This is a genomic window from Arthrobacter sp. 05N425, from assembly GCF_056397125.1.
The window spans coordinates 1-56414 of sequence record NZ_JBFTMU010000003.1 but is presented as its reverse complement, the minus strand read 5'-3'; the positions used below and the strand labels follow the sequence as shown (position 1 = coordinate 56414).

Genomic DNA, 56414 nt, shown 5'->3' with positions numbered 1-56414 from the left:
CCGGTCTCGTGCGGCTGTTCCAGGCCGCTTCCAAGACCGCCAAGGACGTCGGTGCGCAGACGGCCCTCGGCTCGCGCGGACTGTCGATCGTCTCCGTCGCCCTGGACCTCGCGACCGACCTCTCCGAGAACCCCGACTGGTCCACCAAGAAGGCCGTCGTCTTCGGCACCGGCGCCTACGCGGGCGCAACCATGTCCCTGCTCCGCGAACGCGGCTGCACTGACATCTCCGTCTTCTCCTCCTCCGGCCGCGCCGCCGGCTTCGTCGCCACCCGCGGCGGCACCGCCCTGGACAGCGCTTCCCTGCCGGACGCAGTCGCGGCCGCCGACGTGATGATCGGCTGCAGCGGCTCCGACAACCGCGTCGAGGCCCCCGAACTGGCCCGGATCCGCTCGGCGTCGCCGCAGCCGCTGATCGCGATCGATCTGGCCCTCACCCACGATTTCGACCCCGCCGTCGCCGAACTCGACGGCGTCGAGCTGCTCACGCTTGAGTCCGTCCGGCTGGCCGCCCCGCAGGAGCAGGCGGAGTCCCTGAACCAGGCCAGCGGCATCGTCGACGGCGCCGCCACCGCCTTTGAGCAGGAGCGCGAGGCGCGCTCGGTTGATTCGGCCATCGTCGCCCTGCGCCGCCACACGATGGACGTGCTCGACGCCGAAATGGAAAAGGTGCGCGCCCGCCACGGCTGCACCGCCGCGGCCGAGGAAGTCGAGTTTGCCCTGCGCCGGATGGTCAAGCAGCTGTTGCACGTGCCCACCGTCCGTGCCCGGGAACTCGCTGCGAACGGCCAGCAGGACGACTATGTGGCCGGCCTCGAGGCCGTCTACGGCATCACGGTTGAACAGCATACGGCACGGCGCCCCGCTTCCGGCACCGAGGCCGAGTGCCCGGTCGACCACAGCGCGTTTCCCGCCGCCGACGGCCAGCGGGAAACGGCCTAACAACCTTCAGCCCCTTGCCCGGCGGTATTTCCGTCCGGCCGCCAGTCCGGTCAGTCCGGCCGGCCAGTCAGGCGCTTAGTCCGATTGCGCGGCGAAGGCGTTGACGCCCGTCAGCTCGGCGGACAGCTGCCACAGCCTCTCGGCGTCCGCCCGGTCCACGGCGTGGGCGTCGACTCCCCTGACCCGTGCTTCCGGGGTTCCCGGCACCGTCGGCTCGGCAATGTCGCAGTCCTCGCAGTAGACGCCGCCCTTGCCGGCAAGCAGCGGCGAGGTGGCCGCCCAGACCGAGGTCGCGGCCCCCTGGGCGGGCGTCTTGAACCGTTCGTTGAGGTTGCCCTCCGCGTCCATCCAGCCCGAGGCGATCATCTCTTCCCGGGGCAGGTGCCGCTGCAACTCGGTCATGATGCCTCCCGGGTGCACGGCGAAGGCCCTGACGCCGGCATGTTTCCCGAGCGCGTCCAGCTGCACCGCGAACAGCGCATTCGCGGTCTTCGCCTGACCGTAGGCCTTCCACTTGTCGTAGCCTGAGTCGAAATTGATGTCATCGAACCGGATGGGCGACAGCTTGTGGCCGGTGGAGGACAGTGCCACCACCCGCGCCCCCTCCCCCGCGGAGAGCGCGGGCCAAAGCAGGTTGGTGAGCGCGAAGTGGCCCAGGTGGTTCGTGGCGAACTGGGATTCCCACCCCGGGCCGACGCGCTGCTCCGGGCTGGCCATGATGGCGGCGTTGTTGATCAGGATGTCCAGGCTGCCGCCGTCGCCGAGGAAATCGGAGGCAAGGAAACCGGCCGCGAACTCCCTCACGCTGGACAGTTCGGCCAGGTCCAGCCCGGCCACGCGGACGCTGTCGAGGCCGGCCTCGGCCAGGACCTTGCGGGCATGGTCGGGGCGCCGCGCCGGAACCATCACCCGGGCCCCGGCGGACGATAGCGCCCGCACCGTCTCCAGGCCGAGCCCGGAATAGCCGCCGGTGACGACGGCGGTCTTCCCGCTCAGGTCCACGCCCGCAATCACCTCCGTCGCCGTCGAACGCGGGCCGAAACCCGAGCCGATCTTGTGCTGCGGGGTCAGGCTGGTGTCTTCGCTCATGGCAGTGCCTCTCGGGTAGGGGCCCGGCGGTCCGGGGACAAGGTGCTCAGGGCAAGGCGTTCAGGGCAAGGTGTTCAAAAACGTCAGTAGACCGGTTTTCCCGGTTCCACCTCGCGCACCCAGGCGAGGATCCCGCCCTCCAGGTGGCTGACCCGTTCGTAGCCGGCTGCCCGGGCGGCGGCGAGCACGGCCGCGGAGCGTGTCCCGCCCTTGCAGTGGAACACAATGTCCGTGTCCAGCGGCAACTCGGCCCACGCGTCGCCGGCCAGGATCCTGCCTTGCGGGATCAGCGTGGCGCCGTCGATGCGGACGATGTCGAATTCGCCGCTCTCGCGCACGTCCACGAGCTGGAAATCCTTCAGCCCGGCCTTGCGCGACGCGAGCATGGTGGCGAGCTGGGTGGCGGTGACGGTGTGTTCGGTTCCGGCGTCCGCGGCGGGTGCGATCCCGCAGAAGGCCTCGTAGTCGGTGAGCTCGGTGACGCGCGGGGCTTCGGGGTCCCGGGAGACTTTGATTTCGCGCCAGCTGCCGCCGAGGGCGTCGAACAGCGCCACCCGGCCCAGCAGGGAACGCCCGACGCCGGTGATGAGCTTGACCGCCTCGGTCACCATGAGCGAGCCGACCGCGGCGCACAGCATGCCGAACACGCCGCCTTCCCCGCAGGAGGGCACCGAGCCGGCGGGCGGCGCTTCGGGGTACAGGTCCCGGTACGTCGGGCCGTGCTGCCCCCAGAAGACGCTGACCTGTCCGTCGAAGCGGAAGATCGAGCCCCACACGTAGGGCTTTCCGAGGATGGCGGCGGCATCGTTGACCAGGTAGCGGGTGGCGAAGTTGTCGGCGCCGTCGACGATCAGGTCGTAATCGGCGAAGAGCTCCAGAGCGTTGGAGGCATCCAGCCGGACGTTGTGCAGCCGGACATCGACCAGGGGGTTCAGCGCTGCGATCGCGTCGCGGGCGGACTCGGTCTTGGGCCGGCCGACGTCGGCCACGCCATGGATCACCTGGCGTTGGAGGTTGCTGAGGTCCACGTCGTCGTCGTCGATAATGCCCAGGGTTCCCACCCCGGCGGCGGCCAGGTAGAGCAGCGCGGGCGAGCCGAGGCCGCCGGCGCCGATCACCAGGACCCTGGCGTTCTTTAACCGGCGCTGTCCGAGCGTACCGATCTCGGGAATGATCAGGTGGCGGGAGTAGCGCTCCACCTCGTCCGGCGTCAGCGCGTCCGCAGGTTCGACCAGCGGTCCGGGCGCCGGCGGCGGGGTTGCGGGGGTTCCGTTTGGGGTCAACTGGGAAGCCATACTTCAATGTATGCCCGAAGATGCCGCCAGGTCATATTACCCCCGCGTAAAGTGGAGCTAACAGCGAAGGAAAGAAGGCCGATAGTGGTTCATCAGGCACCGGTTGAGCGGGGACATACCGGAAAGTCGTCGGCGGCCCAGGCGCGGAGCGGGACGCAGCGCTCGGCGCGGCTGCCGCGCGATGAACGGCGGGCCCAGCTGCTCGCCGCCGCGCAGGAGGTCTTCGTGGCCAACGGCTACCATGGCGCCGCCATGGACGAAATCGCCGAGACCGCGCACGTGAGCAAGCCCGTGCTGTACCAGCACTTCCCGTCCAAGCGCGAGCTGTACCTGGCCCTGCTGGACAGCCACCTGTCGGCGCTCACGGAACTGCTGCTCGGTGCGCTGAACTCCACGACGGACAACGATGAGCGCGTCCAGGCCGTCATGCGGGCCTATTTCCATTTCATCGCCAACGATGACCAGGCCCACCGGCTGGTCTTCGAATCCGATCTGGTCAACGACCACGATGTGAGCGCGCGGCTGGAAACGTTCAACAAGACTTTCGCGGACGCGATCGCGAAAGTCATCGCCGAGGACACCAAACTGCCGCTGCTGGAAGCCCAGCTCCTGGGCCGCGGACTGTCCGGAATGGCGCAGGTCAGTGCCCGGTACTGGCTGGAAACCGACGGTAACCTGGACATCGATGTGGCCAGTGACCTGATTTACCGTTTAGCTTGGCGCGGAATCTCCCGCTTTCCCAAAGAGTCCTAGACTACAAATAGAGAACACCTCGTGGAGGAAACTCGCAGAGAACGCCTCGCAGAGAAACCCTCGCAGAGAAAATTTGAACACTTTGATTGGCTGGGAGGCCTTGCTGTGGAAGTAAAGATCGGCATTCAGAACATCGGCCGCGAAATTGCCCTCGAATCCAACCAGGACGCGGACGCGGTGGCGAAGCTTGTGGAAGAGGCCATTTCCAAGGGCACCGAACTCCGCCTGACCGATGAGAAGGGCCGCCAGATCATCATCCCGGCGAACGTCCTGGGCTACGTGGAAATCGGCGCCGAAGAGGTCCGCCGGGTCGGCTTCGGCGCCCTCTAGGCAACGCCCCGGATCCCCTACCGTTCAACCCGCCCCTCAACCCGCAGTTCCCAAAGGAGTCTGAATGCTGTCCCTGATTGTGGTGGCCATGGTCGCCGTGGCCGCGGGTTTTTTGGTCTGGGCGAACGACAAGCGGCACGCCAAGTACGGCATCACTGTCCCGGCCGGTATCGCCCTGGGCGTGGCGATGCTGAGCTGGATCATCTTCATGGCGGCCGGCTTCGGGTACCAGCCGGGCCTGACTTGGATTCCGTGGGTCCTGCCCGTACTGCTGGGCTCGGCGGCGGCGGTCGGCGCGGTGCTGTACCTCGGCAAGTCCCGGACCCGGCTGGACACGGCCCGGATGACCGCCATCCTGCGCATCTAGCGGACAGCTGAAGTCGCAAAGCGCTGTGGCCACTCCCCCTCGGGTGAGTGGCCGCAGTGCCTTAACCGGCTGAAGCCCTCAGCGCCGGGAAGCTTCCTTCACTTCCGGGTCCGTGGTTTCCTGAAGGACCCAGCGGTTGCCGTCCGGGTCGCTAAAGTATGCGAAGGCTATCCCGCCGATGTCCTGGACTTCACTGATCTCGGCTCCGCGTCCCAGAAGTTCGGCGCGGGTGCCGGCCATGTCCGGGACCACCAACTGCAGTCCTTCCAGGCTTCCGGGGGCCATGGCGGTCATTCCGGTGCCGATGACGATTGAGGCGGCGGAGCCGGGCGGCGTGAGCTGGACGACCCGCATGCCTGGAATGTATTCGACGTCGTGGTCCAGTACGAAACCCAGCTTCTCCGTGTAGAACAACTTGGCCGCGTCCACGTCGGTGACCGGCACTTGTACGACTTCCAGACGCATCTCCATGCGCATCACAGTACTCCCGATACTTCCGGGCGGGTCTCCGCCAGGCGTTTGCTGAGGTAGCGGCGCTCGGCCTCAGACGGTGCGAGCTCCCGGGCACGCCGGTATTCCTGGCTGGCCTCCGGCATTCTGCCAAGGCGCCGCAGGAGGTCCGCCTTCGCGGCAGGCAGGAGGTAGTACCCCTCCAGTGACCGGGCATCCTCCAGCCGGTCGATGAGCGCCAGCCCGGCGTCCGGCCCTTGGGACATCGCGACGGCGACGGCACGGTTGAGTTCGACGACCGGTGACGGTGCCAGCCGCGCAAGACGGTCGTACAGCATTGCCACGCGGCCGAAGTCGGTGCTGCCAAAATCGCGGGCGGTCATATGGCACGCGGCGATGGCTGCCTGGATCCGGTAGCTGCCGGGCCGGACGCCGAGTGAAATGCCGGCGCGGTCGGCGGCCGCCAGGAGCGCCACCGCTTCCGCAGTCGCTGCCCGGTCCCATCGTTCGCGGTCCTGGTCCTCCAGCGTCACCAGGTCCCCGGCCGCGTCCGTACGTGCGTGCCGGCGGCCGTGCTGGAGGAGCATCAGCGCCAGCAGGCCCAGCGCTTCGGGTTCCTGCGGTGACCCTTTGAGCAGGCCAATCAGCAGCCGGTCGAGACGGATCGCCTCCCGGGCAAGGGGCTCGCGGATCAGTGTGTTGGCGCCGGTGGCCGCATACCCTTCATTGAACATGAGGTAGAGGACTGCCAGGATCCCGGCCGTGCGTTCCGCTATTAATTCTGGCGGCGGCACCCGGTAGGGGATCCCGGCGTCGCGGATTTTGGCGCGGGCACGGACCAGCCGTTTGGACATGGTTGACTCCGAGACGAGGAACGCGCGAGCGATCTCGCTGGTCGTCAGGCCAGCCACGGTGCGCAAGGTCAGGGCGACCCGCGCCTCAAGCGGAAGGGCGGGATGGCAACAGGTGTAGATCAGGCGCAGCCGGTCGTCGCCGTCCACGGGATCCCCGGGAGCATCCTCCGCCACCTCTTCGAGCCTGGCCAGGACCGAGAGCTCCCGCACCGCCTTCTTCTCGCTCGCTGCGCTCCGCAAGCAGTCAATAGCCCTGTTCTTGGCAACGGTCGTCAGCCAGGCCGCCGGGTTTCCGGGGATGCCGCGCTGGGGCCAGTCGACGAGGGCACGCGCGAACGCGTCCTGGACACAGTCCTCGGCCAGGCCCCAGTCGCCGGTGATGCGGATGAGGGTGGCCGTGATCCGTGCTGCCGCCTCGGCGGAAGCACCCCCGAGGGCCGCCCGCACCTCCGCCGCGTCCGCTGCCATCTGATCCCCCTTTTCGCCCTCCCGCGCTGAGGCGCCGATTGCTGTAACGAGTGCTATAAACCGAGCGGCCACACGGGCCTGATCTCGATCTTGCCGAATTTTGCCATCGGATGCTTGGACGCCACCTCGATCGCCTCGTCAAGATCGGTGCAGGCGATGATGTCATAGCCCGCGATCCATTCCTTTGTCTCGGCAAACGGGCCGTCCGCGACGACCACCTCCCCCGCCCGCACCGTCACGGTGGTCGCGTCCTCGACAGGTCGCAGCCTGTCGCCGTGGCGGGCGATGCCTCGCGCTTCTATCTCCGCCGCCCATTCCTCGATGTTGTCCTCGGCCGGCACATATTCCGGCGCAGTCGGATCGGTGCAGATGAACAGCATGTAGTCCACGGTGACTCCTTCTAGTAGGTCGATACGTCAATACGACGAAGGAGCTGCCGGCAAAAGGACACCCGGTGGAAAAATTCCTGGTCGGCCGGCCAGCCACCTCCAACCGGAGTCTATGGCCCGTGACCGCCCGCGGGCGGTCAATCGTCGATTCATGGTCACCACGGATAAAGGGCTTCAGTACGTCGGGCCCCCTGGTTCGGCGAGCGGGTGTTCGCGCTGGAGCTGGGCCACCTTCGGATCGTTCTCGTCTGCGCCGTAGTCCGAGGAGCGGGTGATGTCCTTGCCGTCGGGGACTTTCATTGCCCGGAAAACCAGGGACAGCACAGCTGCGACGACGAGGTTAATCACGAACGCCACAACGGCGATGTAGACCTGGATATCGGTGCCGGGGATGGCCGAGATGGACCCGCCAAAGTGGGCTTTCGTGACGGGATTGACGACGTTATACGCCGCGATGGTGCCATAGGCGATGCCGGCCGCCCAACCGAGGAACAGCGCCCACCGGTGGAACCAACGGGTATAGAGTCCAGCCACGATGGCAGGGAAGGTCTGCAGGATCCAGATGCCGCCAAGTAGTTGCATGTTGATGGCCGCGGACTGGTCCATGGCGATCACGAAGACCAGCGCGCCGAACTTCACCACCAGCGAGGCGATCTTGGAAACGCTGGCTTCCTGCCGGGGCGTGGCGTCCGGCTTGATCAGGTCCCGGTAAATGTTTCGGGTGAACAGGTTGGCCGCGGCGATGGACATGATGGCGGCCGGGACCAGCGCCCCGATGGCGATGGCGGCGAGCGCAATGCCGGCAAACCAGGCCGGGAACTGATCCAGAAACAACTGCGGCACCACCAGTTGCGGATTGACGGCGCCGTTCAGGTCGGTGGGCTTGGTGCCGGCGAAAATGGCCGCGTAGCCCAGGAGTGCCAGGAAGCCCAGCATCAAGGAGTACAGCGGCAGCACCGCAGCGTTCCGGCGGATGGTGTTCCGGCTTTTGGTCGCCAGGACGCCCGTGATCGAGTGCGGATACATGAACAGGGCCAGCGCGGAACCAAGCGCCAGGGTCCAATACGCCGAGTAGCTGGACGCCCCCGGGATGAATGCGCCCGCCGGTTTGCCCGTCGCCGGATTGACTGCCCCCAGCTTCGCCTCGGCGGAGTCGAAAATGGTACCCCACCCGCCGAACTTGATGGGCAGGTAGATCACCGCCACGATCACGGCCAGATAGATCAGCAGGTCCTTCACGACGGCGATCAGGGCAGGAGCGCGCAGGCCCGAGGTATAGGTATACGCGGCCAGAACCACGAACGCGACGATGAGCGGCAGGTCGGTCAGCAGCGCGTTCTCAGCACTGCCCAGGCCGAGCACAGTGAGTACGGCCTTGATGCCCACGAGTTGCAGGGCAATGTAGGGCATGGTGGCGACGATGCCGGTGGCGGCGACCGCAACGGTAAGCGCCCTGCTGCCATACCGGCCGCCAACAAAGTCCGCCGGCGTGACGAAACCGTGGCGGTGCGAGACGGACCACAGCCTGCTCATCAGCAAAAACACAATCGGATAGAGCACGATTGTGTACGGCACCGCGAAGAAGCCGCTCACGGCTCCGGTGGCCCACATCGCCGCCGGGACCGCCACGAAGGTGTAAGCCGTGTAGAGGTCCCCGCCGAGCAGGAACCAGGTCACCCAGGTACCAAAGCCCCGGCCGCCCAGTCCCCATTCGTCGAGGCTATGCAGCCCTGTCGTTTCTTCCCGCCTCCACCGCGCGGCAAAGAAGCCGAGGACCGCCACCAGGACGAAGAGGATGATCACAATGGTGAGGGCTATGCCGTTGACCGGCCGGTCCGGTGCCGCCAGCGGCACGACCGCCCCGTTCACCGCTCCTCCCCCGCAGCGGCCGCCCCGCGGACGGATTCACGGCGACGGCGGTCCTCCCTGGTGACCAGCCAGTAGGAGATCCCCACCAAGGCCGCGGTGACCGGGATCCATGCCATCTGATACCAGTAGAAATACGGGATACCCGCCAGCCGCGGTTCGTCGAAGGCGTACGCGGGCACAACCAACGGAACCACAATGGCGACGAGCAACAGGATTCCGGACACTACATAGGGACCCGGCTTGGCCGGCCCCCGCGTTGGCACATCAGGACTGGACATGGACGCCTCCTCACCGAGACGGGCCCCCGGAGCGGGAAGGCTTCCCGGGACGTGCCGGCGGCCTGCGGACCGTGCAGTGCAGCGGTCGTTACCCAACAGGATAGACACTGGATTTAATCTTCAACAGTGCCTTTAATCACGGTTTGGCGAGGCGAACGGGCCTGGACGGGAGCGGCGCCGGGGCCCCTACAGGAACTCGGCGCGTCCTTCCATCGCGGACGACGCGAGGGCATGCTCGCGGCGCGGGATCCGGCCGGCCCGCCGCGCCAGCCGGCCGGCGATGACGGCGTGCCGGAACGCCTCACCCATCAGCGCCGGGTCCTGGGCACGGGTCACGGCGGTGGCGAGCAGCACGGCGTCGCAACCCAGTTCCATCGCGAGCGCGGCGTCGGAGGCGGTGCCAATTCCTGCGTCGAGCACCACCGGCACCGAGGCACGGGAGACGATGAGTTCAATGTTGTGCGGATTCAGGATGCCCAGGCCGGTGCCGATCGGGGCGCCCAGCGGCATCACTGCCGTGGCGCCGAGGTTCTCCAGCCGGAGGGCCAGGACCGGGTCGTCATTCGTGTAAGCGAAGACCTTGAAGCCGCGCGCCACCAGCTGTTCGGTTGCCTCCACCAGTTCCAAGGCGTCGGGCAGCAGGGTGTGCTCATCCGCGATCACCTCGAGCTTCACCCAGTCCGTCTCCAGCGCTTCGCGGGCCAGTTCGGCCGTGAGGACGGCGTCCCGGGCGGTGAAGCATCCGGCGGTGTTGGGCAGCACCCGGATGTTGTGGTCCGCCAGCAACTGGAACAACGAGCCGCTCTCGGCCGGAGAGTAGCGACGCATGGCCACCGTCGTGAGTTCCGTTCCGGAGGCCACCAGCGCGGCTCCGAGGCCGTCCAGGCTCGGCGCACCGCCGGTGCCCATGATCAGGCGGGAGCCCAGTTCCACTCCGTCAACCGTCAGCAGATCCCGGCGTGCCTGCTGCGTTTCCTGCATTGCTGTTGCTTCCATGCCCTCTATCCTCCCTGTACTGCCGTAACGAGTTCGACGTCGTCGCCCTCGGCGAGCGCGGTCGCGTGCCACTGGCTGCGCGGCACCACCTCGGCGTTGCGGGCGACGGCGACGCCCAGTTTCCGGCCGTCCGTGGCCCGGCCGTCGGCGGCCAGCGTCCGGCCGGTCACCCCGCTGACCAAGGCGCTGATAGTGGCGCCGTCGGCGAGGGCGTGCTGCGCTCCGTTGAGCCTGATATTCATGCTGTCGTCCTGTCTTTCGCTGGAGCGTCCGCGGGTGAAGCGTCCCGCTCGGATGAGCCGGGGGCTGGAGAAACCGGGCGGCGGCTGGAGAAGCGGTCCGGGCGGAAGCCCTCCCAGCGCCGGTCCGGCTCTCCGTCCAGCAACGCCCGGCAAATGGCGGCGGCCGCCGGGGTGAGCAGGACCCCGTGCCGGAAGAACCCGGTGGCAACGATGAGTCCCTCGACGTCCTGTCCGGATCCGGCGCTGGCCACGCGCCCCAGGAGCGGGGCGTTGTCCGGGGTCCCGGGCCGTGCCCGCGCCGTGGCCTCGAGCAGTTCCAGCTCGGCAACGGCCGGGACCAGCTGCTGGGCATCGCGCAGAAGCTGGTACACGCCGCCGGCAGAGACGGCGCCAGCCTCGGAGGGCGCATCCTCCCGCTGGGTTGCGCCGATCACGACCGTGCCGTCCTCCCGCGGGACGATGTAGACCGGAACCCCGCGGACCAGGCCCCGCACGGTCGAGCGCAGCAGTGGCCGGAGCCGTGCCGGGACCCGGAGCCGCAGGATGTCCCCGTAAACCGGACGCAGCGGCAGGGACAATCCCCCGGGCAGGCCCTGCAGTTCCGCCGCGGCCAGACCGTTGGCTACGACCGTCTCGCCGGCGCGGAGCTCTCCGCCGCCCTCGAAACGGATGCCGGCGACGCGGCCGCCGCGCCAGAGCAGCCCGGCCGCGCGGCGGGGCACGGCCGTGAACCGGCTGTCGGCAGCCAGCAGTGAACCGATCCTGGCCAGCAACCGGCGCGGATCCACCTGGTGGTCGGCCGGGATGTCGAAGGCGCAGGAGATACCGGGGCTGAGCAACGGTTCGCGGCTGCGTGCTTCACGGACGGTCAGCGGCTCCACGGCCAGGCCGCAGGCCTGCTGCGCGGCCCGCAGGTCGGCGAGCGCCCGGCGGTCGGCCGCGTCCGCGCCGACGGCGAGGGTCGGCGTCGTGAGATATCCAGTGCCGCCGCCGTCAGTGCTGCCGCCGGCCAGGCCGGCGGCGAACTCCGGCCACAGCCCTGAGGCTTCCAGCATCAGGGCCAGTAGCTCCTCCTCCTGGTAGTGGAGTTCACTCACGGGCGCCAGCATGCCGGCGGCAGCCCAGCTGGCGCCGGTGCCGGGGGCGTCGTCGACCAGCGCGACGGTACGGCCCGAACGGCGGGCCTCCCAGGCGATGCCGTGGCCGATCACTCCCCCGCCGATCACGATGACGTCGTAATAATCCGAGGATGGGCCCGGTGGTGTGGCGGGTGGTGCGACGGATACGTCCATGGGTTCCTTCCCTACGCCGGTACTAGCCGGATCAGGTCAAGCGGTCGGCTCTGACGCCCTCTCAGCCCGTCGGACGTCTGGCGGCCCGCGCGGGCTCCCGCGGTATGCGCCCAGTTTAGAGGAACTAGGCTTGGGGCATGAGCCAGGATGTCCACACCACCGCCCGCCTGTACCTGTGCACCGATGCCCGGAAGGAGCGCGGTGACTTCGAGGACTTCGTTGACGCCGCCTTTTCCGGCGGCGTCGACATCATCCAGTTGCGGGACAAGTCGCTGGAGGCGGCCGAGGAGCTTGAGCTGCTGGAGGTCCTGCACTCCGTGGCGCGGCGGCACGGCCGGCTCTGGGCGGTAAACGACCGTGCCGACCTGGCCTCACTGGCAGGGGCGCCGGTGTTCCACATTGGGCAAAAGGACATCCCGTTCGCCGCGGCACGGGATTTCCTGGGCAAGGGCACCGTGATCGGCATGTCCACGCACACGCCGGAACAGGTGGATGCGGCCATCGCGGCGTCCCCGGGCCGGGGCGGGCTGGACTACTTCTGCGTGGGCCCGGTCTGGGCCACCCCCACCAAGCCGGGCCGCGCCGCCGTCGGGCTGGACCTGGTGCGCTACGCCGCCGCGGCGATCGGCCGGGCCGAGGCCGCCGACGTCGGGAAAGTCGCCGGGGTGGTGCCGTGGTTCGCGATCGGCGGCATCGACCTGGGCAACGTGGCCCAGGTGGTCGACGCCGGAGCCAGAAGGATTGTGGTGGTCCGGGCGATTACCGAGGCCGCTGATCCTGCCGGGGCCGCGCGTGCCCTGCTCGCCGCGCTCGACGCCGGGGCGGACGCCGACGCCGACGTCCACAGCGGCGCCGCGGACAACTAGCCGGCTAGTCCCAGCTCTGACATCCGACGGGAATGGGCGGCGGCAAGCTCGGCGGTCAGGGCGCGGGCGAGTTCACCGGCCCGGTCCTCGTCCGTGCCGGTCAGGCCGCCGAGGAAGGCGTGCTCCACGCTGACCCGCTGGGCCTGGGTAAGCGCTTCGCCGAGCAACCGCCGAGCCCACAGGGCCAGCCGGGACGCCAGCCGCGGATCGTCGGCGAGCGCGGCCTTGAGCCGGTCCCGCAGCACCACCGTCGCGTCCCCGGCCGCCTGGACCAGTTCGATCAGCCCGGCCGTCCCGGCGTCGACATAGCCCGAAATGGACCGGTAAAAGTCCGCGGAGACCGTGTCGATCACGTAGGCCTTCATGAGCGACTCGTGCCAGTCGGCGGGGCGGGTGCGCTCATGGAAGTGGTCCACCGAAGGCTGGAACGGCAGCATGGCCTCCTCCGCGTCAATGCCCATCTCCGCCAGCTTCGCGCAGACCAGTTCAAAATGCTGGAACTCGATGACGGCGAGGCCGCCCAGCACCGCCCGGTCGTGCAGGGTGGGCGAATACCGGGCGTCGGAGGAGAGCCGTTCGAAGGCCGAGAGCTCCCCGTAGGCCATCACGCCCAGCAGGTCCCGGAGGAAACGGTTGTAGCGGGCGGGCTCGGCCGGGGAGGTGCTCATGCTTCAAGACTAGTAGCGGAAATCGGGCTAACCTGATTCCGTGTCTCATCATCGCCTGACTCCGAGCGTCCGCCAGCAGAAGAACCAGCTTGCCCAGGCGCTCAACGCACTGCGCACCGTCCTGGAGCTGCCCGGGCCGTTTCCGGAAGCCGTGCTCCGGGACGCCGAGGCGGCCGTCGCCTCCCACGAGCTGCCGGAACTGGATTTGACTCACGTGGAGTTCGTGACCATCGACCCGGCGTCCTCGACGGACCTGGACCAGGCCTTGTTCATTGACCGCGCCGGCGACGGGTACAGGGTTTTCTACGCGATCGCCGACGTCCCGTCCTTCGTCGCCCCCGGCGGCGCGCTCGACGCCGAGACCCGGCGCCGCGGCCAGACGTTCTACACTCCGGACGGCCGCATCCCCCTGCACCCCGAGGTCATCAGCGAAGCGGCCGGCAGCCTGCTGGCGGGCCAGCTCTGCGCGGCCTTCGTCTGGGAGTTCGAGCTCGACGCCGCTGCCGAGGTCTCCTCCGTGCTGGTCCGCCGGGCACAGGTCCGCAGCCGGGCCAAGCTCAGCTACCAAGGTGTGCAGGCCGAACTCGACGGCGGTACCGCGGACCCCGTTCTGCAGTTGCTCAAGGAAGTCGGCAGCAAGCGGGTGGAACTGGAGCGCCTGCGCGGCGGGGCCAGCCTGAACATGCCGGAGCAGGAGATCGAGCAGCTGCCCGACGGCGGCTACCGGATCGTCGCGGCGCCGCCGCTGCCGGTGGAGGACTGGAACGCCCAGATTTCGCTGATGACCGGCATGGCCGCAGCGGAGCTCATGCTGCAGGGCAAGGTCGGCATCCTGCGGACCATGCCCGCCCCGGATGAGAGCTCGCTGCGGCACTTCCGGCGCCAGACCGGCGCACTCGGCAAGCCCTGGGACGGCCGGATCAGCTACGGCGAATACCTTCGCACCCTGGACCCCACCGACCCGCGCCAGCTTGCCATCGTGCACTCGGCCGGGATGCTCTTCCGCGGCGCCGGCTACACCCACTTCGACGGCGCCGTCCCGGAGGACGCCATCCAGTCCGCTATCGGCGCGGCGTATGCCCACTCCACCGCCCCGCTGCGGCGCCTGATCGACCGCTTCGTCCTGGTCATCTGCGAGGCCCTGTCCAACGGCGCCGAGGTTCCGGGCTGGGCCCGCGAAGCCCTCCCGTCGCTGCCGGCCATCATGGCGGCTTCGGACCAACTGGCCGCCAAGCTGGAGCGGCTGTCGCTGGACACCGTGGAGGCGGCCCTGCTGAGCAACCACATCGGGCAGGAGTTCGACGCCGTCGTGATCTCGGGCTCAAAGCCCGCGAAGAACGGCGGCACGAACGGAAACGGTAAGGGCAGCAACGGGAACGGGAAGAGCAACGGGAACGGCAATGGCCCGTCCGGGATCGTGCAGATCGCCGAGCCCGCGGTGACCGCACGGTGCCCCGGCGAGCTGGAGCCCGGCACCCAGGTCCGGGTGCGGGTCGTATCCTCGGACATCGCCACTCGGGAGGTCCGGCTCGAACTCGTGGGCTGATGTTACGCCCGGCTTGCGCCCCGCAGCCGTGCCACTGGCGCGCCGCACCGCGGGCCCCGGTCGAGGTTCCGAACGGCGAACAGCTAGACTGGAAGGGTAGTAATGGATGCCCGGTCGTTGATTTCCATGTTTTTCGAATTCAACAAGCCCGCCCCTACGCGATCTTGAGACACACCCGCTGGTCCCAGTGCCAGCATTTAGATAGCCCGCGATCGGCTTCCACTGGACTTGCTTGCGCTCCTGAGCGTGCTCCGGAACGGCCCTCGGCCGGCCCCGTTGAGCAAGCAGCGCAGCCCAAATGAATAAGGAAACTCCCCTGTGAGTGAATTGCACACGCACCAGCTTCTTACCGACGAGTCCGGCACGGAATCGATCGAGCCGGAAGAGACCATCATTTCGGACGAAACCCCGCACGAAATCGCGGAAAAGTCCTTCGCCGACTACAACGTCCGCGCCGACATTGTTGAATCCCTTGCCGACGCCGGAATCACCCACCCGTTCCCGATCCAGGCCATGACGCTGCCGGTCGCACTGAGCGGCCACGACATCATCGGCCAGGCCAAAACCGGCACGGGCAAGACCCTCGGCTTCGGCATCCCGGCCCTGCAGCGCGTCATCGGACGCGACGACGCGGGCTTCGCCGACCTCCCGGCCCCCGGCGCACCGCAGGCCCTCGTGATCGTGCCGACCCGTGAGCTCGCGGTGCAGGTCGCCGGCGACCTGCAGAACGCCGCCCGCAAACGCAACGCCCGCATCACCACGATCTACGGCGGCCGTGCTTACGAGCCGCAGGTCGAGTCGCTGCAGCAGGGCGTCGAGATCGTCGTCGGCACCCCCGGGCGCCTGATCGACCTCTACAAGCAGAAGCACCTCGTCCTCAAGAACGTCAAGATGGTCATCCTCGACGAGGCCGACGAGATGCTGGACCTCGGCTTCCTGCCGGACGTCGAGACCCTCATCGCAGGTACCCCGGCCGTCCGCCAGACGCTGCTGTTCTCCGCCACGATGCCCGGCCCGGTCGTCGCGATGGCGCGCCGCTACATGACCAAGCCCACCCACATCCGCGCCGCGGATCCCGAGGATGAGGGCCTCACCAAGCGCGACATCCGCCAGCTGATCTACCGTGCCCACAGCATGGACAAGATCGAGGTGGTGGCTCGGATCCTGCAGGCCCGCGGACGAGGCCGGACCATCATCTTCACCAAGACCAAGCGCACCGCCGCCAAGGTCGCCGAGGAGCTCGTGGACCGCGGCTTCGCTGCGGCCGCCATCCACGGCGACCTCGGCCAGGGTGCCCGTGAGCAGGCGCTGCGCGCCTTCCGCAACAACAAGGTGGACGTTCTCGTCGCCACTGACGTCGCCGCGCGCGGCATTGACGTCGACGACGTCACGCACGTGATCAACTACCAGTGCGTCGAAGACGAGAAGATCTACCTGCACCGCGTCGGCCGCACCGGCCGCGCCGGCAACAAGGGCACCGCCGTGACCTTCGTCGACTGGGACGATATGCCGCGCTGGGGCCTGATCAACAAGGCCCTCGGCCTGAGCGTGCCCGAACCGGTGGAGACCTACTCCTCCTCGCCGCACCTGTTCGAGGAGCTGGACATCCCGGAGGGCACCAAGGGCCGTCTCCCCCGCGACAAGCGGGTGCTCGCCGGCGTCGACGCCGAAGTCCTCGAGGACCTCGGCGAGACCGGCAAGAAGAACGCCCGTCCCGGCACACGCGACGGTGCACGCGACGGCGGCCGCTCAGGCTCCCGCGAGGGCGGACGCGACAATGGCCGCTCCGGCTCCCGCGAAGGCGGCCGTGACGCCGGACGCTCCGGCTCCCGCGAAGGCGGCCGTGACGCCGGACGCTCCGGTGAGCGCCGTCGTCGTTCGCCCGAAAAGGAGACCGCCACGGGACCCGCCGAGGCAAGCGCCCCGGCAACGGCGAGCGCTCCGACCGAGGTCGACCGGGCTACCCGCGCGCGCCGCCGGACCCGCACCCGCCGCCGCAACGGCGAAGTGGTGGCCGGCGAGGCACAGGGCGGCGCCCCGGCACGCAGCGCCGAGGCCTAATCCCCTACATGACTGACACCGTCTGGGCGCCGGACGGCAGCAACCTGGTGGTTCACGCGGATAACGCGGAATACCTCCCGACGCTGCCGGACGGCGCCTTCACACTCATTTACGTGGATCCGCCCTTCAACACGGGCCGGGTCCAGCGGCGCCAGGAAACCAAAATGGTGCTCAACACCGGCGGCGAGGGCGACCGCGTCGGCTTCAAGGGCCGCTCCTACGACACCATCAAGGGCGCGCTGCACAGCTACGACGACGCCTTCAGCGACTACTGGTCCTTCTTGGAGCCCCGGCTGGTCGAAGCCTGGCGGCTGCTCGCCGACGACGGCACCCTGTACCTGCACCTCGACTACCGCGAGGTGCACTACGCCAAGGTCATGCTGGATGCGATCTTCGGCCGCGAGTGCTTCCTCAACGAGATCATCTGGGCGTACGACTACGGCGCCCGGGCCAAGTTCCGCTGGCCGACCAAACACGACAACATCCTCGTGTACGTAAAGAACCCGGCGAAATACCACTTCGACAGCGCCGAGGTGGACCGGGAGCCGTACATGGCACCCGGACTCGTCACGCCGGCCAAGCGCGAACTCGGCAAGCTTCCCACCGACGTCTGGTGGCACACGATTGTCTCGCCCACCGGCAAGGAAAAGACCGGCTACCCGACGCAGAAGCCCGAGGGCCTGATCCGGCGGGTGGTCGCGGCCTCCAGCCGCCCCGGCGACTGGTGCCTGGACTTCTTCGCCGGTTCCGGCACGCTCGGCGCTGTGGCGGCCAAGCTGGACCGTCGGTTTGTGTGTGTGGACCAGAACCAGGCGGCCGTGGACGTCATGGCCAAGCGGCTCAGCGCGCACGCGTCGTTCACCGCGCTGCCGGGCTCAGACCCCAACTAGCTCGCATTAGTTGTCGTTTTGACGCCTCAAAACGACAACAAGTGCGAGTCAGTTGGGCGACGTCGTCAGGTCCAGCTCTTGATGAAGGCGTGCACGGCGTCGGCGATCATCTGCACCGCAATCGCGGAGAGCAGCAGGCCGGCGATCCGGGTGATGAGTTCGACGCCGTTCTCGCCCAGGGCGCGCTGCACGAGCCCGGCGAACCGCATCGCCAGGTACAGGGACGCGAGTGTCACGGCGATCCCCAGCCCGACGGCGAGGTACTGCGCCATGCTGCCGGAGCGCTGGACGAACACCATGACGGCCACGATTGCACCCGGGCCCGCCATCAGCGGCGTCCCCAGCGGCACAAACGCGACGTTCTTGTACTTGGCGGCGTTCTCCTCGCCGCTGGTGGAGCCCGTGAGCAGCTGCAGCGCGATCAGCACCAGCAGCAGGCCGCCGGCCCCCTGCAGTGCGGCGAGCGAGATGTGCATGTAGTTCAGGATGGACTGCCCGAAAATCGCGAAGGTCACGATCACGCCCGTGGCCACGAGCAGCGCCTGCAGCGCCGACAGGTTGCGGTCCCTGGCGTCCATCTGGGCCGTCAGGGACATGAAGATCGGCACCGTCCCGGGCGGATCCATGATCACGAACAGCGTGACGATCACGGAGGCCAGGAGCTGGAGGTCAATCCACTCCATCAGCGCACCACGGACGATCCGGTGCCCAGTTCCTCGATCCGCGCGAAGACCTCGGGAGCGGTCAGGTTCTCGCCCAGCAGGTTGGGTTTGCCGGTCCCGTGGTAGTCAGAGGACCCGGTCACGAGCAGTCCGTGCTGTGCTGCGAGGCGGCGCAGGAAGGCGCGGCCCTCCTCAGGGTTGTCCCGGTGGTCGATTTCCAGCCCGGCCAGGCCGGCGTCGATCATCTCCCCGTAGGTGCGGTCCCCCACGATCCGCCCGCGGGAGGACGCCACAGGATGCGCGAACACGGGCACCCCGCCGGCGTCGCGGACCAGTTCGACGGCGTACGCCGGGTCCGGCGCGTAGTGCTGCACCCAGTACCGGGAATGCGAGGTCAGGATCGATTCGAAGGCTTCGCTGCGGTCCTCGACCACGCCCGCGGCAACGAGGGCGTCGGCGATGTGCGGCCGGCCCAGGGTGGCGCCGGGGGCGACGTGGTGGATAACGTCGTCCCAGGTCAGCGGGTAGTCCTCGGCCAGCAGGCTGACCATCCGTTCGGCCCGCGTGAAGCGCGCGTCCTTGGCCTTGGTGATTTCCTCCAGCAGCCCGGGGTGCGCCGGGTCGTGCAGGTAGCTGAGCAGGTGGACGCTGATGCCCTCCCGAGTCCGGCAGGAGATCTCCATGCCGGGGACCAGCGCCACGCCGTTTTCCCGGGCGGCGGCGGAAGCCTCGGCCCAGCCGTCGGTGGAGTCGTGGTCGGTCAGCGCGACGACGTCGAGCCCGGCCCCCGCAGCGGACGCGATCACCTCCGCGGGCGCTTGGGTGCCGTCGGAAACATTCGAGTGGGCATGCAGGTCAATCCTCACCTCCCTAGCCTAGTAGATCCGCCGGGGCGGCTTGTTGGCCTAAGCCGCGCAGCTGGTGAGACGATGGGACGGTGAACGATGCAGATAACACCCAAGTCTCCGCTTCCCAGCCCCTCGAAGAGCGCGTCAACAACCGCTCGCAGCGGCCCAGCTCCGATGCCTTCAAGGCGTTCATGGCCAGCAACTGGGCCCCGTCCCGGGAACAGCTGCCGGAACTCGACGCCGTGGCCGGCCACGCCGCCGCCCGCCGCCGGGCCATCTCAGAGTTGTTCAAAGGTGAACGCCTGGTCATCCCCGCCGGTCCGCTGAAGGTCCGCTCCAACGACTGCGACTACCGCTTCCGCCCCCACTCGGGCTTCGCCCACCTCACCGGCCTGGGCCTGGATCACGAGCCCGACGCCGTGCTGATCCTGGAGCCGGCCGACGAAGGCAAGGGCGACGACGGCGGACACCACCGCGCGACGCTGTACTTCCGCCCGCTGGCCGGCCGCGACACCGAGCAGTTCTACGCCGACTCCCGCTCAGGCGAGTTCTGGATCGGCGCCCGGCCGACCCTCGCCGAGTTCAAGGCCCAGCTGGGCCTGGAGACCGCCGACCTGGCCGAACTCGAGCTCGCCATCACCAAGAACGTCGGTGCCCCGGAAATCGGCGGCATCTCCATCCGGCTGGTGCGCAAGGTGGACGAGAACATTGATGCGCTCGTGGACACCGCCCGCTACAACACCGCCAAGGATCCGGAGAACCTGGACCTGGGCGTGCTGGACGCGCTCGACGAGAAGCTCAGCGAGGCCCTCTCCGAGCTGCGCCTGATCAAGGACGAATGGGAAGTCGAACAGATGAAGACCGCCGTGGCCGCCACGGTTGAAGGCTTCACCGAAGTGGTCAAGGCCCTGCCGCGGGCGCTCACCCACCGCCGCGGCGAACGCGTGGTCGAGGGCGCCTTCTTCGCCCGGGCCCGCGAGGAAGGCAACGAGCTCGGCTACGACACCATTGCCGCTTCGGGCAACAACGCCACCGTGCTGCACTGGACCCGCAACACGGGCAAGGTCAACGCCGGCGAGCTGCTGCTGCTGGACGCCGGCGTCGAGGCCGACTCCCTGTACACCGCGGACATCACCCGCACCCTGCCGGCCAACGGCACCTTCTCCGAGATCCAGCGCAAGGTCTACGAAGCCGTGCTCGACGCCGCCGACGCCGGCTTTGCCGCCGCGCAGCCCGGCACCAAGTTCCGCGACATCCACACCGCGGCCACCACCGTTCTGGCCGAACGCCTCGCCGAATGGGGCCTCCTGCCGGTGTCCGTCGAGGAAGCCATCAGCCCCGAGGGCCAGCAGCACCGCCGCTGGATGCCGCACGGCACCAGCCACCACCTGGGCCTGGACGTGCACGACTGCGCCCAGGCCAAGCGTGAACTGTACCTGGACGGGATCCTGGCCCCCGGCATGGTCTTCACGATCGAACCGGGACTGTACTTCAAGGAGGAGGACCTCGGCATTCCGGCGGAATACCGAGGAATCGGCGTCCGGATCGAGGACGACATCCTGATGACGGCGGACGGCCCGGTCAACCTGAGCGCGGCGCTGCCGCGGAAGGCCGACGACGTCGAGTCCTGGATGGCAGGCATCTACCAGGACGTTGAGGCGCAGCTGCCCTAGCAGCCGGGCAACAAGAAAGGGAGGGCCGCCGGTGATCCGGCGGCCCTCCCTTTCTTGTCCAGTGCCGTGCTTTGACTGCCTGGCGGCCTTAGCGCTGCTCGCCGTCCCGGCGGGGTCCGTCCGCGCTGGGTTCTCCCTGCCGGGGTTCGTTGGTGACCCGGACGCCGTACTGCGGCCGGCCGTCGGGCAGGTCCGGGTAGCTGACCCCGGAGGGGCGCACCGGTTCCTCCTCCGCGGCGGGCTCACCGGCGGCCGCCGGCTGGCCGGCGTCGGCGGTCCGCTGGCCATACGGGTCGCTCCAGCCCGCGGGACGCTGGGGCATCGGCCCCTGCCCCTGGTGGCCGGGCTGCTGCTGCTGCGGGCCCGGCTGTTGCGGACCGGGCTGCTGCGGGCCGGGCTGCTGCGGGCCGGGCTGGAACGGCTGGTGCTGGTGGTCGTGCTGCTGGTAGCCCGCGGCGGAGGCGTCATGCTGCGTCATCGGCAGCTGGTGCAGCAGGCGGCGCGCCTCATGGGCGGCCTCGAAGGCCACCACGACGTCGTAGTTCGTTGCGACCACCTGGCTGGTGGAGGTGAAGTCACGCTTGCCGCGCTGCATGGCGTACGTGACGATGCCGAACAGCATAAAGAAGGCCGCACCCATCAACACCGAGGTGACGATCGAGAAGTAGCCGCCCGACTCCGAGAAGAAGGAGAGCATGACTCCCACGAAGAGGCCGAACCACATGCCGCTCAGCGCGCCGGAGAGCGCCACGCGGGGGTAGGTGAGCCGGCCGGTGACGCGCTCCACCATCTTCAGGTCATTGCCGACGATCGAGACCAGCTGCACGGGGAACTGCTGGTCCGCCAGATAGTCCACCGCCTTCTGGGCGTCCAGGTAGGAGTTGTAGGAACCGACGGTGTCCCCCTTGGGAACAGCGCGGGACTCGTCCGCCCCGCCGGGAGCGCCGGCCTTTGGACCACCAAAAATGTTAGACATACGCCCATTCTCACCCATCCAGCTGGGCAGCGGCTGCAAATTCAGCTAAAAGAGAGCGGACTCGGTAGCCTGTAGGTGTGAGCACAACTCTTTCGCGGGTATTTGTCGCGCGCCTCCTCGGACTGGACGTCTTCGACCCCCTGGGCGACCGTCTGGGCCGGTTGCGCGACGTCGTCGTGCTCTCCCGCGGCAACCGGGGCGCCCCGCACGTGGTGGGCATCGTCGTCGAGGTCCCCGGCAAGAAGCGCGTCTTCGTGCCGATGACCCGGATCACCTCGATCGACCAGACCCAGGTCATCTGCACCGGGCTGGTGAACCTGCGCCGGTTCGAACAGCGCGGCGCGGAAACCCTCGTGGTCGCCGAGATGTTCGACCGCCGCGTGACCCTGGCCGAYGGCAGCGGGGACGCCACCATCGAGGACATCGCGATGGACCGGCACCGCTCCGGCGACTGGTTTGTCAGCAAGCTCTTCGTCCGCCGCGGCCACTCCCTCTCGCCGCTGAGCAGGCTGCGCCGCAACGAAACCATGATCATCGACTGGGCCGACGCCCAGCAGGGCGCCCGCACCGAGCCCCAGGCAGCCACCCAGTTCGTCGCCACCCACGAGGACCTCAAGCCCGCTGACTTTGCCGAGGCGCTCCAGGAGATGAGCGACAAGCGCCGCTTCGAGGTCGCCAGCGAGCTCCAGGACGAACGCCTCGCCGACGTCCTGCAGGAAATGCCCGAGGGCGACCAGGTGGAAATCCTCTCCGCCCTCGACGTCGAACGCGCCGCCGACGTGCTGGAGGAGATGGACCCCGACGACGCCGCAGACCTCCTCGCCGAGCTCCCCAGCGCGCAGGCCGAGGAACTGCTGCAGTTGATGGAACCCGAAGGCGCCGAGGACGTGCGCCGCCTGCTCGAATACGACGAGGACACCGCCGGCGGCCTGATGACGCCCGTTCCGGTCATCCTGCCCCCGGAAGCGACCGTCGCCGAGGCCCTCGCCCACGTCCGGCGCGAGGAGCTCTCCCCCGCGCTGGCCTCGTCGATCTTCATCGCGCGCCCGCCGCTGGAGACGCCGACGGGGCGTTTCCTCGGCGTCGTGCACATCCAGCAGCTGCTGCGCTACCCGCCGCCGGAACCGCTGGGCAACCTGGTGGACAAGAACCTCGAGCCGGTCTCTGACCAGGCCCACATCAGCGAGGTGGCGCGCACCCTGGCTACCTACAACCTCAACTCACTCCCCGTGGTCAACGAAGACGGCCGACTCGTCGGGGCGGTGACTGTTGATGACGTGCTTGATCATCTGTTGCCCGACGACTGGCGCGCCCACGATGACGACGCCCCGATAAGGAAACTTGGAGGCCGCATTGGCTGATATCAGCACACCACGGAACCCCAACGTCCGCCCGGGAGCCCGGACCACCGGCGGCCTTGATACCCCGCTGAGCGGCCGCGCCCGGATCCTGCCCAAGTTCTCCCCCAACCCGGATGCCTTCGGCCACGCCACCGAGGGCTTCGCCCGGTTCATGGGCACGCCGACGTTCCTGGTCTACATGACCGTGTTTTGCGTCTTCTGGCTGGTCTGGAACACTTTTGCGCCGAAGGAGTGGCAGTTCGACTCCCAGGCGCTCGGGTACACGCTGCTGACCCTGATGCTCTCCCTGCAGGCCTCCTACGCCGCACCGCTGCTGCTGCTGGCCCAGAACCGCCAGGACGACCGTGACCGCGTCTCGCTGGAGCAGGACCGCCAGCGTGCCGAACGCAACCTCTCCGACACCGAATACCTGACCCGGGAACTCGCCTCGCTGCGCATCGCCCTGCGCGAGGTCGCAACCCGCGACTACGTCCGGGCCGAGCTGCGCAGCCTCCTTGAGGACATGCTCGAAGCGCAGGAGGAACTGCGCACCCACGACCCCTCGGCCGGCGTACACGAGACCCCGCGGGACAAAGTCAAGGAAAAGCTCAAGGAACGCCGCGACAAACAGCGCAGCCCGCGTACCCAGCAGATCCCCCGCGTCAGGAGCGAGGCAACGCCGGACAAGCAGTCCGGTTCCGGTCCGGACGCCACCGGCGCGCCGGCGCACCGCACCTTCCCCGAAAGCTGAGCCAAGCCCGCAATGAGCACCCCGCAGGGATCAACCCCGGCATTCCCCCTGGACCAGGCCGTGCACGCCGCACTGGCCACCGTGATCGACCCGGAACTGCGCCGCCCCATCACCGAACTCGGCATGGTCGATTCCGTGGACATTTCCGGCTCCGGCCACGTACGGATAGCCGTGCTGCTCACCATTGCGGGCTGCCCGCTGCGCGGCACCATCACCGCGGACTGCGAGGCGGCCCTGGCCGCCGTGCCGGGCGTCACCGCCGTCGACGTCGAACTCAAGGTCATGTCCCAGGAACAGCGCGATGCGCTCAAGGAGCGGTTGCGCGGCCCGGGCGGTGCGCGCGGCATCCCGTTCAACGCGCCGGGCTCCCTGACCAAGGTCTACGCCGTGGCGAGCGGCAAGGGCGGGGTGGGGAAATCCTCGGTGACCGTGAACCTGGCCTGCGCCCTCGCGGCCCAGGGGCTGCGGGTGGGGATCGTGGACGCGGATGTGTACGGCTTCTCGGTCCCGGCGCTGATGGGCATCAGCCAGGCACCCACCCGGGTGGACGACATGATCCTGCCGCCGGTGGCCTACGGCGTCAAGGTCATCTCCATCGGCATGTTCGTCACGGGCAACCAGCCGGTGGCCTGGCGCGGGCCGATGTTGCACCGCGCCCTCGAGCAGTTCCTCACCGACGTCTACTTCGGCGACCTGGACGCCCTGTTCCTGGACTTGCCGCCGGGCACGGGCGACATCGCCATCTCGGTGGCCCAGCTGCTGCCCAAGGCGCAGATCCTGGTCGTGACCACTCCCCAGGCCGCGGCGGCCGACGTGGCCGAGCGGGCCGGGGCGATCGCGGTCCAGACCGGCCAGTCAGTGGCCGGCGTCGTGGAGAACATGTCCTATCTGGAAATGCCCGACGGCGGCAGGATGGAACTCTTCGGCAGCGGCGGAGGCGCCGTGCTCGCCGAGCGTCTCTCCGCCACCGTTGGCACCGACGTGCCGCTGCTGGGCCAGATTCCGCTCGACATCCTGCTTCGCGAAGGCGGAGACACCGGCGTTCCGCTCGTGCTTGGCCGGCCCGAAACTCCGGCAGCGCTGGCCCTGGCGGGCATAGCCGGCAGTCTGGCTGCCAGCCCGCGCGGGCTGAAAGGGATGTCGCTGGGCCTCCAGCCCCGCTGACACGGGCCGCACCGGGCCCGCCGGACGTCCTGTTTAGGTTGCCTCGGAGTCGAACGGCGCAGCCTCGCCCTCCGGCAGCCGCTCAACGACCCGGGCCGGCCGGCGCTCTTCGGCGGTGGCGACGGCGGCGGGCGCACCGGTGCTCACGGGCTTGGTGTCGTCCTCCAGGAGGGCTTCCTTGATGATCCGGCGGGGGTCGTACTGCCGGGGGTCGTACTTCTTCCAGTCCACATCGTCGATGTCGATGCCGACTTCTTCCTTGATCTGCTCGCGGGCGCCGGAGGCCATCCGCCGGACTTCCTTGACGATGTTGGCCAGCTTCTGCGTGTATTCGGGCAGCCTGCTGGGTCCGATCACCAAAAGGCCGATGATCAGCAGAAGTATGAACTCCGGTCCGTTTATTCCAAGCACCCTAGGAAGATTACCCTCTCAGTCCTGTGCGCGACGATTCCAGAAAACGCTGCCCGGGCCTGGCTGACGGGCCCCGTTACGGTGCGGCGCCATGGTGTGCGTCATCGTGCCAGCAGCTCCACAATCCGTTCCAGGCCCCGCTCAAGGCGGGCCGGGACTCCCTCGGCGCCGTGCGCCGTCGGGGCCTCAACGGGATGAGGATGCACCAGGGCGCCCACGCCGTCGTCCGCCTGCTCCGCTGGGAGCTCGGAGATATACGTGAAGGTGGCCGTGGACGTCCGGTAGATGGCGCGGAAGGGCGCCTCTTTGTTGATCCAGAGCGAGCCGGCCGGGGCGGCGGGGCCAACCGCAGCGGCAGCGTCCAGCCGGGCGGCAACGAAGCCGTCCTCGGTGGCCGGATGCCCGGTCAGCACGTTCACCGGCGGCCCGGCGGCGGGCTGTGCTGGGCCAGACTGTGCTGGGCCAGCCGCCCCGGGGGTCGGCCGCACAGTGCCGGCCGTGCCGTGCTGGTCGGCGGAGACGTCCGCGTGTTGTTCCAGGACCGTCGCAAAGTGCCGGCCGTCGGTGAGGCGAAGCTCCAGGAGTTTCGAGCCGTCGGCGACCCCGCCGCGGGCCCAGACGAGGTGGTAGCCCAGCTCCCGCAGTTCCGGGCAGGTCCAGCCACGGGCACGCAGTGCGGAGAGCTGTTCGGCGCTCAGCGAGCCGGCCGGCGTGACGTCCGGCTCGCCGCTGAGCYTCCACGCGGCCGCCGAGATGCTCTCGGAAGACAGCGCCGGGCCGGACGGACCCGACCCGGGAAAGGCCGAGGTGAACGCCTCGTCGGCGGGCAGCGCCGTATCGCTGCCCATGAGGTAGGCGGCGCCGCCCATCAGGACGGCGGTGGCAGCCACGCCGCCGGCGATCCGGACAGCGAGCCGCAGCGGCCGCCCCTGCTGTGGCGGCGTCCGCCGCGGCGCAACCGAGGTCGGACCGGGCGCGGGAGCCGCCTCCGCATCCTGCTGCCCGGCGGCCAGGACGCCGGTGCGGGCCAGCAGGCGGGCGGTCAGGTCTTCGCTTGCGGCGGGCACAGCGGCACCGCGCAGCCGTTCGAGGTATTGGCGTTCGCGCTGCAGCCGGGCACGGCACGCGGTGCACCGCTCAAGGTGTTTCCGGCGCCGCTCCTGGGCCCTGCCGGTGAGCGGCTGCGCGCCCGTCCGGACCCGGCCCGGTTTCCGGCCGAAATACGTGCACGTGAGGCCCGCGAGGAAGTGTTTCAGTTGACCCATTGCCTGGTTCAGAGGAGGCCGGCGATGCGGGGCATCTTGAGCCGGGGCTTCAGTGACTGCTTTGCGGCCGGCTGCGGCCTGGGGTCGCGGTGGGCGAGCTTCTCGCGGAGCATCGTCCGGCCGCGGTGGATCCGGGACCGGACGGTGCCGAGTTTGACGTCCAGGGCCACGGCAACCTCGTCATAGGACAGGCCCTCTAGGTCGCAAAGCACCACGGCGGCGCGGAAATCCGGCGGGAGCTCCTCGAGGGCGGCCTGCACGTCCAGATCAAGGTTGTTGAATTCAAAGCTCTGCTCCGGACCGGGCTCGCGGCCGGGAATGCGCGACTCGGCGTCCTCGGCCAGCGCATCGAAGCGGATCCGGCTCTTACGCCGGGCCTGGTCGAGGAAGAGATTGGTGGTGATGCGGTGCAGCCAGCCGTCGAGCGTACCGGGCTTGAAGTTGTCCAGCGAGCGGAAGACCCGGACGAAGACTTCCTGGGTGAGGTCCTCGGCGTCGTACTTGTTGCCCGTGAGCCGATACGCCAGGCGGTAGACCTTGGCGGAGTGGTTGGTCACCACCTCTTCCCACGTCGGCCTGACCCATTCGGCCTCGGCCGTGGGCTGGGACTCGTCAGTTACCGGGACAGCTGCCACAACCGACATTGTCCACTCCCCTCGCGGATGGTGCTTACGCCTGGATGGCACTTGCTGCTGCAAGCCCCTACACCCCTAGATTCGGCGCCGATCACCACGCGGATGAGCGGATATCTATCATTTCAAAATAAGCTGGGAATTTCCTGACGTGGCCGGTTCTTCCGCCCACGGCGGAACGCAGAAGACCGCGCAGGACACAGTACGCTGTATGAAACACTCCCCTCCTGCCCGGAAAGCGATACCCATGAGCGCCGATAAGTCCACGAGCTGGTCCTACGCAGAAGATCTGCCTGCCGAGGATGAGGTCTTGTTGCACGCGCGCGAACGGTCTTTCGAATTGGGCGTCACCCCGATCGGGCCCGGCGTCGGAGCCGTCCTGACCGTACTCGCAGCCGCCTCCAAGGCTCAGACCGCGGTGGAAATCGGCACCGGGGCCGGCGTTTCCGGCGTCTGCATCCTGCGGGGCCTGGGGCCGCAGGCGGTGCTGACGACGATCGACGTCGACGTCGAACACCTCCGCGCCGCGCGGGAGTCCTTCCAGGAGGCCGGGAGCCCCGCCAACCGCACGCGCACCATTTCCGGCCGTGCCGGCGACGTGCTGCCGCGCCTGACCGACGGCGCCTATGACCTGGTGTTCATCGACGCGGACAAGCCCAACTACCCCAGCTACGTGGAGCAGGCCGTCCGGCTGCTCAAGTCCGGCGGCCTGCTGATCGTCAACGACGCCCTGGACAAGGACCGCGTCTCCAACCCCGCGGCCCGCGAGGCAACCACCGTCGTCCTGCGCCAGGTCGGAAAATCCATCCGCGACGACGACCGCCTCGCCTCAGCCATGCTGCCCACCGGCGACGGTTTGCTGGTGGCGGTCAAGAAATAGCCCGGGCTGCCGGAAAGGGGCCCGCTGCCAACCGGCTGCGGGCCCCTTTTCCTGTGACGATAAGGCTATTCGGTAACGCCGACCAGGCATTCCTTAAGATTTGTCGCTTCGGCAGCGTTGAGTTCGACCACAAGCCGTCCCCCGCCTTCGAGCGGAACCCGCATGATCAGGCTGCGGCCCTCTTTGGTCACTTCCATAGGGCCGTCGCCGGTGCGTGGTTTCATAGCCGCCATGAGGAATATCCCCTCCAGTAGTCCCGTGACTTACCAGCCCGGCCGGGCTGTGTCCGCTTGGTCAAACAAGACGCCTGGCGGCCGTGATGGCAGCCGCCGTGGCTCAACACTCAGTTTTCCTTTGCTTACGGCCCATTATCCCGTAATTACGCGCTTGTAGCTAATCGATGGACTTTTTATCCTCCTTGGGAATGTCGCGCTTACGGCAGGAAAACGTGTTCGGCGTCACGGCGGATAGTCGCCGCCGCCGGGCAATTGGGCCCACGCCCAAAGCCACACGATCCAGACGATTTGCAGCAGAATAAACATGACAACAACCGTCGCGCGGTAGGCGCGGGAGCGGGATACGAGTGCCGCGCCGAGGGCCAGCGGGAAGAGCGGCAGCAGCATCCGGAAGGTGCTGGTCTGCGGGTGCAGGAACACCAGCAGATAACCCACGTAACAAACGCACCACAGCCGCAGCTCCGTGCCCAGCGCCGCCACGGGACGGGACATCATGAGCAGGACAAAGGCGGCCACGAAGACGAACGGCGCCAGCAGCCCCAGGACGGGTCCGAAGAGCTGGACGCCGGCGTCGAACCAGGGTTTGAACGGCACCAGGTCATGCCCGCGCCACACCGTTTCGGTCTTGGTGTAGGCCTGGACGTCGCCCGTGACGGCCCAGGCAAACGCGGGCCACAACAGCGCCCCCAGACCGCTGACGGCGGCAAGGCCGGCCAGCGACCACAGCTCCCCGGGGCTATGGGTCCCGGCGGCGGGCGGCCCGGCGGCGGAGGTCCCGGCGGCGGGCATCCCCAGGTCGGGGCTGTGCACCGCACCGGTCCGGGGCCGGCCGCGGACCGTCGCGACGAGGCTCGGGTACACGCGGTACAGGAACAGCAGCCCGACCATCGCGGCGAACGGCACGCCGGTTGGCCGCGACAGGCACATCAGCAGCACCACCGGCATGGCCCAGAGGTAGCGCCGGCGCAGGACGAGCAGCAGCGCCGCGGCCAGCAGCAGGAGATTCAGGGACTCCGCGTAGGGAACCTGCAGCACCGGGGAGACGGGGAAGGTGGAGAAGAACACCGTGCCCCAGAGCGCCGTGCGGTGGGTGGCCTTGTGCCGGAATAGCCGGTAGACCACGAGGGCCGCCGCCAGTCCGGAGAGCATGGCGATGACGGTAAGCGCGGCGGCGGGCGCGATTCCAGCCAGCCCGGCGAGGGTCCGGCCCAGCAGCGGGAAGAGCGGGTAGAAGGCCCATGTGTTTTCCTGCACCGCGCCGGCGTCGTCGGTCGGCAGTTGGGCGGGATAGCCGTTCCGCAGGGCCTCGCCGTACCAGCGGGCATCCCAGATGTTGATGAAGTTCCAGTAGTCGGGCTTCGCCGGAAACCACGGGTTCACGCCCTGGTGCAGGGCGGCCGCCATGAAGATGCAGGCGCTGACCAGCCGCGCGGCAAGGTAGATGCCGCCGACCTGAAGCCACCACGGCCAGCGGGCGGCGCGCGTGCCGGCGGCCGCAATCCGGCTCCACACGGCGGAGTTCAGGCCCTCCTGAGCCACCGGGGTCACGGGGCCGGGTCCGGCGCAGGGTCCGGGTGCCGTTCCGGTGCCCCTTCCGGCAGCGGGTGTTCCAGCGGGGGTAGTTCCGGCGTCGTTGCCTCACGCTCCGTGCGGAGCCGGGCGATTTCGCGGTCCTTCCGGGCGATCTGGTCCCGCAGCTCGTCGAGGACCTGGTCCACCTGGTCCATCCTGTAGCCGCGCAGCCCGACGCCGAACCTGATCCGGTCGACGTCGGCCGGGTCCGCGTCGGCGGGCAGCAGCACGGCCGGCAGCGAGGCCACCGGCTCGTCGAAGCCGTCGTTGAAGGGCTGTTCGCCGGCGCCGCGGCGGAAGATCCGCGGCACCAGGTCGGTGCCGACGAGGATGGCGACGGCGGCCAGCACGATCGCCACGAAAACCAGGAAGAAACTCACAGCTCCATCGTGCCAGACCCGGCCGTGCGGGCTGCTCAGGCCCGCGGGCCGTTAGCCGCGCCGTAGCTGCCGTTTCCAGTGCCGTTGGTCCCAGTGCCGTTGTTCCCAGTGCTGGGGTTGGTTCCGTTCGGGTTGCGGTGGCGGGCGGCGCCTTCGACGATGAGTTCGACGGCGAGCGCCGGGTCGTCAACTACCTGCACCAGGTCGAGGTCTTCCTCCGCCATCATGCCCTCGGCGACCAGGGTGGTCTGGATCCAGTCCAGCATCGGGCTCCAGAAGGCGGTCCCGATCAGCACGATCGGGAAGGAAGTCACCTTCCGGGTCTGGACCAGGACCATGGCCTCGAATAGCTCATCCAGGGTGCCGAGGCCGCCGGGAAGGACAATGAAACCCTGGGCGTACTTCACGAACATGGTCTTGCGCGCAAAGAAATAGCGGAAGTTGATGCCCAGGTCCACCCACTGGTTCATGCCCTGCTCGAAGGGCAGTTCGATCCCCAGGCCTACCGACACCCCGTTGCCCTGAACCGCGCCCTTGTTGGCCGCTTCCATGGACCCGGGACCGCCGCCGGTGATCACGGCCAGGCCGGCTTCGGCCAGTTTGCGGCCCACGTCGACGGCCAGCTCATAGTTGAGGCTGCCCGGCAGCGTCCGGGCGGAGCCGAACACGCTGACCGCCGGGCCAAGGTCCGCGAGGGCGCCGAAACCTTCCACGAATTCGCTCTGGATCCGCAGCACACGCCACGGGTCGGTGTGCACAAACTGTCCGGGGCCCTTGGTGTCCAGCAGCGTCTGGTCCGACATCGTGACCCTGGCAGCCTTGCGGCGCAGCTCCAACGGGCCCTTGTGCCGGATGCCGTTCGCCTGCGGGGCGTCCCGCCGCCCGGCCCCGGCGTTCGGTGCGGGGTTCTGCTCTGGCGTGGGCTGCTGCTCGGTACTCATGCCCATAGGCTAGCGCGGATCGGAAGGCCCGGCGCCGCGGCGCGGCGGGGCGCCGGGAGGGTGTGGTACGACCCTGACCTGCGGATATCTCTTGGGTCACGATGTTGACCAACTCCGAGTGATTGGGGTCATAATCCGCCAATGTTCGCTAGATTCTTCTTATGACTACTCAAGTGCCCGGCGATGCCCTCGTCTCCCTAAATGCCGTCAACAAGCATTACGGCCAGTTGCACGTCCTCAAGGACATCAATCTGAACGTCCGCAAGGGAGAGGTCGTTGTTGTCATCGGCCCCTCGGGCTCCGGCAAGTCAACGCTCTGCCGCGCCATCAACCGCCTCGAGACCATCGACGACGGCGTCATCACGATCGACGGCAAGGAACTTCCCGCGGAGGGCAAGGAACTCGCAAAGCTGCGCGCCGACGTCGGGATGGTCTTCCAGTCCTTCAACCTGTTCGCGCACAAAACGATCCTGGAAAACGTCACGCTAGGCCCGATCAAGGTCAAGGGGGTGTCCAAGGCCGAGGCCGACAAGGACGCCATGGCTCTGCTGGAGCGCGTCGGCGTCGGACACCAGGCACCGAAGCTGCCGGCCCAGCTCTCCGGCGGCCAGCAGCAGCGCGTGGCCATCGCCCGCGCCCTGGCCATGAAGCCGAAGGTGATGCTCTTCGACGAGCCCACCTCCGCGCTGGACCCGGAAATGATCAACGAAGTCCTCGACGTCATGATCCAGCTGGCCAAGGAAGGCATGACGATGATCGTGGTGACCCACGAGATGGGCTTCGCCCGCAAGGCAGCCGACCGCGTGGTCTTCATGGCCGACGGCCAGATCGTCGAGGACGCGACGCCCGAGGAGTTCTTCACCAATCCCAAGAGCGATCGGGCCAAAGACTTCCTGTCCAAGCTCCTGACCCACTGAGCCGGCAAGGCTCCGCACACCACCACTGAAATTCCGCAGATTCCGCACCCAGGCTGCCGCGAGGCGGCCGTCCAATGAAAGGAATGTCATGATGGCATTTTTGACCCGAAGGAAATCCCTTCTGGTGGCCGCATCCGCAGCTCTGGCGTTGAGCCTGAGCGCCTGCGGCGGCAGCTCCTCCACGACGAACCCGCCCGTAGCCGAGAAGCCGAGCTTCGCCGCCGACAGCACCATGGCAAAGCTTTCTTCTGCCGGTAAGATCACCATCGGCACCAAGTTCGACCAGCCGCTGTTCGGCCAGAAGGGCCTCGACGGCAAGCCTGTCGGTTTCGACGTTGAGATCGGCAAGCTGATCGCCGCGAAGCTGGGCATCCCCGCCGACAAGATCGAGTGGGTCGAGACTGTTTCCGCCAACCGCGAGCAGTTCATCAAGCAGGGCAAGGTCGACATCATCGTCGCCACCTACACGATCAACGACAAGCGCAAGACCGAAGTCGACTTCGCCGGCCCGTACTACGAGGCTGGCCAGGCCCTCATGGTGAACAAGGACAACAACTCCATCACCAAGCCCGAGGACGTCAAGGGCAAGAAGGTCTGCTCCGTGACCGGTTCCACCCCTGCCTCCACCATCGTGGAGAAGTACGGAGCAATCCTGGTCCCGGCCGCTACCTACTCGGCCTGCCTTGAGCCGCTGCGCAACAAGCAGGTTGAAGCCGTCACCACCGACAACGTCATCCTCGCCGGATTCGTCAACAAGGAGCCGGACGCCTTCAAGCTGGCCTCGGACGAGACCTTCACCAAGGAGCCTTACGGCATTGGCCTGAAGAAGGACGACAAGGTCTTCCGCAACTGGATCAACGACCAGCTGGAAGCCTTCGACAAGGATGGCTCCTACAAGAAGGCCTGGGAAGCCACCGCGGGCTCCGTCATCAAGACGGCCCCGAAGCTCCCCGCCATCAACCGCTACTAAAGCCGGATGTGGCGGCCGCCGGAAACCGCGGCACTCGCGCCCCGGCGGCCGCCACAGCCCCGCTAACGATTGAATCCCCTCAACGCAGCTGAAGGAACCTATGGACGTCATCATTGAGAGCCTGCCCCAATACTGGGACGGCTTTCTCAGAACCCTCTTCCTGGCAGTGGTCTCGGGAATCATCGCCCTTGTCTTCGGTACCCTGCTCGCAGCGGCCCGGGTCTCCCCCATCGCCGCGCTGCGCGGCTTCAGCATGGCCTACGTGGAGATCGTCCGGAACACCCCGCTGACCATCGCCTTCTTCTTCGCCGCCGTGGTGCTGCCCCGCCTGGGTGTCACGTTCCAGCAGTTCGAAGTCGCCGCCATCATCGCCCTGAGCGCCTACACCTCGGCCTTCATCGCCGAGGCCGTCCGCTCCGGCGTCAACAGCGTTCCCGTGGGCCAGGCCGAGGCCGCCCGCAGCATCGGCATGAAGTTCAGCCAGGTGCTCTCCCTGATCATCCTGCCGCAGGCCCTGCGCACGGTCATCCCGCCCTTGATCAATATCCTGATCGCCCTGGTGAAGAACTCCTCCGTGGCCGGCGCGTTCTATGTGCTGGAGCTCTTCGGCTACGGCAAGCAGCTCGCCAACGACCACGGCGATGCCGTCATGTGGGTCCTGGTGGGCGTCGCGTTCTTCTACCTGCTGATAACCGTCCCGCTTGGCTACCTCGCCAACGTGGTTGAACGAAAGGTGGCGATCGCACGATGACCTCAGTTCTCTACGACGTCCCGGGTCCCAAGGCCCGCCGCGTTTCCCTGATCGGTTCGGTCATCGGCGTCATTGTGATCGGCGCGCTCCTGGTCCTGGCCGTAATGACCCTGGCCCAGCAGGGCATCTTCGAAGGCCAGCGGTGGGCCATCTTCGGCCAGGCCGACGTTTGGACGCTGATCGCCAACGGCATCGGTGCCACGCTGAGCGCCGCCGCGGTCTCTGCCGTGATCGCCTTCCCCCTGGGCCTGCTGCTGTGCCTGATGCGGATCTCCGACGTCGCCTGGATCCGTGTCCCCACCCGCATCGTCCTGGAGTTCCTCCGCGGCATGCCGGTGGTCCTGATGATGCTGTTCGTGTTGCTCGTCTTTGCCACCAGCTCCTTCATCGCCGTCGTGGCCGGCCTGGTCCTCTACAACTCGGCCATCTTCGCCGAAATCATCCGGGCCGGCATCCAGTCGCTGCCCAAGGGCCAGCGGGAAGCCGGCCTCGCCATCGGCCTGACCAGCTTCCAGTCCCGGCTGACCATCGAGCTGCCCCAGGCCATCCGCCGCATGCTCCCCTCGCTCGTGGCGCAGCTGGTTGTCCTGCTCAAGGACACCTCGCTCGGATACATCGTGGCCTACGGCGAGCTCCTCCGCGCGGTGCAGGTCATGGCGGACTTCCTGGGTCCGCAGTTCCTCTTCCCGGTGTTCTTCGTGGCCGCCGCGATCTACATCGCGATCAACCTGGCAGTCTCCCGCATCGCCATCTGGATCGAGAAGCGCGGTTCCAAGAAGGTCCGGAACCCAGTCGGGTTCCGGACCTCCTGCCTTTTTTCCCGGACGGGCCAGCGGCGAATTGGTCCCGGCCGGCTATACTCCCAGCCAGCTCCGCAGCGCCCGCAGGCACTCGCGGATCGCGTCGGCGTCGACGTGCTCGTCGTCCTTGTGCGCCAGCAGCGCATCGCCCGGCCCGAAGTTCACGGCGGGGACGCCGAGCTCGCTGAAACGCGCGACGTCGGTCCAGCCGTACTTCGGCTTCGGCTCCGCGCCGACGGCGGCGACGAAGGACGCGGCGGCGGGATGGTTCAGGCCGGGCCGGGCCCCGTTCGCTCCGTCGGTGCGGACCAGGTCGAAGCCGGCGAGGAGTTCGCGGACGTGCTCCTCGGCCTGCTGCATGGATTTGTCCGGGGCGAAGCGGTAGTTGATCTCAACGACGCAGCGATCCGGAATGACGTTCCCGGCCGTCCCGCCGTTGACCCGCACGGCGTTGAGGCTCTCCCGGTAGTCCAGTCCGTCCACGGTGACGGTCTGCGGCTGGTAGGCGGCCAGCCTGGCCAGGATCGGGGCCGCAGCGTGGATGGCGTTGCTGCCCATCCAGGCCCGCGCCGAGTGGGCCGCCTCACCGAGGGTGGTCGCCTCGAAACGGATGGTGCCGTTGCAGCCGCCCTCGACGGTCCCGTCGGTCGGTTCCAGCAGGATCGCAAAGTCGCCCTCGAGCAGGCCGCCGTGGTTCCGGACCAGCCGGCCGAGGCCGCTCTTGACCCCCTCGACTTCCTCGTGGTCATAGAAGACGAAGGTGACGTCCTTATCCGGTGCCGCGCCGCCCTCGAACAGGCCCGCTGCCAGCGCGAGCTGCACCGCGACGCCGCTCTTCATGTCGGTGGCGCCGCGCCCGTACAGGACGCCCTCCCCCGGCGCCCCTGAGGGCCAGTAGGAGGGGACGGTGCCCAGCGCGCCCTCGGTGGTCGGCAGCGGGACCGTGTCCAGGTGTCCGGCGAGAATGACGCGCTCCGCCCTGCCCAGGTTGGTGCGGGCGATCATCGCGTCGCCGTCGCGGGTCAGCTCCAGCTGCGGGATGGCGCGGAGGGCATGCTCCACGGCGTCAGCCAGCCGGCGTTCCTCTCCGGAGACGCTGAAAATGTCGATGATGTCCGCGGTCAGCAGGGCAACGTCCTGGCGCAGGTCCAGGCGGGCGGGGGCAGTATGATCAGTCACCGTTCCACTGTATCTGCCCCCCCGTCACCGGTTTCGGGGAGCGAGGGGGCCGTCTATAGACTTGACGCATGACTGAAACCGCTTCTGCTGCTGTGCCCGACAACTCCCGCTCCGCCTACGGTTACGGGCTCGCAACCATCGCCACCCGCAACGGCACGGCCACGGTGCTGGACGTCTGGTTCCCGGCGCCGGCGCTCGGAACCGCTGCAGAGAACCTGCGCGACGTCGCGAACGCGGACCAGTCACTGCTCGACATCGCCGCACACGGCGCCGACGCGGACCGTGGCACCGAACAAAAGGTCGTTTTCGCGCAGATCCACCTTGACGAGGCGCCTGCCGACACCGCCGACGCGTACCTGCGCCTGCACCTGCTCTCCCACCGTCTGGTGCGACCGAACAGCATCAACCTGGACGGCGTTTTCGGCAAGCTGCCCAACGTCGTGTGGACCAACTTCGGCCCGGCCGCCGTCGAGGACTTCGAACTGACCCGCGCACGGCTGCGCAAACGCGGCGCGGTGACCGTCTACGGCGTGGACAAGTTCCCCCGGATGGTCGACTACGTCATCCCCTCCGGTGTGCGGATCGCCGATGCCGACCGGGTCCGCCTCGGCGCGCACCTGGCCGAGGGCACCACCGTCATGCACGAGGGTTTCGTAAACTTCAACGCCGGTACGCTCGGAACATCCATGGTCGAGGGCCGCATCTCCGCCGGCGTGGTGGCCGGCGACGGCTCCGACGTCGGCGGCGGGGCCTCCATCATGGGCACCCTCTCCGGCGGCGGCAAGGAGAAGATCTCCCTTGGGGAACGGGTCCTGCTCGGCGCCAACTCCGGCGTGGGCATCAGCATCGGCGACGACTCCGTCGTCGAGGCCGGCCTCTACGTCACGGCCGGAACCCGGGTGCGGGTGATCGGGCCGAAGGACGCCGACGGCGAGGACACCAGCCGGATCGTCAAGGCCGTCGAACTCTCCGGCGTCCCGAATCTGCTCTTCCGCCGCAACTCCTCCAGCGGCGAGGTGGAAGTACTGCCGCGCAAGGGCCAGACTGTCGAGCTCAATGAGGCCCTGCACGCCAACTAGGCGGCTGCCGCCAACCAACCGCCTGAAGAACAAACCGGCTGAAGAACAACTGGCTGAAGGACTAACTAGCCCGTCAGGGCTTGAGGGAGTAGTTACGTGGCACGCAGAGGTGGCTGGCGCCGTCGGATCGTGCTGTTGCTGACCCTGGCCATGGTGGCGGGGGCCATCTACACGGCGGTGGGATTCCTGCAGCGCTCCGAAACGCTGATCACGGAGCGCTGCACCGCGGTGGGCGCAGGCGGCGAAGATCTTGCCACCGACCAGGCCGCCAATGCCGCCCTGATCAGCGCCATTGCGGTCCGGCGCGGGCTGCCGGCACGCGCAGCCAGCATCGCCCTGGCCACCTCCATGCAGGAATCGAAGCTGCGCAACATCGGCCACGGCGACCAGGCCGGCCCGGATTCCCGAGGGCTGTTCCAGCAACGGCCGTCGCAGGGCTGGGGCACCGAGCAGCAGGTGATGGACCCGTACCACGCCACAAACGCCTTCTACGATGCGCTGGTGAAGATCCCGGGCTACGAATCGCTTCCCATCACGGAGGCCGCGCAGCGGGTCCAGCGTTCAGCGTACCCGGGCGCCTATGCCCAGCATGAGCCGATGGCCCGGGCCTTCGCCTCGGCGCTGACCGGGTACACCCCGCAGGGCGTCGATTGCTCGCTGCGCAAGCCGGATACCGCCGGGGCCGCCGGGCAGGTCCGCCAGCGCCTGCTGGCGGCTTTCGGGAGCATCCCGGCGACGGCGGCCGGCCGGACGCTGACCATCCAGGTCCAGGGCAGCGAGGCGTGGGCAGTGGCGCAGTGGGCGGTGGCCAACGCCAAGGCCTTGTCCGTCACGGAGGTGCGGCTGGACGGGCAGGGCTGGACCAGGGTGTCCCACAAGGGCTGGGAAACCGCAGAAGGGCCTGAGGGGCAGGTCACCATCACGGTTGCCGACAAACCCGCGTCGTAGCTGCCGGGCCCTCTCAGACCAGCAGTTCGACGACCGGCTGGACGTAGCTGCGGAAGAGTTCCGGTTCGGACAGCAGGGCCGAGCTCATGATGATCTTGTCCGGCTCCAGGTACCAGGCCCGGGGCTCGGCGAGCGGAAGCTCGATGATGGTCAGTTCGAAGTCGCGCGCGGCCCGGCCGACTTCCAGCAGCCGGTCATCGACCATGTCGGCGAGCACCTGATTGGCCCCGCTGGCGTCCCGCTCGGCTTCGAGGGCAAGATACTCCCCGCGGCGTTCCCGGGCCCAGCTGAGGGCGGCGCCGAAGTGCGCCTGCAGCACGCGCCGGAGGGCCGGCGAGTTACCGAAGGCCCGGAAGCCAGGCGGACCAAGCTCGGGCTCCATCTCCGGGTGGGCCTTCAGGATCTGCGCCCACCAGGCTTCCCACTCGGTCTTAAGGGCCGGCATGCCGCCGACCTCGTCAATCAGGTGCGTATGGTCGGAGGAACGGATTTTCGGTGCCACGTGGGAGAGTGCGGGGTGGCCCGCGGTGTCCAGGCCGGCCGCGTCGCGGACGTAAAGCGCTATGAGCATGGGACCTGAGGTGTCCATGGTGATTCGCCAGCCGGGACCGCCTGTGTGGTGCATCCGATTGCCTCCCTTGGCATGACGTACTTATCCAGTCTATTCCTGAAGGTAGCGCACGTTAATGGCTGGCAGCGCGGTGGTCCAGGCTCGCCAGATGGGCTTCCAGTACATCGTGGCACATTTGCGCCGTCATCCATTCCGGCTGCAGCAAAGCGTGCATGGTAAGTCCGTCCAGGGTCGCCAGCAGCCGCTCGGCCTCGGTGACGAGCCGCTGCTGCCCCGGCACCTCCGTGCCGTCTGTGCCGTCGACGGCGGCCGTGCCGTCGGCCGCGGCCAGGTCCATCATCAACCGGCCCACGACGGCTGCCACCGTGCGGTGGCTGCGGTCGGCTTCCGCGGCGAGGAATGGCTTGGTCCGGGCCGCGTTCTTGAAGGCCATCCAGACGCAGGCATCCACGGCCCGCTCCTCATCCAGCGGCAGCAGTTCCCCCAGCAGGGTTAACACGCCTCGCCGGTGCTCGGCCGAGCCAGGGGCGGTTTCCGCCAGCCGGTCCTCGGCGGCGTCGAGCCGGCCGGCGATGCGGTCCACCACGACGCCGAAGGAGTGCGCCAGGAGTTCGTCGCTGCTGGCAAAGTAGTGCCGCACCGAGCCCACCGCCAGATCGGCTTCGTCCGCTACTTCGCGGAGGGAGGCCCGTTCCAGCCCGTCCGCCGCGACGATCCTGAAGACGGCTTCGACAACTTCCTGGCGCCGCAATGCAGCGTCGACAAATTTGGGCATTGCTCCTTTTTAGCACGGATGTGCCGCCGGCCGCGCCCCTCATGCTTGAGGTGCGCGGCCGGCGTCGTTAGCGGCTTCTAGCCTAGACCGAAGGGTAGTTCCGTTCCGGCTCTCCCGTGTAGAGCTGGCGCGGGCGGCCGATCTTGGTGTTCGGGTCGCTGATCATTTCACGCCACTGGGCAATCCAGCCCGGCAGGCGGCCGATCGCGAACAGCACGGTGAACATCTTCTCCGGGAAGCCCATGGCCTTGTAGATCAGGCCGGTGTAGAAGTCCACGTTCGGGTAGAGCTTGCGCTCGATGAAGTAGTCATCCTGCAGCGCCTTCTCTTCGAGGCGGAGCGCGATCTCCAGCAGCTCGTCGTTGCCGCCGAGCTTGCTGAGGATCTCGTGGGCGGTGGCCTTGACGATCTTGGCGCGCGGGTCGTAGTTCTTGTAGACCCGGTGCCCGAAGCCCATCAGGCGGACGCCGTCTTCCTTGTTCTTGACCTTCTCCATGTAGTCCTCGGGCTTGATGCCGTCGGCCTGGATCTGGCGGAGCATCTTGAGCACGGCCTCGTTGGCGCCGCCATGGGCGGGGCCGAAGAGCGCGTTGATGCCGGCGGAGACGGAGGCGAAGAGGTTGGCGTTGGAGGAGCCGACCAGCCGGACCGTGGAGGTGGAGCAGTTCTGCTCGTGGTCCGCGTGCAGGATCAGCAGCAGGTCCAGTGCCTTGGCGACCACCGGGTCCACCTCGTACTGCTCGGCCGGGAGGCCGAAGCTCAGGCGCAGGAAGTTCTCCACGAGGTTGTGGGAGTTGTCCGGGTACAGCATGGGCTGGCCGACGGACTTCTTCAGGGCATAGGCGGCGATGACCGGCATCTTGGCCAGCAGCCGGTAGGTGGAAACCTCAACCTGCTCGGCGTTGAACGGGTCCAGCGAGTCCTGGTAGAAGGTGGACAGGGCGGACACGGCGGAGGACAGCACCGGCATCGGGTGGGCGTCCCGCGGGAAGCCGCTGAAGAAGCCCTTGAGCTCCTCGTGCAGCAGGGTGTGGTGGCGGATCCGCTGGTCGAACGCTTCCAGCTCGGCCGGCGTCGGCAGGTTGCCGTAGATCAGCAGGTAGGAAACTTCCAGGAAGCTGGAGTGCTGGGCGAGCTGCTCGATCGGGTAGCCCCGGTAGCGCAGGATGCCGGCGTCACCGTCAATGTAGGTGATGGCCGAGGTGGTGGCCGCGGTGTTCATGAAACCGGGGTCGAAGGCAACGGCGCCGGTCTGCTTCAGCAGCTTGGAAACGTCGTAGCCTTCGTTTCCTTCAACAACCTTGATGCGCGGGAGCTCGAGCTCGCCGCCCGCGTGACGCAGGGTTGCGCTGGTGGTCTCAGTCATGGATTCTCCTCATGAGGCGTCTGGGCCCCTGTTGAAAGCTTGATCCAACATCTGGTGAAGCCGCCCACGGAACCTGTATCTGGACACGGATTCCAACGGCTGCGCTGCCTTCTTGTGGAAAGCCACCATTGATAGTCAGTTAAAAACTACCGTCAGTTCGCGGGTGGCACTAATCCGAGGCGATTCCAAGGCGACCAAATCCCGCATCTTGTGGCCCTCCTCACAGCATTGTTACGGTCCCGTAGCCAGCCGCTCGACGGCGGCGTCGATCCGCTCGTCACTGGCAGTGAGCGCCACCCGGATGAAGCCGTTGCCGGCGTCCCCGTAGAAGACACCGGGACCGACGACGATTCCACGGTCGGCGAGCCTGCCCACGGTGTCCCAGGTCGCCTCGCCCGCCGTGGCCCAGAGGTACAGTCCGGCGCGGGATTCACGGATGTCCAGCCCGAAACGCTCCAGTGCCGGGACGATCCGTTCGCGCCGGCCGCGGTACAGGTCCTTTTGCGCCGCCACGTGGGCGTCGTCGCCGAGGGCCACCCGCATGGCCTCCTGGACCGGGTACGGCACGATCATGCCCGCGTGTTTGCGGCTGTTCACCAGGTTGGCCATGATCGCGCCGTCGCCGGCCACGAAAGCGGCGCGGTAGCCGGCGAGGTTGGACTGTTTGCTCAGCGAGTAGACCGCCAGGAGGCCCTCATGGGAGTCCCCGGCCACCCGGGGGTCAAGGATGCTGGGGACCGGCTCGCCGCCGCGCTGGACGTCCCATTCGCCCCAGCCAAGTTCGGCGTAGCACTCGTCGGAGGCGACCACGGCACCAAGTTCCCGCGCCTGGCCGACGATCCGCTGCAGCGACGCGACGTCACGCACGCTGCCGGTTGGATTGGCCGGGGAGTTAATCCAGACGAGCCGGACGCGCGAGCGGGTGTCGGCGTCGAGTTCGTCGAGGTCGTCCGCGGCCACGTGCTCGGCGCCGGCGAAGGTGGCCCCGATGTCGTAGGTGGGGTACGCGACGGTCGGGCGGACCACGACGTCGCCGGCCCTGAGTCCGAGCAGGAACGGCAGCCAGGCCACGAGCTCCTTGGACCCGACGGTGGGCATCACGTTCCGCGGGTCCAGTCCGGGGACGCCGCGGCGCCGGTCGAACCAGGCAGCGATCGCTTCCCGGAGCGCCTGGGTGCCGTGCACCGTCGGGTAGCCGGGCGCATTGGCCGCCGCCCGGAGCGCCTCCTGCACCAGGGCCGGCGTGTCATCCACCGGGGTGCCGATCGAGAGGTTGGCTACGCCCCCCGGGTGCGCCGCGGCCCGCGCGAGATACGGGGCCATGGCTTCCCACGGGTAGTCGGGCAGGCTGAGGCCGAAGCTGCGCACCGCAGAAGTCACCGGAGCGCCGTCCTAGTTGTCTTGGTTCTGCGGGGGCAGGGCGGCGATCATCGGGTGGTCCGTGTGGGTGTTGCCGATCTTGGCGGCGCCACCCGGCGAACCGAGCACGTCGAAGAACTCAACGTTGGCCTTGTAGTAGTCGGCCCACTCCTCGGGGGTGTCGTCCTCGTAGTAGATGGCTTCGACGGGGCAGACCGGCTCGCAGGCACCGCAGTCCACGCACTCGTCCGGGTGGATGTACAGGGAGCGCTCACCCTCGTAGATGCAATCGACGGGGCACTCTTCAATACATGCCTTATCTTTGACATCTACACACGGCTGCGCGATTACGTACGTCACGTCCCTGGCCTCTCCACGTTGGTTCCGGCGTCCCGCCGGATCTTGCTCCCGGCCTGAGCGCCGGGCTACTGACTTCCGAGCCTATTATCTCCCAGTCTGATCCCGCGAACCTAGCCGGGCGTCACAGAGCCCGCGCGTCCTACTATGAACGGGTGAGTTCACCGATCCCCCAGCCGCAGCAGTTCCTCTCCGACGCGCCCCTGGGCACCCGCGTGGTGGTGCGGTACCGGATCGAGGGAGGCCTCACGGACGCGATCGGCGACCTCGTGGGGAAGGCCGACGGCGGCTGCACCGTCCGCACCCGGCGCGCCGACGTCGTCATCCCGCTCCGGCTCGTCGTGGCGGCCAAGGAAGTCCCGCCCGCACCGCCCCGCCGGCCCCGGGGACACGCCCAACCGTAGCCCCGGCCGCCGGACATGCCCACCCCCCCCCCTGCCCGCCCCGCCGGACATGCCCACCGCCTGCACGCCCCGCCGGACATGCCCACCGCCTGCACTGAGCAATGGACATAACACGTATACGTCCATCCCTGACGGGAAGCGGGGAGCATGCCCGTTGCGAGCCCACCCGCCCCCCGCGGAACATGCCCACCCCTAGCTTCGAGCAATGGACATACTGCCCATGTGTCCAGCCTTGGCCGGGAGCGGGGAGCACGCTCATTCTCCGCGGTCGCCGACGGACATGTCCTCGCCTAGAGCCGGGCAATGGACATATTGTCCATATGTCCATTGCCGGCCGCGCGCACGGAGCATGTCCGTCCCGCGCCCGACCGAGCGCGGAACATGTCCATCGACGATGCTGCAACGCGGACAAGTCCAGTGCCGGCAGGGGTGCACACATCCTGCGAGCTGCTTTGCTCGGCCCGGACGACCGGCGTCAAGCGGCCGCTGAGAGCCGGTTCAATGCCTCACGGACCATGGCTATGAATTCCTGAGGACGGTACTTGAGCAGAGGGTAGGTCACGACCAGGGTGGGTACGCCCAACCGGACAGTGACATTCCACCGCCGTCGGTCTTCTTCGAAACTTGCGCGGTCCATGTGAAACCCGGCACCGTCGGTCTCAATCCCGAGCCGGCCGTCCACCATGAGGTCCAGGTGGCCCATTCCGGGGATGTTCACCTGCGACTCAACATGAAAGCCCGCCTGTCGCAGCAGGAACCGCGCCATGCACTCGATGACCGACTGCGACTGCGGAACGATAGCCGCAGCAATTCTGCGCTCCCGGGCGTCGCTTCGGCCGGCCAGCCGCTGTCGAAGCGCTGATAGCGGAAGGCCCTTGAGGACGATGGCGGATTCGGCGAGTGCCAGGCCGTCCAGTTCCGGCAGGCAGCGCAGGCTTTGGACCACGGTGTCCAGCAGTGTCGGCGGTGCCGCAGACCGGTGGCAGACAAAGCCCGGGTAACTGCGGCTGTGGGGCAGCGCTACATGCGGATGCTTGGGCGTTTCGAGCACCCAAAGTCCACTAAAGTGCGCGGCACTGACACAGGCGGGCTCGGCGGGCAGGGAACGGATGGCGACCAGTTGCGGATCCGCGCCCGGTATTGCATATACCCCGCGGGCGACCCGGGCGACACTTCCGTTGGCGAGGGCGGCGTTGAGCTGGAAGCTGGATATTCCTGCCGCCGCGAGATGCTTGGCTCGGACCACACCGTCGTACTTGGACATGACTTCACTGACTTTGACCATGGGTCCATGATCTCTGTGCCGACCGCCCCGGAGCAGCCCCTTTTTCCGGTATGTGCACAAGTGCATGTCCGTTGGTAGGCGCCGCCGTTGGGCATGTCCACCGGCGGGATCGGGACATGTCCGTTGGCAGGCCCGGACTGGGCATGTCCATTGCTCAGCACGGGACATGTCCGCTGCCGGGCCCGATCGGTGGACATAGTGCGGATATGTCCATCCCAGCGGCCGAAGGATGGGCATGTCCCAAGAGGGCAGGTGCGGAGGATGGGCATGTCCACCCCGGGGAGCGGAGGATGGGCATGTCCCAAGGGGGCAGGTGCGGAGGATGGGCATGTCCACCCCGGGGAGCGGAGGATGGGCATGTCCCCCGTGGGTCCGGCTCCGCTACCCCGCGTGCCGTGCGTAGCGGCGGCACCAGACGAGCATGGCCACTGTGACCGCGCCCGCGCCGAAGATCCAGAGATTCCCGGCGAGGTCCCCGATGATCAGACGCTTGCCTACCTCGAGGGTGGACCACCAGCCTGTCAGCGCGTAGCATCCCGCGCCGCAGACCGCCGTCGGGACGAGGGAACGGAAGGCGGTCCCGAGCAGCAGCTCCACGGACGCCAGCAGGACCAGCGCGGCGACAGCGCCCCAGGGAAGGTCGACGCCGGCCACTGCCAGATGCTGCCGGTGCAGCGCGGTGCCAGCCAGGGCAACAAAAAGAGCTGCCGGAAGGGCGGCGGCAATACCRCCTGCCCTTCCGGCAGCTCTCTTAGTCACGTCTCAGCCGAAGCCGGTAGACCGGGATTAGACCTTGGCGCGGGCGCGGTTGGACTTGGCCCGCTCGTTGGTGTCGAGGATGACCTTGCGGATGCGGATCGACTCCGGGGTGACCTCGACGCACTCGTCTTCGCGGGCGAATTCGAGGGACTCTTCGAGGGTCAGGTCGCGCGGCGGCGTCAGGTTCTCGAAGGTGTCCGAGGAAGCGGCACGCATGTTGGTGAGCTTCTTTTCCTTGGTGATGTTGACGTCCATGTCATCGGCGCGGGAGTTCTCGCCGACGATCATGCCCTCATAGACCTCGGAGGTGGGCTTGACGAAGAAGGAGCCACGCTCCTGCAGGTTGATCATGGCGAACGGGGTCACAACACCGGCGCGGTCGGCGATCATCGAACCGTTGGTGCGGTACTCGATCGGGCCGGCCCACGGCTCGTAGCCTTCGGAGATGGAGGCGGCGATGCCGGCGCCACGGGTGTCCGTGAGGAACTTGGTGCGGAAGCCGATCAGGCCACGGGCCGGAACGATGAATTCCATGCGGCACCAGCCGGTGCCGTGGTTGGCCATGTTGGTCATGCGGCCCTTGCGGGCTGCCATGAGCTGGGTGACGGCGCCGAGGTACTCTTCCGGCACGTCGATGGTCATGTGCTCCATCGGCTCGTGGATCTTGCCGTCGATGGTCTTGGTGACAACCTGCGGCTTGCCCACAGTCAGCTCGAAGCCTTCGCGGCGCATCTGCTCGACCAGGATGGCCAGCGCGAGCTCGCCACGGCCCTGGACTTCCCAGGCATCCGGACGCTCGGTGGGGAGCACCTTGATCGAGACGTTACCGATCAGTTCCTTATCGAGGCGATCCTTGACCTGACGTGCGGTGACCTTCGCGCCCTTGACCTTGCCGGCCAGCGGCGAGGTGTTGATACCGATGGTCATGGAGATGGCGGGGTCATCCACCGTGATCAGCGGCAGCGGCTGCGGGTTCTCGGCGTCGGTCAGGGTCTCACCGATGGTGATTTCCTCGATGCCGGCGACGGCGACAATCTCGCCCGGGCCCGCGGACTCGGCCGGGACGCGGTCCAGTGCCTTGGTGGCGAGCAACTCGGTGATCTTGACGTTCTTCAGCTCACCGTTGGCGCGAGCCCAGGCCACGGTCTGGCCCTTGCGCAGGGTGCCGTTATAGATACGCAGCAGGGCGAGGCGGCCAAGGAACGGGGAGGCGTCAAGGTTGGTGACGTGCGCCTGCAGCACACCGTTCGGGTTGTAGGTCGGCGCCGGGATGTGGTCGATGATGGTCTGGAACAGCGGCTCCAGGTCCTCGTTCTCCGGAGCGGTGCCGTCAGCGGGCTGCTCGAGCGAAGCGCGGCCGACCTTGGCGGCGGCGTAGACGACCGGAACGTTGAGGATCTTGTCCAGGTCCAGGTCCGGAACTTCGTCGGCGAGGTCGGAGGCCAGGCCAAGGAGCAGGTCCATGGACTCGTGGACGACTTCCTCGATCCGGGCGTCGGGGCGGTCGGTCTTGTTGACCAACAGGATCACCGGGAGGTGCGCGGCGAGGGCCTTGCGCAGCACGAAGCGGGTCTGGGGCAGTGGGCCCTCAGAGGCGTCGACGAGGAGGACGACGCCGTCGACCATCGACAGGCCGCGCTCGACCTCACCGCCGAAGTCGGCGTGGCCGGGGGTGTCGATCACGTTGATCGTGATGGTCTCACCGTGCGAGGACGGACCGTTGTAGGCCACCGTGGTGTTCTTGGCCAGGATGGTGATGCCCTTTTCGCGTTCCAGGTCACCGGAGTCCATGACACGGTCTTCGAGGTGGTTGTGCTCGGCAAAGGAGTTGGTCTGCTTGAGCATGGCGTCGACCAGAGTGGTCTTGCCGTGGTCAACGTGGGCCACGATCGCGACGTTGCGCAGGTCACTGCGCGATGCAGTGGCTACCGCAGTGTTGGTGGTGGTTTCAGACATGCGTTATTGCTCGATTCAGTGGTGAAGTCAGCTGTTGTATCGCGACATTTCCAACCGGAACGCACGACAGGTACGGCCCTTTGACACAGGGCGCCTTCATCCATTCTAGACGCTAGGGCATTTATTGGCCTAAAATCCCAAAGCGCCCCTCCCCCGGCCTGTTACCGAATCGTGAGTCCCCCACGCTGTCAGGTGACCAAAGTCACTGGTATTCGGGCCGGGCATGCCGCATTATTGCTGGAGTAACTACGAACGCGGGGGAAGTCCGACATGCCAAGCGTCCAGAGGATGGCCCGTATCATCCCGCCATTTCTCGCCGCAGCCCTCTTCCTTGGCGGCTGTGCCCCGGCGCCCGACGCAGCCGAGTTGCCCAAAACCTCAGACCGCGTGAAGGAGCTTCCGGTGGCCGCGGCGGCCGGCCCGGGACAGCCCGCGGCAGCAGGTTCCGTCCGCAAGAAGACCGCAGCGGTGAATCCGGACAGCCTGCCCCCGGGCTCGGTCTACCGGAACCCTGCGAACGGCAGGGACGAAGTCATCGTCGAGGACATTTCGAGCACCGCCGTATTGATCGGCGATTCCCAGTCCGAGCCTTCGGAGAGCTGGCCCCGGCTTGCCCTCGGGAACCTCGGCTACGACGTGGTGTTCGGCGGCGGAAGCGGCACCGGGTTCGTGGCCGGCAACGGCACCCGCGGAAACTACATCGACGGCCTCGAGAACGGGGACTGGCGCCTGCCCTACGGCGCGCCACCGCTGGTCGTCATCGAAGGCGGCGGAAACGACGCCGCCAGAGGCGCCTCAAATGTCGACATTGCTGAGCACGCCGAGCGCCTGATCCAGGCCATCGAGGACCGCTACCCCGCCGCCGAGGTGGTGCTGGTCGGGACCCTGGCGCGGGGCGCCCAGGCCGGCGGCGGGCGCCGGACACAGGTGGACACCCTGCTGGGCGCGGTTGCCAAGGAGTACGGTCTCTCCTTCGTCAGCGTCGGCGACTGGCTGACCCGTTACGGTCTCGCCCGGTACCTGGCTGACGACCGCCACCTGAATGCAGAAGGGCACAGGCTCGCGGGGGCCCTGCTAACCAAGCGGCTTGAGGCCCTCGACCTGTAAGGACTGACACGGGCCCACGCCGGCTAGGACCGTCAGCCACCAACCAGAAAACAACCAAGAAACAACCAGCCAACGCAAGAGCCGGCGCCCACCCTGGGGTGGACGCCGGCTCTTGTGTTTTAAGGCTTGCTCTTGCCGCAGCCTATGGCTAGGCCGTTGCCACCTCGGGGGGCAGCATGAGCTTGGCGCCGGGAATCGCGTTGAGCAGGGCCTTGGTGTAGTCCTGCTGCGGCGAGTCGAACACGTCGTCGGTGGAACCGGTTTCGACCAGCTTGCCCTTCTCCATCACGCACACGTGGTCGGCGATCTGCCGGACCACCGCAAGGTCATGGGTGATGAACAGGTAGGTCAGGCCCAGCCGGGACTGCAGGTCTGCAAGCAGGTTCAACACCTGCGCCTGCACCAGCACGTCGAGCGCCGAAACGGCCTCGTCGCAGATGATCACCTCGGGGTCGAGGGCCAGGGCGCGTGCGATTGCCACGCGCTGGCGCTGGCCGCCGGAGAGCTCGTTCGGGTACCGCTGCATGGTGGACTGCGGCAGCGCCACCTGGTCCAGCAGTTCCCGGACCTTCTTCTCGCGGCTGGCCTTGTCCCCGATCTTGTGGGTCCGCAGCGGTTCCTCGATGGTCCGGAAGATGTTGTACATCGGATCGAGGGAACCGTAGGGGTCCTGGAAGATCGGCTGCACGCGGCGGCGGAAGGCGAAGATCTCCTTGCTGTTCAGCGTGGAGGTGTCGACGCCGTCGAACACGATCTTGCCCGAGGTGGGCTGCAGCAGGTTCAGCACCATCTGCGCCACCGTGGACTTGCCGGAACCCGACTCCCCCACGATCGCCGTCGTGGTTCCGCGCTTGACGCTGAAGGAGACGTCGTCCACCGCGGTGAAGTCGGTGGCCCGGCCGAAGCCGGAGCGCAGCTTGAAAACCTTGCTCAGGTTCTCAATCTGGAGCACCTCGTCGGGCATGCTCGACGCGACGACGACGTCCTCGGCCGGCGCCAGCAGATCCTCCGATTCGACGCCCAGTTCCTTGGCGGCCTGGATGCGCCGTGACGCCAGCGACGGCGCCGAGGCGACCAGCCGCTGGGTATACGGGTGCTGCGGGTTCTGCAGCAGCTCCAGCGAGGGACCGGATTCAACGACCTGCCCGCGGTACATCACCACGACCTTGTCGGCACGTTCGGCAGCCAGGCCCAGATCGTGCGTGATCAGCAGGACGGCCGTTCCGAGTTCGGTGGTCATCTTGTCCAGGTGGTCCAGGATCTGGCGCTGCACGGTCACATCCAGGGCCGACGTCGGCTCATCGGCGATGAGCAGGCGCGGCTGGCAGGACAGGCCGATGGCGATCAGGGCACGCTGGCGCATGCCGCCGGAGAATTCGTGCGGATACTGGTTGGCGCGGCGCGCAGCATCCGGCAGGCCGGCCTCGGAAAGCACCTTCGCGACGTCGTCCGGGCCGCTGGGCAGCCCGTTCGCCTTCAGTGTTTCCCGGACCTGGTAACCGATTTTCCAGACCGGGTTGAGGTTGGACATCGGATCCTGCGGCACCATGCCGATGCTGTTGCCGCGCAGCTCGATCATGCGCTTCTCCGAGGCGTGGGCGATGTCCTCGCCGTCGAAGATGACTTGTCCGGCAGCCACCCGGCCGTTGCCCGGAAGCAGGCCGATGGCGGCCAGCGCCGTCGTCGACTTGCCGGAACCGGATTCGCCGACGATCGCGACGGTTTCGCCGGGCATCACGGTGAGGTGGGCGTTGCGGACGGCGTTGACCTCGCCGTTGCTGGTGGTGAAGCTGATTGCCAGGTCCTTGATTTCAAGGAGCGGGCGCCCGGCCGCCGCGCCGGCTTCGTGGATTTCGACAGAGGCGTTCATGGCGTCCCCTTTCATCGCTTGCGCGCTTTGGGATCGAGCGCATCACGCAGGGCGTCGCCCAGCATGATGAAGCTCAGGACGGTGATGGACAGCGCGATAGCCGGCCAGAGCAGCGGCATCGGGTTGGACCGCAGGGACGCCTGCGCTGCCTGGATGTCATTGCCCCAGGACATGACGCTCGGCGGGAGGCCGATGCCGAGGAACGACAGGGTGGATTCCGCGACGATGAAGGTGCCCAGCGAAATGGTGGCCACGACGATGATCGGCGCGAGCGAGTTCGGCATGACATGGCGCATCAGCGCGCCGAACTTGGAGACACCCAGGGAACGGGCGGCAGTCACGAAGTCAGCGTTGCGGACCTCGATGACGGCGCCGCGGGTGATGCGCGCGATCTGCGGCCAGCCGAAGGTGACCAGGATCAGCACGAGCGTCCAGGCCGTGCGGTTGGCACGGAACACCGGCAGCTGCATCATCACAATGGCGCCGAGGATCAGCGGCAGGGCGAAGAAGATGTCGTTGATGCGGGCCAGGATGGAGTCCACCCAGCCCCCGTAGTAGCCGGCGAGGGCCCCCATGATGCCGCCGATGAGGAGGACGCCGAGGGTGGTGAAGAGGCCCACGGTCACCGAAGAGCGCGTGCCGAAAATGACGCGCGCATACACGTCGCAGCCTTGCTGGGTGAAGCCCAGCGGGTGCCCGGCCGCCGGTCCGGCGTCGGAATTGGCCAGCTGGCATGCCTCGGAGGCCGGATCAATACCGGAAAAGAGCGAGGGGAAGAGTGACACGGCGACGACGACGAGGATCAGGAACGCGGAGATCAGGAAGAGCGGCTGCCTGCGCAGGTTCTTCCAGGCCTCGCCCCAAAGGCTCAGCGGGGCCTGGTCTTCCTTGACCTTGTCGGTTGCCTGCAGCGGTGTTTCGGCAAAGTCGGCGACGAAGTGTTCGACGTGCCGCTTCGCCGGCGCCGCAGGGCGCAGGTCTGGGGTCATGTTCTCAGGCGTCATAGCGGATCCTTGGGTCAAGCCAGGCGTACAGCAGGTCTACAAGCAGGTTGGACACGACGTAGATCAACACGAGCACCGTGACGATCGAGACGACCGTGGGGCCCTCACCCTGCGTAACGGCGCGGTAGAGCCGGTTGCCGACACCGGGGACGTTGAAGATGCCTTCGGTGACGATGGCTCCGCCCATCAGGGCGCCCAGGTCGGCGCCGAGGAAGGTGATCACCGGGATCAGCGAGTTGCGCAGAATGTGCACGCGGACCACACGGAAGCGGGACAGGCCCTTAGCCGTGGCGGTGCGCACATAGTCGGCATTCATGTTTTCGATGACGGATGTCCGGGTGAGGCGCAGGACGTAGGCGAATGAGCCCAGGCCGAGGACGATCGCCGGCAGGATCAGGTCCTGCACCGTGGCGGCCGAGCTGACGGTGGGCTTGGCCCAGCCGAGCTGGACGCCGATGGTGAACTGCAGCAGGAAGCCGAGCACGAAGATCGGGATGCCGATCACGATCAGGGAGGCGATCAGGACCGTTGCGTCGAAGAACTTGCCCTTCCGGAGGCCGGCGATCAGACCGAAGATGATGCCGAAGACGGCTTCGAAGATCAGCGCCATGACGGCCAGCCGGGCCGTGACCGGGAAGACCTCGCCCAGCACGGCGGCGATCGGGCGGCCGGAGAAGTCCTGGCCAAGGTCGAAGGTGAAGATCCCCTTGAGATACAGCAGGTATTGGATCCAGAACGGCTGGTCCAGGTGGTACTGCTCGCGGAGCTGGGCCGCGACGGCCTGGTTGACCGGCTTGTCGCCGAAGAGTGCCACGATAGGGTCGCCAGGCAGGCTGAAGACCAGGAAGTAGACAAGCAGCGTGGCGCCCAGGAAGACCGGGATCAGCTGCAGGAAACGCTTAAGGATGTAGGTCGCCATCAGCGAAGGACACCCCCGTCAGCAGGCATCCTGTCCAAGGATGCGGCGGAGTTGTTCATCAAAGAACCTTTTCACTATGGGTGCAGCCGTCGCCGGTGCGGTCACGGCGGGCCGGCTGCGAAGACACCGGCCGAAGGCTGGTGCTTAGAAATTGGGGTGGAAGCAAAACAACGGCGGAGGCCCCAATCCAGGCAGCCCCCGCCGTTGTTCAGTTGTTACTTGCCAGTGATGTTGTAGTACAGCGGGACGCCGTCCCAGCCGTAGTCAACGTTGGTGACCTTGTCGCTCCAGCCGCCCTGGGCAACCTGGTACCACAGGGGGATGGCCGGAAGGTCGGTCAGGAGGGTTTCCTGGGCCTTGTTCATGGCCTTGTTGCCTTCGCTGACCGAGGAAGCGGCGAGACCTTCAGAGATGGCCTTGTCGAACTCCTTGTTGGCGTAGCGGGCGTCGTTCGAGCCTGCACCGGTCTTGTAGATCGGTCCGAGGAAGTTGTACAGCGACGGGTAGTCGGCCTGCCAGCCGGCGCGGATCGCACCGGTCAGCGTGCCTGCGGTGGCGTCGTTGCGGGCTTCCTTGAAGGTCGCGTACGGCTTGCCCTCAACCTTGATACCCAGGGTGTTCTTGAGCTGGTTCACAACAGCCTCGACCCATGCCTTGTGGCCGCCCTTGTCGGCGTTGTAGGCGATGGTGAAGGTCTTGTTGGCGTCCCACTTCTGGATGGCGTCAGCCTTGGCCCAAGCGGCCTTGGCCTTGTCGGCGTCGAACTTCAGGTTCTCGGAACCCGGGATCGAGTCGCTGTAACCGTCCAGGACGGGGGCGGTGAAGTCCTTGGCGGGCTGGCGTGCGCCGCTGAAGATGACCTTGGTGATTTCATCGCGGTTGATGGCCATGGAGATGGCCTGGCGGCGAAGCTTGCCGGCTTCCCCGCTCCACTCCGGCAGGTATTCCGGAATCGCGATGGTCTGGTTGCCGGCGTACGGCTTGTTGATGGTGCGGTCGCCCAGGTCGGTCTTGAAGTTCTTCAAGGCGCTCGTGGGGATGGTCTGCAGGATGTCCAGGTTGTTGGACAGCAGGTCCTGGTACGCGGCGTCGTCGTTCTGGAAGATCTTGAACGTCACGCCGGCGTTCTTGGCCTTGCGGGGGCCGTTGTAGTCCGGGTTCGGGACGAGCTGGATCTGCACGTTGTGCTGCCAGCCGCCGTCGGCCAGCTTGTACGGGCCGTTGCCGACCGGCTTCTCGCCGAAGCCCTTCGGGTCCTTCAGCGCACCGGAGGGAACCGGAACGAAGGCGGTGTAGCCGAGGCGCAGCGGCCAGTCGGATTCCGGCTGCTTGAGTTCGACGGTGAAGGTCTGGTCGTCGACGACCTTCAGGCCGGACATGGTCTCGACCTTGGAGCCTTCGGCGCTGGCCTCGTCGTAACCCTTGATGCTTTCGAAGAAGGCGCCGCTGAGCTGGGCGTTCTTAGCGGCCGCACCGAAGTTCCAGGAGTCGACGAACGACTTGGCGGTGATGGCCTCGCCGTTCGTGAACTTCTGGTCCTTCTTGATCTTGATGGTGAAGTGCTGGCCGTCCTTGCCTTCGATGGACTCGGCCAGTTCGTTCACGGGCTTGCCGCTGGGGTCATAGCTGACCAGGCCGGCGAAGATCATGTCGATGACCTTGCCGCCGCCAACTTCGTTGGTGTCGGCCGGCATCAGCGGGCGCTGCGGCTCCGAGCCGTCGGCGATGATGACCTTGCTGGCGTTGCCGCCGGTGCTGCCGCCGGCGGTGTTAGAACCGCCGCCGCCGCAACCGGTCAGGGCCAAAGCGGCGATAGCCACCATGCCCAGTGCTTTGGAAGTGCGCGAAAAACGCATTCCGCCTCCTAAGAGTTGTGGGAGTTCGTGCGGGAGAGACTTGTGCTTCCCGGCAGGCCCGGGCACAGAGATATCCTGTGACGTGGCCTACATATGGAAGTAGCCTAACCGCAAAAAGTCCGAATGGTGGAACTCCGTTGCCAAACCGTGACTCGACAACGTCGTGACGGCTAGCGTCAATCGCAACGTATTTCAAGTCACACATTACTGGCTGGTACCATTCGCTCCCGGCGGCTCCTGGTTATGGCCCGTTAACCGAAAATCTCCCGCGGAACCCCTTAGCTGGCGCCCGAGAGCAGCTGGGCGCGCAGCTCCCGCCGCTCCCGCTGCTTCTCCGGATCCGGCAGCGGCACAGCGGCCAGGAGCCGCTGGGTGTAGGCCTCCTGAGGGTTCCGGAGGATCTGGTCGCGGGTGCCCTGTTCGACGATCCGTCCGCGCTGCATCACGCAGATCCTGTCGGCCAGGACGTCGACGACGGCCAGGTCGTGAGTGACGAACAGGCAGGCGAAGCCAAGTTCCTTCTGCAGGTTCTGGAAGAGTTCGAGCACCTTGGCCTGGACGGACACGTCAAGGGCCGAGGTAGGTTCGTCGGCCACCATCAGCTTCGGCTTCAGCGACAGGGCCCGGGCGATGCCCACGCGCTGCTTCTGGCCGCCGGAGAGCTCGTGCGGGTACCGGTTGCGGTAGTCGCGCGGCAGTTCCACCTGGTCCAGCAGCGCCTCGATCCGGGACTGCAGCGCGGCGCCCTTGGCGACGCCGGCGAGGAACATCGGTTCGCCGATGCTTTCGCCGATGGGCAGCCGCGGGTTCAGCGAGGATGACGGGTCTTGGAAGACCATGCCGACGTGCCGGCGCATTTCGTGCAGCTGGCGGCCGTTCTTCTTGGCGGCGGAGATGTCCTGCCCCACGACCTTCATGGTGCCCGCCGCCACGGGGAGCAGGCCGACGGCGGCACGCCCGATCGTTGTCTTGCCGGATCCGGACTCCCCCACCAGGCCGACCACCTGGCCGGGGTAGATCGCGAGGTTGGCGCCCTCGACGGCGCGGAAGGCCGGCACGCGCCCCTGCTTGGGGTACTCGATGGCGACGTCGGTGAGTTCCAGCACCGGTTCGCCCTGCGGCTTCACCGTCTCGGCGGCGGACAGCGCGGCGGCGTTTTCGCGCTCGCGGCGGAGCAGCTCCGAACGCGGGACCGCCTCAAGGTCGGCGTGCGTCGCCGCCGCGAGGGCCGCGGTCACGTCAACCTCGTCGTCGCTCGCCGCACCGCCCTGCCCGAGGTGCGGGACGGCGGCCAGGAGGGCCTTGGTGTACTCATGCTGCGGGTTGTGGAAGATCTGCTCCGCGGTGCCGGTCTCGACGATCAGCCCCCGGCGCATGACGGCGATCCGGTCCGCGAGGTCCGCCACGACGCCCATGTCGTGGGTGATCAGCACAATCGCACTGTCCAGCTTGTTGCGCAGGTTGCGCATGAGGTCCAGGATTTCCGCCTGGACGGTGACGTCCAGCGCGGTGGTGGGCTCGTCCGCGATCAGCAGCTTCGGGTCGCAGGAGAGCGACTGGGCGATCATGGCGCGCTGCCGCTGACCGCCGGAGAGCTGGTGCGGGTAGGACTTGAAGGCCTTTTCCGGGTCCGGCAGCTCCACGAGGTCGAGCATCCGCAGGGCACGCTCCTTTGCCTGGTCGGGCGAGACCTCATTGTGCAGCCGGATGGTCTCCACGATCTGCGCGCCCACGGTGTACACCGGGTTCAGGGCCGTCATGGGCTCCTGGAAGATGACTGCGACATCCTTGCCGCGGACCGCGCGGATGTTGGCCTCGTTCCCGCCGAGCAATTCCTTGCCGCCAAGTTTCACGCTGCCGCTGACCCGGCTGTTGCTCGGTAGCAGTCCCAGCAGTGCCATCGAGCTGGCGCTCTTGCCGGAGCCGGACTCCCCCACGATCGCCAGGACCTCACCGGCCCGAACCTCGTAGTTCAAGCCGATCGCCGCGGGAACCCACTTCTTGTCCACGCCGAAGTCGACGCTGAGGTCCCGGACCTCCAGGACGGTGTCACCTTTTCCGGGCGCGGGAGCCGGGGCGGGATCCAGGGTGATGAAGTCAGTCATGATGGGTTTTTCCTTCCACCCGAGCCGCCGTCGCACCGGTGATTAGTGCTGGAACTCGGAATACTGAATTATGGGGGGCATGAGCACTGTGCCCGCTGCCGGAAACGTTGAAATCTTCAAGGCCAGGACCAACAAGTGGTTCGCCTGGCTGGCCTGGACCGTGGCGGTCGTCGGCCTGGTGGTCACGGTCGCCTCGGCCGGCCCCGCGGCACTCCCCACCACCGCGCCGCTGCTGCTGATCGCGCTGCTGGGCTGGCAGTTCTTCTGGATGCCCGCCGTCGTGGTGCACGACGGCGGCGTCACCCTGGAGAACCCGTTCCGCTCGGTCCTGGTGCCGTGGGCGGCCCTGGTGCACGTGGACACCCGCTACGCCCTGACGCTGGTGACGGCACAGAAGGGCTACGCCGCCTGGGCGGCGCCGGCCCCGGGCATCTGGGGCGGACGCAATGCCCGCCCCGAGGACCTGCAGGGCCTGCCGGACACCAGCTACGGCCCGGGGAAGTCGGTGCGGCCGGGCGACCTCAAATCCACCGACTCCGGCCAGGCCGCCCGCCTGGTGCGCACGCGCTGGCGKGACCTGGTGGAAAGCGGCGCCCTCGCCGCAGGCGACGCCGCAGGCGACGCCGACACGGCTGTGACCGTCACGCCGCGCTGGGCGGCCATCGGCGGCGTCGTGCTGCTGCTGGCGGCCAGCTACTGGGC

56 protein-coding genes, 1 pseudogene and 1 riboswitch (1 of these 58 running past the window's edge) are annotated in these 56414 nt (G+C 67.6%); of the genes and pseudogenes, 22 read left to right on the top strand and 35 right to left on the bottom strand.

Annotated elements, in window-relative coordinates; translation table 11 throughout:
* On the top strand, positions 1–941 hold the 3' portion of the coding sequence (locus tag AC1DGE_RS05890) for a glutamyl-tRNA reductase (RefSeq protein WP_476908526.1). It extends 409 nt beyond the left edge of the window; only the last 941 of its 1350 coding nucleotides appear in the window; its start codon lies beyond the left edge, outside the window; the stop codon is at positions 939–941.
* 75 nt (positions 942–1016) lie between these two features.
* On the opposite strand, the gene AC1DGE_RS05885 is transcribed toward AC1DGE_RS05890, so the two are convergent.
* On the bottom strand, positions 1017–2030 hold the full coding sequence (locus tag AC1DGE_RS05885; protein ID WP_476908525.1) for an SDR family NAD(P)-dependent oxidoreductase: 1014 nt from the start codon (positions 2028–2030) through the stop codon (positions 1017–1019).
* A gap of 83 nt (positions 2031–2113) precedes the next feature.
* A complete protein-coding gene (gene moeB / locus AC1DGE_RS05880) occupies positions 2114–3325 on the bottom strand; it encodes a molybdopterin-synthase adenylyltransferase MoeB (protein ID WP_476917069.1) in 1212 nt (403 codons plus the stop codon).
* Positions 3326–3331: 6 nt separating this feature from the next.
* Between moeB and AC1DGE_RS05875 the strand changes: the two genes are divergently transcribed.
* The 3 genes from AC1DGE_RS05875 to AC1DGE_RS05865 all read left to right on the top strand — a co-directional run bounded on the left by AC1DGE_RS05875 (position 3332) and on the right by AC1DGE_RS05865 (position 4775).
* On the top strand, positions 3332–4078 hold the full coding sequence (locus AC1DGE_RS05875) for a TetR/AcrR family transcriptional regulator (RefSeq protein ID WP_441417202.1): 747 nt from the start codon (positions 3332–3334) through the stop codon (positions 4076–4078).
* Positions 4079–4183: 105 nt separating this feature from the next.
* Positions 4184–4408 carry a DUF3107 domain-containing protein gene (locus AC1DGE_RS05870; protein ID WP_441417201.1) on the top strand — a complete coding sequence of 75 codons (225 nt, stop codon included), beginning with the start codon at positions 4184–4186 and terminating at the stop codon, positions 4406–4408.
* A 64-nt stretch (positions 4409–4472) separates the two neighbouring features.
* Positions 4473–4775 (top strand): hypothetical protein, encoded by a 303-nt coding sequence (locus AC1DGE_RS05865; RefSeq protein ID WP_441417200.1) that lies wholly within the window; start codon positions 4473–4475, stop codon positions 4773–4775.
* 78 nt (positions 4776–4853) lie between these two features.
* Here AC1DGE_RS05865 and AC1DGE_RS05860 read toward each other — a convergent pair whose 3' ends face one another.
* The 8 genes from AC1DGE_RS05860 to thiO form a co-directional block, all read right to left on the bottom strand.
* A complete protein-coding gene (locus AC1DGE_RS05860) occupies positions 4854–5246 on the bottom strand; it encodes a VOC family protein (RefSeq protein ID WP_441417199.1) in 393 nt (130 codons plus the stop codon).
* A gap of 5 nt (positions 5247–5251) precedes the next feature.
* Entirely contained in the window at positions 5252–6547 is a 1296-nt protein-coding gene (locus tag AC1DGE_RS05855; protein WP_476917068.1) for an RNA polymerase sigma factor, read from the bottom strand.
* Between the two features lie 53 nt (positions 6548–6600).
* Positions 6601–6927 carry a YciI family protein gene (locus tag AC1DGE_RS05850; protein WP_441417842.1) on the bottom strand — a complete coding sequence of 109 codons (327 nt, stop codon included), beginning with the start codon at positions 6925–6927 and terminating at the stop codon, positions 6601–6603.
* Positions 6928–7110: 183 nt separating this feature from the next.
* Complete coding sequence (gene mctP / locus AC1DGE_RS05845) at positions 7111–8805, bottom strand: monocarboxylate uptake permease MctP (protein ID WP_476892202.1); 1695 nt, start codon at positions 8803–8805, stop codon at positions 7111–7113.
* Complete coding sequence (locus tag AC1DGE_RS05840; RefSeq protein WP_441417196.1) at positions 8802–9083, bottom strand: DUF3311 domain-containing protein; 282 nt, start codon at positions 9081–9083, stop codon at positions 8802–8804. The genes mctP and AC1DGE_RS05840 overlap by 4 nt, the downstream gene beginning before the upstream one ends.
* Before the next feature lie 186 nt (positions 9084–9269).
* The gene (locus tag AC1DGE_RS05835) at positions 9270–10079 is read right to left on the bottom strand and encodes a thiazole synthase (RefSeq protein WP_441417195.1); all 810 of its coding nucleotides are present in this window, start codon (positions 10077–10079) and stop codon (positions 9270–9272) included.
* Between the two features lie 5 nt (positions 10080–10084).
* Positions 10085–10321, bottom strand: a complete 237-nt coding sequence (gene thiS / locus AC1DGE_RS05830; protein WP_441417194.1) for a sulfur carrier protein ThiS — start codon at positions 10319–10321, stop codon at positions 10085–10087.
* On the bottom strand, positions 10318–11613 hold the full coding sequence (thiO, locus tag AC1DGE_RS05825; RefSeq protein WP_476892201.1) for a glycine oxidase ThiO: 1296 nt from the start codon (positions 11611–11613) through the stop codon (positions 10318–10320). Before thiO ends, thiS begins: the two co-directional genes overlap by 4 nt.
* Positions 11604–11724, bottom strand: a riboswitch (TPP riboswitch). (Overlaps the previous gene by 10 nt.)
* 26 nt (positions 11725–11750) lie before the next feature.
* Between thiO and thiE the strand changes: the two genes are divergently transcribed.
* On the top strand, positions 11751–12479 hold the full coding sequence (thiE, locus tag AC1DGE_RS05820; RefSeq protein ID WP_441417192.1) for a thiamine phosphate synthase: 729 nt from the start codon (positions 11751–11753) through the stop codon (positions 12477–12479).
* Here the strand turns inward: thiE and AC1DGE_RS05815 are convergent.
* On the bottom strand, positions 12476–13147 hold the full coding sequence (locus AC1DGE_RS05815) for a ferritin-like fold-containing protein (RefSeq protein ID WP_476892200.1): 672 nt from the start codon (positions 13145–13147) through the stop codon (positions 12476–12478). The two genes, thiE and AC1DGE_RS05815, sit on opposite strands and share 4 nt — an antisense overlap.
* Before the next feature lie 40 nt (positions 13148–13187).
* Here AC1DGE_RS05815 and AC1DGE_RS05810 point away from each other — a divergent pair, with 40 nt between their 5' ends.
* From AC1DGE_RS05810 to AC1DGE_RS05800, 3 genes are all read left to right on the top strand, one after another.
* The gene (locus AC1DGE_RS05810; RefSeq protein WP_441417190.1) at positions 13188–14693 is read left to right on the top strand and encodes an RNB domain-containing ribonuclease; all 1506 of its coding nucleotides are present in this window, start codon (positions 13188–13190) and stop codon (positions 14691–14693) included.
* Positions 14694–15011: 318 nt separating this feature from the next.
* Complete coding sequence (locus AC1DGE_RS05805; protein ID WP_441417189.1) at positions 15012–16754, top strand: DEAD/DEAH box helicase; 1743 nt, start codon at positions 15012–15014, stop codon at positions 16752–16754.
* A gap of 8 nt (positions 16755–16762) precedes the next feature.
* Complete coding sequence (locus AC1DGE_RS05800) at positions 16763–17644, top strand: DNA-methyltransferase (RefSeq protein ID WP_441417188.1); 882 nt, start codon at positions 16763–16765, stop codon at positions 17642–17644.
* A 65-nt stretch (positions 17645–17709) separates the two neighbouring features.
* Here AC1DGE_RS05800 and AC1DGE_RS05795 read toward each other — a convergent pair whose 3' ends face one another.
* Positions 17710–18318: a MarC family protein gene (locus tag AC1DGE_RS05795; RefSeq protein WP_441417841.1), complete on the bottom strand. Its 609-nt coding sequence runs from the start codon at positions 18316–18318 to the stop codon at positions 17710–17712.
* Between the two features lie 8 nt (positions 18319–18326).
* Positions 18327–19172 carry a PHP domain-containing protein gene (locus tag AC1DGE_RS05790; protein ID WP_476917067.1) on the bottom strand — a complete coding sequence of 282 codons (846 nt, stop codon included), beginning with the start codon at positions 19170–19172 and terminating at the stop codon, positions 18327–18329.
* 71 nt (positions 19173–19243) lie between these two features.
* Here AC1DGE_RS05790 and AC1DGE_RS05785 point away from each other — a divergent pair, with 71 nt between their 5' ends.
* The gene (locus AC1DGE_RS05785) at positions 19244–20827 is read left to right on the top strand and encodes an aminopeptidase P family protein (RefSeq protein ID WP_441417186.1); all 1584 of its coding nucleotides are present in this window, start codon (positions 19244–19246) and stop codon (positions 20825–20827) included.
* 88 nt (positions 20828–20915) lie between these two features.
* Here the strand turns inward: AC1DGE_RS05785 and AC1DGE_RS05780 are convergent, their stop codons facing one another.
* The gene (locus AC1DGE_RS05780; protein WP_476917066.1) at positions 20916–21803 is read right to left on the bottom strand and encodes a YflT domain-containing protein; all 888 of its coding nucleotides are present in this window, start codon (positions 21801–21803) and stop codon (positions 20916–20918) included.
* Between the two features lie 77 nt (positions 21804–21880).
* On the opposite strand from AC1DGE_RS05780, the gene AC1DGE_RS05775 reads away from it, so the two are divergent.
* From AC1DGE_RS05775 to AC1DGE_RS05765, 3 genes are read left to right on the top strand one after another with little or no spacing between them, the layout of a single operon-like run.
* Complete coding sequence (locus AC1DGE_RS05775; protein ID WP_441417184.1) at positions 21881–23164, top strand: magnesium transporter MgtE N-terminal domain-containing protein; 1284 nt, start codon at positions 21881–21883, stop codon at positions 23162–23164.
* On the top strand, positions 23145–23894 hold the full coding sequence (locus AC1DGE_RS05770; RefSeq protein WP_441417183.1) for a DUF1003 domain-containing protein: 750 nt from the start codon (positions 23145–23147) through the stop codon (positions 23892–23894). The genes AC1DGE_RS05775 and AC1DGE_RS05770 overlap by 20 nt, the downstream gene beginning before the upstream one ends.
* A 12-nt stretch (positions 23895–23906) precedes the next feature.
* Positions 23907–25058, top strand: coding sequence for an Mrp/NBP35 family ATP-binding protein (locus AC1DGE_RS05765; protein ID WP_476908516.1), 1152 nt, complete (start codon positions 23907–23909; stop codon positions 25056–25058).
* 33 nt (positions 25059–25091) lie between these two features.
* Here the strand turns inward: AC1DGE_RS05765 and AC1DGE_RS05760 are convergent, their stop codons facing one another.
* From AC1DGE_RS05760 to sigE, 3 genes are all read right to left on the bottom strand, one after another.
* On the bottom strand, positions 25092–25469 hold the full coding sequence (locus tag AC1DGE_RS05760; RefSeq protein WP_476917065.1) for a twin-arginine translocase TatA/TatE family subunit: 378 nt from the start codon (positions 25467–25469) through the stop codon (positions 25092–25094).
* Positions 25470–25570: 101 nt separating this feature from the next.
* Positions 25571–26734 carry an anti-sigma factor family protein gene (locus AC1DGE_RS05755; protein WP_476917064.1) on the bottom strand — a complete coding sequence of 388 codons (1164 nt, stop codon included), beginning with the start codon at positions 26732–26734 and terminating at the stop codon, positions 25571–25573.
* 8 nt (positions 26735–26742) lie between these two features.
* Positions 26743–27378 carry an RNA polymerase sigma factor SigE gene (gene sigE / locus AC1DGE_RS05750; RefSeq protein WP_175321762.1) on the bottom strand — a complete coding sequence of 212 codons (636 nt, stop codon included), beginning with the start codon at positions 27376–27378 and terminating at the stop codon, positions 26743–26745.
* Between the two features lie 235 nt (positions 27379–27613).
* On the opposite strand from sigE, the gene AC1DGE_RS05745 reads away from it, so the two are divergent.
* The gene (locus AC1DGE_RS05745; protein WP_441417179.1) at positions 27614–28246 is read left to right on the top strand and encodes an O-methyltransferase; all 633 of its coding nucleotides are present in this window, start codon (positions 27614–27616) and stop codon (positions 28244–28246) included.
* 65 nt (positions 28247–28311) lie between these two features.
* On the opposite strand, the gene AC1DGE_RS05740 is transcribed toward AC1DGE_RS05745, so the two are convergent.
* The 4 genes from AC1DGE_RS05740 to AC1DGE_RS05725 form a co-directional block, all read right to left on the bottom strand.
* Positions 28312–28479, bottom strand: a complete 168-nt coding sequence (locus AC1DGE_RS05740) for a DUF3117 domain-containing protein (RefSeq protein WP_079550332.1) — start codon at positions 28477–28479, stop codon at positions 28312–28314.
* A 225-nt stretch (positions 28480–28704) separates the two neighbouring features.
* The gene (locus AC1DGE_RS05735) at positions 28705–30021 is read right to left on the bottom strand and encodes a hypothetical protein (RefSeq protein ID WP_476917216.1); all 1317 of its coding nucleotides are present in this window, start codon (positions 30019–30021) and stop codon (positions 28705–28707) included.
* Positions 30022–30026: 5 nt separating this feature from the next.
* Positions 30027–30434, bottom strand: coding sequence for a DivIVA domain-containing protein (locus AC1DGE_RS05730; protein WP_441417178.1), 408 nt, complete (start codon positions 30432–30434; stop codon positions 30027–30029).
* A gap of 35 nt (positions 30435–30469) precedes the next feature.
* Positions 30470–31375: an LOG family protein gene (locus tag AC1DGE_RS05725; protein WP_476917063.1), complete on the bottom strand. Its 906-nt coding sequence runs from the start codon at positions 31373–31375 to the stop codon at positions 30470–30472.
* A gap of 161 nt (positions 31376–31536) precedes the next feature.
* Here AC1DGE_RS05725 and AC1DGE_RS05720 point away from each other — a divergent pair, with 161 nt between their 5' ends.
* From AC1DGE_RS05720 to AC1DGE_RS05705, 4 genes and pseudogenes are all read left to right on the top strand, one after another.
* Positions 31537–32292: an amino acid ABC transporter ATP-binding protein gene (locus AC1DGE_RS05720; RefSeq protein ID WP_441417176.1), complete on the top strand. Its 756-nt coding sequence runs from the start codon at positions 31537–31539 to the stop codon at positions 32290–32292.
* Between the two features lie 88 nt (positions 32293–32380).
* The gene (locus tag AC1DGE_RS05715; protein ID WP_441417175.1) at positions 32381–33262 is read left to right on the top strand and encodes a glutamate ABC transporter substrate-binding protein; all 882 of its coding nucleotides are present in this window, start codon (positions 32381–32383) and stop codon (positions 33260–33262) included.
* A gap of 100 nt (positions 33263–33362) precedes the next feature.
* The gene (locus AC1DGE_RS05710) at positions 33363–34013 is read left to right on the top strand and encodes an amino acid ABC transporter permease (protein WP_441417174.1); all 651 of its coding nucleotides are present in this window, start codon (positions 33363–33365) and stop codon (positions 34011–34013) included.
* A pseudogene (locus tag AC1DGE_RS05705) lies at positions 34010–34807 on the top strand (amino acid ABC transporter permease); the annotation flags it as partial. The gene AC1DGE_RS05710 and the pseudogene AC1DGE_RS05705, both read left to right, overlap by 4 nt.
* 60 nt (positions 34808–34867) lie before the next feature.
* Here AC1DGE_RS05705 and dapE read toward each other — a convergent pair.
* Positions 34868–35992, bottom strand: a complete 1125-nt coding sequence (gene dapE, locus AC1DGE_RS05700) for a succinyl-diaminopimelate desuccinylase (protein WP_476892192.1) — start codon at positions 35990–35992, stop codon at positions 34868–34870.
* A gap of 68 nt (positions 35993–36060) precedes the next feature.
* Between dapE and dapD the strand changes: the two genes are divergently transcribed.
* Together dapD and AC1DGE_RS05690 are read left to right on the top strand one after the other, a co-directional pair.
* Positions 36061–37071, top strand: a complete 1011-nt coding sequence (gene dapD, locus AC1DGE_RS05695) for a 2,3,4,5-tetrahydropyridine-2,6-dicarboxylate N-succinyltransferase (RefSeq protein ID WP_476892191.1) — start codon at positions 36061–36063, stop codon at positions 37069–37071.
* 96 nt (positions 37072–37167) lie between these two features.
* Positions 37168–38019: a hypothetical protein gene (locus AC1DGE_RS05690; protein ID WP_441417170.1), complete on the top strand. Its 852-nt coding sequence runs from the start codon at positions 37168–37170 to the stop codon at positions 38017–38019.
* A 13-nt stretch (positions 38020–38032) separates the two neighbouring features.
* Here AC1DGE_RS05690 and AC1DGE_RS05685 read toward each other — a convergent pair whose 3' ends face one another.
* The 5 genes from AC1DGE_RS05685 to fdxA all read right to left on the bottom strand — a co-directional run bounded on the left by AC1DGE_RS05685 (position 38033) and on the right by fdxA (position 42450).
* Positions 38033–38644, bottom strand: coding sequence for a hypothetical protein (locus AC1DGE_RS05685; RefSeq protein ID WP_441417169.1), 612 nt, complete (start codon positions 38642–38644; stop codon positions 38033–38035).
* Between the two features lie 58 nt (positions 38645–38702).
* The gene (locus tag AC1DGE_RS05680; protein WP_476908512.1) at positions 38703–39365 is read right to left on the bottom strand and encodes a TetR/AcrR family transcriptional regulator; all 663 of its coding nucleotides are present in this window, start codon (positions 39363–39365) and stop codon (positions 38703–38705) included.
* Positions 39366–39447: 82 nt separating this feature from the next.
* The gene (locus tag AC1DGE_RS05675; RefSeq protein WP_307034993.1) at positions 39448–40731 is read right to left on the bottom strand and encodes a citrate synthase; all 1284 of its coding nucleotides are present in this window, start codon (positions 40729–40731) and stop codon (positions 39448–39450) included.
* A 231-nt stretch (positions 40732–40962) separates the two neighbouring features.
* A complete protein-coding gene (dapC, locus tag AC1DGE_RS05670) occupies positions 40963–42111 on the bottom strand; it encodes a succinyldiaminopimelate transaminase (protein WP_476908511.1) in 1149 nt (382 codons plus the stop codon).
* A 12-nt stretch (positions 42112–42123) separates the two neighbouring features.
* A complete protein-coding gene (fdxA, locus tag AC1DGE_RS05665; protein ID WP_056737938.1) occupies positions 42124–42450 on the bottom strand; it encodes a ferredoxin in 327 nt (108 codons plus the stop codon).
* Positions 42451–42602: 152 nt separating this feature from the next.
* Between fdxA and AC1DGE_RS05660 the strand changes: the two genes are divergently transcribed.
* The gene (locus tag AC1DGE_RS05660) at positions 42603–42851 is read left to right on the top strand and encodes a putative acetyltransferase (protein WP_476892188.1); all 249 of its coding nucleotides are present in this window, start codon (positions 42603–42605) and stop codon (positions 42849–42851) included.
* A gap of 475 nt (positions 42852–43326) precedes the next feature.
* Here AC1DGE_RS05660 and AC1DGE_RS05655 read toward each other — a convergent pair whose 3' ends face one another.
* From AC1DGE_RS05655 to typA, 3 genes are all read right to left on the bottom strand, one after another.
* Complete coding sequence (locus AC1DGE_RS05655; RefSeq protein WP_476908510.1) at positions 43327–44136, bottom strand: type IV toxin-antitoxin system AbiEi family antitoxin domain-containing protein; 810 nt, start codon at positions 44134–44136, stop codon at positions 43327–43329.
* 381 nt (positions 44137–44517) lie between these two features.
* The gene (locus AC1DGE_RS05650; RefSeq protein WP_441417164.1) at positions 44518–44895 is read right to left on the bottom strand and encodes a hypothetical protein; all 378 of its coding nucleotides are present in this window, start codon (positions 44893–44895) and stop codon (positions 44518–44520) included.
* Between the two features lie 27 nt (positions 44896–44922).
* On the bottom strand, positions 44923–46851 hold the full coding sequence (gene typA / locus AC1DGE_RS05645; protein WP_441417163.1) for a translational GTPase TypA: 1929 nt from the start codon (positions 46849–46851) through the stop codon (positions 44923–44925).
* A 288-nt stretch (positions 46852–47139) separates the two neighbouring features.
* On the opposite strand from typA, the gene AC1DGE_RS05640 reads away from it, so the two are divergent.
* Positions 47140–47958 (top strand): SGNH/GDSL hydrolase family protein, encoded by an 819-nt coding sequence (locus AC1DGE_RS05640; protein ID WP_441417162.1) that lies wholly within the window; start codon positions 47140–47142, stop codon positions 47956–47958.
* A 148-nt stretch (positions 47959–48106) separates the two neighbouring features.
* Here the strand turns inward: AC1DGE_RS05640 and AC1DGE_RS05635 are convergent, their stop codons facing one another.
* The 5 genes from AC1DGE_RS05635 to AC1DGE_RS05615 form a co-directional block, all read right to left on the bottom strand.
* Positions 48107–49828 (bottom strand): ABC transporter ATP-binding protein, encoded by a 1722-nt coding sequence (locus AC1DGE_RS05635; RefSeq protein WP_441417161.1) that lies wholly within the window; start codon positions 49826–49828, stop codon positions 48107–48109.
* Positions 49829–49839: 11 nt separating this feature from the next.
* Positions 49840–50832 (bottom strand): ABC transporter permease, encoded by a 993-nt coding sequence (locus AC1DGE_RS05630; RefSeq protein WP_441417160.1) that lies wholly within the window; start codon positions 50830–50832, stop codon positions 49840–49842.
* A complete protein-coding gene (locus AC1DGE_RS05625) occupies positions 50822–51751 on the bottom strand; it encodes an ABC transporter permease (protein ID WP_441417159.1) in 930 nt (309 codons plus the stop codon). Before AC1DGE_RS05625 ends, AC1DGE_RS05630 begins: the two co-directional genes overlap by 11 nt.
* A 215-nt stretch (positions 51752–51966) precedes the next feature.
* The gene (locus tag AC1DGE_RS05620) at positions 51967–53607 is read right to left on the bottom strand and encodes a peptide ABC transporter substrate-binding protein (RefSeq protein ID WP_441417158.1); all 1641 of its coding nucleotides are present in this window, start codon (positions 53605–53607) and stop codon (positions 51967–51969) included.
* A gap of 278 nt (positions 53608–53885) precedes the next feature.
* Positions 53886–55712 carry an ABC transporter ATP-binding protein gene (locus AC1DGE_RS05615; RefSeq protein ID WP_441417157.1) on the bottom strand — a complete coding sequence of 609 codons (1827 nt, stop codon included), beginning with the start codon at positions 55710–55712 and terminating at the stop codon, positions 53886–53888.
* Positions 55713–55791: 79 nt separating this feature from the next.
* Here AC1DGE_RS05615 and AC1DGE_RS05610 point away from each other — a divergent pair.
* Positions 55792–56414, top strand: a 623-nt coding sequence (locus AC1DGE_RS05610; RefSeq protein ID WP_476917062.1) for a PH domain-containing protein, incomplete at its 3' end; no start/stop codon positions are given.

Coding starts and splice junctions, on each gene's coding strand:
- AC1DGE_RS05815 (WP_476892200.1), bottom strand. CDS start 13,147: ATGAGCACCTCCCCGGCCGAGCCCGCCCGCTACAACCGTTTCCTCCGG.
- AC1DGE_RS05685 (WP_441417169.1), bottom strand. CDS start 38,644: ATGCACCACACAGGCGGTCCCGGCTGGCGAATCACCATGGACACCTCA.
- AC1DGE_RS05675 (WP_307034993.1), bottom strand. CDS start 40,731: ATGACTGAGACCACCAGCGCAACCCTGCGTCACGCGGGCGGCGAGCTC.
- AC1DGE_RS05840 (WP_441417196.1), bottom strand. CDS start 9,083: ATGTCCAGTCCTGATGTGCCAACGCGGGGGCCGGCCAAGCCGGGTCCC.
- AC1DGE_RS05800 (WP_441417188.1), top strand. CDS start 16,763: ATGACTGACACCGTCTGGGCGCCGGACGGCAGCAACCTGGTGGTTCAC.
- AC1DGE_RS05710 (WP_441417174.1), top strand. CDS start 33,363: ATGGACGTCATCATTGAGAGCCTGCCCCAATACTGGGACGGCTTTCTC.
- AC1DGE_RS05715 (WP_441417175.1), top strand. CDS start 32,381: ATGATGGCATTTTTGACCCGAAGGAAATCCCTTCTGGTGGCCGCATCC.
- typA (WP_441417163.1), bottom strand. CDS start 46,851: ATGTCTGAAACCACCACCAACACTGCGGTAGCCACTGCATCGCGCAGT.
- AC1DGE_RS05680 (WP_476908512.1), bottom strand. CDS start 39,365: ATGCCCAAATTTGTCGACGCTGCATTGCGGCGCCAGGAAGTTGTCGAA.
- AC1DGE_RS05725 (WP_476917063.1), bottom strand. CDS start 31,375: ATGAGTACCGAGCAGCAGCCCACGCCAGAGCAGAACCCCGCACCGAAC.
- AC1DGE_RS05745 (WP_441417179.1), top strand. CDS start 27,614: ATGAGCGCCGATAAGTCCACGAGCTGGTCCTACGCAGAAGATCTGCCT.
- AC1DGE_RS05615 (WP_441417157.1), bottom strand. CDS start 55,712: ATGACTGACTTCATCACCCTGGATCCCGCCCCGGCTCCCGCGCCCGGA.
- AC1DGE_RS05835 (WP_441417195.1), bottom strand. CDS start 10,079: ATGGAAGCAACAGCAATGCAGGAAACGCAGCAGGCACGCCGGGATCTG.
- AC1DGE_RS05765 (WP_476908516.1), top strand. CDS start 23,907: ATGAGCACCCCGCAGGGATCAACCCCGGCATTCCCCCTGGACCAGGCC.
- AC1DGE_RS05875 (WP_441417202.1), top strand. CDS start 3,332: ATGTATGCCCGAAGATGCCGCCAGGTCATATTACCCCCGCGTAAAGTG.
- AC1DGE_RS05625 (WP_441417159.1), bottom strand. CDS start 51,751: ATGGCGACCTACATCCTTAAGCGTTTCCTGCAGCTGATCCCGGTCTTC.
- sigE (WP_175321762.1), bottom strand. CDS start 27,378: ATGTCGGTTGTGGCAGCTGTCCCGGTAACTGACGAGTCCCAGCCCACG.
- AC1DGE_RS05855 (WP_476917068.1), bottom strand. CDS start 6,547: ATGGCAGCGGACGCGGCGGAGGTGCGGGCGGCCCTCGGGGGTGCTTCC.
- AC1DGE_RS05865 (WP_441417200.1), top strand. CDS start 4,473: ATGCTGTCCCTGATTGTGGTGGCCATGGTCGCCGTGGCCGCGGGTTTT.
- AC1DGE_RS05720 (WP_441417176.1), top strand. CDS start 31,537: ATGACTACTCAAGTGCCCGGCGATGCCCTCGTCTCCCTAAATGCCGTC.
- moeB (WP_476917069.1), bottom strand. CDS start 3,325: ATGGCTTCCCAGTTGACCCCAAACGGAACCCCCGCAACCCCGCCGCCG.
- AC1DGE_RS05640 (WP_441417162.1), top strand. CDS start 47,140: ATGGCCCGTATCATCCCGCCATTTCTCGCCGCAGCCCTCTTCCTTGGC.
- AC1DGE_RS05850 (WP_441417842.1), bottom strand. CDS start 6,927: ATGCTGTTCATCTGCACCGATCCGACTGCGCCGGAATATGTGCCGGCC.
- thiO (WP_476892201.1), bottom strand. CDS start 11,613: ATGGACGTATCCGTCGCACCACCCGCCACACCACCGGGCCCATCCTCG.
- thiS (WP_441417194.1), bottom strand. CDS start 10,321: ATGAATATCAGGCTCAACGGAGCGCAGCACGCCCTCGCCGACGGCGCC.
- AC1DGE_RS05885 (WP_476908525.1), bottom strand. CDS start 2,030: ATGAGCGAAGACACCAGCCTGACCCCGCAGCACAAGATCGGCTCGGGT.
- thiE (WP_441417192.1), top strand. CDS start 11,751: ATGAGCCAGGATGTCCACACCACCGCCCGCCTGTACCTGTGCACCGAT.
- AC1DGE_RS05860 (WP_441417199.1), bottom strand. CDS start 5,246: ATGGAGATGCGTCTGGAAGTCGTACAAGTGCCGGTCACCGACGTGGAC.
- dapD (WP_476892191.1), top strand. CDS start 36,061: ATGACTGAAACCGCTTCTGCTGCTGTGCCCGACAACTCCCGCTCCGCC.
- AC1DGE_RS05635 (WP_441417161.1), bottom strand. CDS start 49,828: ATGAACGCCTCTGTCGAAATCCACGAAGCCGGCGCGGCGGCCGGGCGC.
- AC1DGE_RS05740 (WP_079550332.1), bottom strand. CDS start 28,479: ATGGCGGCTATGAAACCACGCACCGGCGACGGCCCTATGGAAGTGACC.
- AC1DGE_RS05630 (WP_441417160.1), bottom strand. CDS start 50,832: ATGACGCCTGAGAACATGACCCCAGACCTGCGCCCTGCGGCGCCGGCG.
- AC1DGE_RS05655 (WP_476908510.1), bottom strand. CDS start 44,136: ATGGTCAAAGTCAGTGAAGTCATGTCCAAGTACGACGGTGTGGTCCGA.
- AC1DGE_RS05780 (WP_476917066.1), bottom strand. CDS start 21,803: ATGTCTAACATTTTTGGTGGTCCAAAGGCCGGCGCTCCCGGCGGGGCG.
- AC1DGE_RS05620 (WP_441417158.1), bottom strand. CDS start 53,607: ATGCGTTTTTCGCGCACTTCCAAAGCACTGGGCATGGTGGCTATCGCC.